This window comes from Xylanibacter ruminicola (assembly GCF_900142525.1).
Lineage (GTDB): Bacteria > Bacteroidota > Bacteroidia > Bacteroidales > Bacteroidaceae > Prevotella > Prevotella ruminicola_A.
Genome location: NZ_FRBD01000020.1, coordinates 1 through 57,671, shown reverse-complemented (window position 1 = coordinate 57,671; position 57,671 = coordinate 1). Strand labels below are relative to the sequence as shown.

The 57,671-nt window shown below is 45.8% G+C and carries 42 protein-coding genes, 2 tRNA genes and 1 pseudogene (1 of these 45 running past the window's edge); 21 read left to right on the top strand and 24 right to left on the bottom strand.

Annotated features, from left to right (window positions below; translation table 11 throughout):
- The 4 genes from BUB86_RS13120 to BUB86_RS13105 all read right to left on the bottom strand — a co-directional run.
- Window positions 1-915, bottom strand: the 5' portion of a protein-coding gene (locus tag BUB86_RS13120; RefSeq protein WP_073210278.1) for an AMP-binding protein. The gene continues 747 nt to the left of window position 1, outside the view; only the first 915 of its 1,662 coding nucleotides appear in the window; it begins with the start codon at window positions 913-915; its stop codon lies off the left edge, out of view.
- Window positions 916-921: 6 nt separating this feature from the next.
- On the bottom strand, window positions 922-2,580 hold the full coding sequence (locus tag BUB86_RS13115) for an AMP-binding protein (RefSeq protein WP_073210275.1): 1,659 nt from the start codon (window positions 2,578-2,580) through the stop codon (window positions 922-924).
- An 86-nt stretch (window positions 2,581-2,666) separates the two neighbouring features.
- On the bottom strand, window positions 2,667-3,914 hold the full coding sequence (locus tag BUB86_RS13110) for an ABC transporter permease (RefSeq protein ID WP_073210273.1): 1,248 nt from the start codon (window positions 3,912-3,914) through the stop codon (window positions 2,667-2,669).
- A gap of 14 nt (window positions 3,915-3,928) precedes the next feature.
- On the bottom strand, window positions 3,929-5,134 hold the full coding sequence (locus BUB86_RS13105; protein WP_073210271.1) for a pyridoxal phosphate-dependent aminotransferase: 1,206 nt from the start codon (window positions 5,132-5,134) through the stop codon (window positions 3,929-3,931).
- A gap of 126 nt (window positions 5,135-5,260) precedes the next feature.
- On the opposite strand from BUB86_RS13105, the gene BUB86_RS13100 reads away from it, so the two are divergent.
- From BUB86_RS13100 to BUB86_RS13090, 3 genes are read left to right on the top strand one after another with little or no spacing between them, the layout of a single operon-like run.
- Entirely contained in the window at window positions 5,261-6,550 is a 1,290-nt protein-coding gene (locus BUB86_RS13100) for a hypothetical protein (RefSeq protein ID WP_073210269.1), read from the top strand.
- The gene (locus BUB86_RS13095) at window positions 6,547-7,023 is read left to right on the top strand and encodes a DUF4494 domain-containing protein (protein WP_073210266.1); all 477 of its coding nucleotides are present in this window, start codon (window positions 6,547-6,549) and stop codon (window positions 7,021-7,023) included. The genes BUB86_RS13100 and BUB86_RS13095 overlap by 4 nt, the downstream gene beginning before the upstream one ends.
- Window positions 7,023-7,697: a YggS family pyridoxal phosphate-dependent enzyme gene (locus BUB86_RS13090; protein WP_073210264.1), complete on the top strand. Its 675-nt coding sequence runs from the start codon at window positions 7,023-7,025 to the stop codon at window positions 7,695-7,697. Before BUB86_RS13095 ends, BUB86_RS13090 begins: the two co-directional genes overlap by 1 nt.
- Window positions 7,698-7,793: 96 nt before the next feature.
- On the opposite strand, the gene BUB86_RS13085 is transcribed toward BUB86_RS13090, so the two are convergent.
- Complete coding sequence (locus BUB86_RS13085) at window positions 7,794-8,615, bottom strand: EFR1 family ferrodoxin (RefSeq protein ID WP_073210262.1); 822 nt, start codon at window positions 8,613-8,615, stop codon at window positions 7,794-7,796.
- Between the two features lie 10 nt (window positions 8,616-8,625).
- A complete protein-coding gene (locus BUB86_RS13080) occupies window positions 8,626-9,126 on the bottom strand; it encodes an NUDIX hydrolase (protein ID WP_073210260.1) in 501 nt (166 codons plus the stop codon).
- Window positions 9,127-9,663: 537 nt separating this feature from the next.
- Between BUB86_RS13080 and BUB86_RS13075 the strand changes: the two genes are divergently transcribed.
- The 3 genes from BUB86_RS13075 to BUB86_RS13065 are packed head-to-tail and all read left to right on the top strand — an operon-like array spanning window position 9,664 to window position 11,933.
- Window positions 9,664-10,251 (top strand): hypothetical protein, encoded by a 588-nt coding sequence (locus tag BUB86_RS13075; RefSeq protein ID WP_139261621.1) that lies wholly within the window; start codon window positions 9,664-9,666, stop codon window positions 10,249-10,251.
- Window positions 10,248-10,979, top strand: a complete 732-nt coding sequence (truA, locus tag BUB86_RS13070) for a tRNA pseudouridine(38-40) synthase TruA (RefSeq protein WP_175549507.1) — start codon at window positions 10,248-10,250, stop codon at window positions 10,977-10,979. The genes BUB86_RS13075 and truA overlap by 4 nt, the downstream gene beginning before the upstream one ends.
- Window positions 10,980-11,015: 36 nt before the next feature.
- On the top strand, window positions 11,016-11,933 hold the full coding sequence (locus BUB86_RS13065) for a DMT family transporter (protein WP_073210254.1): 918 nt from the start codon (window positions 11,016-11,018) through the stop codon (window positions 11,931-11,933).
- Window positions 11,934-12,020: 87 nt separating this feature from the next.
- Here the strand turns inward: BUB86_RS13065 and BUB86_RS13060 are convergent, their stop codons facing one another.
- Complete coding sequence (locus tag BUB86_RS13060) at window positions 12,021-16,388, bottom strand: translocation/assembly module TamB domain-containing protein (RefSeq protein WP_175549506.1); 4,368 nt, start codon at window positions 16,386-16,388, stop codon at window positions 12,021-12,023.
- A gap of 189 nt (window positions 16,389-16,577) precedes the next feature.
- On the opposite strand from BUB86_RS13060, the gene BUB86_RS13055 reads away from it, so the two are divergent.
- Genes BUB86_RS13055 through nqrF form a run of 6 tightly spaced genes read left to right on the top strand, consistent with a single transcriptional unit; the run spans window position 16,578 to window position 22,339 of the window.
- Entirely contained in the window at window positions 16,578-17,921 is a 1,344-nt protein-coding gene (locus BUB86_RS13055; protein WP_073210250.1) for a Na(+)-translocating NADH-quinone reductase subunit A, read from the top strand.
- Between the two features lie 33 nt (window positions 17,922-17,954).
- A complete protein-coding gene (locus BUB86_RS13050) occupies window positions 17,955-19,115 on the top strand; it encodes an NADH:ubiquinone reductase (Na(+)-transporting) subunit B (RefSeq protein WP_073210248.1) in 1,161 nt (386 codons plus the stop codon).
- A gap of 2 nt (window positions 19,116-19,117) precedes the next feature.
- Window positions 19,118-19,780, top strand: a complete 663-nt coding sequence (locus tag BUB86_RS13045) for an FMN-binding protein (protein WP_081373254.1) — start codon at window positions 19,118-19,120, stop codon at window positions 19,778-19,780.
- 3 nt (window positions 19,781-19,783) lie between these two features.
- Window positions 19,784-20,407: an NADH:ubiquinone reductase (Na(+)-transporting) subunit D gene (locus BUB86_RS13040; RefSeq protein WP_013065051.1), complete on the top strand. Its 624-nt coding sequence runs from the start codon at window positions 19,784-19,786 to the stop codon at window positions 20,405-20,407.
- A gap of 3 nt (window positions 20,408-20,410) precedes the next feature.
- Entirely contained in the window at window positions 20,411-21,037 is a 627-nt protein-coding gene (gene nqrE / locus BUB86_RS13035; RefSeq protein ID WP_073210240.1) for an NADH:ubiquinone reductase (Na(+)-transporting) subunit E, read from the top strand.
- Between the two features lie 33 nt (window positions 21,038-21,070).
- Entirely contained in the window at window positions 21,071-22,339 is a 1,269-nt protein-coding gene (gene nqrF / locus BUB86_RS13030; protein WP_073210238.1) for an NADH:ubiquinone reductase (Na(+)-transporting) subunit F, read from the top strand.
- Between the two features lie 82 nt (window positions 22,340-22,421).
- On the opposite strand, the gene BUB86_RS17710 is transcribed toward nqrF, so the two are convergent.
- The 9 genes from BUB86_RS17710 to BUB86_RS12990 form a co-directional block, all read right to left on the bottom strand.
- Window positions 22,422-22,532, bottom strand: a complete 111-nt coding sequence (locus BUB86_RS17710; protein WP_175549505.1) for a smalltalk protein — start codon at window positions 22,530-22,532, stop codon at window positions 22,422-22,424.
- Window positions 22,533-22,780: 248 nt separating this feature from the next.
- The gene (gene nifJ, locus BUB86_RS13025) at window positions 22,781-26,350 is read right to left on the bottom strand and encodes a pyruvate:ferredoxin (flavodoxin) oxidoreductase (RefSeq protein WP_073210236.1); all 3,570 of its coding nucleotides are present in this window, start codon (window positions 26,348-26,350) and stop codon (window positions 22,781-22,783) included.
- Window positions 26,351-26,416: 66 nt separating this feature from the next.
- On the bottom strand, window positions 26,417-27,610 hold the full coding sequence (locus BUB86_RS13020; RefSeq protein ID WP_073210234.1) for an ATP-binding protein: 1,194 nt from the start codon (window positions 27,608-27,610) through the stop codon (window positions 26,417-26,419).
- A 113-nt stretch (window positions 27,611-27,723) separates the two neighbouring features.
- A complete protein-coding gene (locus BUB86_RS13015) occupies window positions 27,724-31,539 on the bottom strand; it encodes an amino acid adenylation domain-containing protein (protein WP_073210232.1) in 3,816 nt (1,271 codons plus the stop codon).
- Window positions 31,540-31,552: 13 nt separating this feature from the next.
- Window positions 31,553-33,919, bottom strand: a complete 2,367-nt coding sequence (locus tag BUB86_RS13010) for a TonB-dependent receptor plug domain-containing protein (RefSeq protein ID WP_073210230.1) — start codon at window positions 33,917-33,919, stop codon at window positions 31,553-31,555.
- Window positions 33,916-34,737 carry a sensor histidine kinase gene (locus BUB86_RS13005; RefSeq protein ID WP_073210228.1) on the bottom strand — a complete coding sequence of 274 codons (822 nt, stop codon included), beginning with the start codon at window positions 34,735-34,737 and terminating at the stop codon, window positions 33,916-33,918. Before BUB86_RS13005 ends, BUB86_RS13010 begins: the two co-directional genes overlap by 4 nt.
- A gap of 3 nt (window positions 34,738-34,740) precedes the next feature.
- Window positions 34,741-37,638 (bottom strand): sensor histidine kinase, encoded by a 2,898-nt coding sequence (locus BUB86_RS17060; protein ID WP_081373250.1) that lies wholly within the window; start codon window positions 37,636-37,638, stop codon window positions 34,741-34,743.
- Window positions 37,635-39,203 carry a hypothetical protein gene (locus BUB86_RS12995; protein WP_073210226.1) on the bottom strand — a complete coding sequence of 523 codons (1,569 nt, stop codon included), beginning with the start codon at window positions 39,201-39,203 and terminating at the stop codon, window positions 37,635-37,637. Before BUB86_RS12995 ends, BUB86_RS17060 begins: the two co-directional genes overlap by 4 nt.
- Window positions 39,204-39,227: 24 nt before the next feature.
- Entirely contained in the window at window positions 39,228-40,391 is a 1,164-nt protein-coding gene (locus BUB86_RS12990) for a PP2C family protein-serine/threonine phosphatase (RefSeq protein ID WP_073210224.1), read from the bottom strand.
- A gap of 110 nt (window positions 40,392-40,501) precedes the next feature.
- On the opposite strand from BUB86_RS12990, the gene BUB86_RS12985 reads away from it, so the two are divergent.
- The gene (locus tag BUB86_RS12985) at window positions 40,502-41,554 is read left to right on the top strand and encodes a hypothetical protein (RefSeq protein WP_073210221.1); all 1,053 of its coding nucleotides are present in this window, start codon (window positions 40,502-40,504) and stop codon (window positions 41,552-41,554) included.
- A gap of 8 nt (window positions 41,555-41,562) precedes the next feature.
- On the opposite strand, the gene BUB86_RS12980 is transcribed toward BUB86_RS12985, so the two are convergent.
- From BUB86_RS12980 to BUB86_RS12960, 6 genes are all read right to left on the bottom strand, one after another.
- Window positions 41,563-41,991, bottom strand: a complete 429-nt coding sequence (locus tag BUB86_RS12980; RefSeq protein WP_073210218.1) for a biotin/lipoyl-containing protein — start codon at window positions 41,989-41,991, stop codon at window positions 41,563-41,565.
- 2 nt (window positions 41,992-41,993) lie between these two features.
- Window positions 41,994-42,143, bottom strand: a complete 150-nt coding sequence (locus BUB86_RS17705) for a hypothetical protein (RefSeq protein ID WP_175549504.1) — start codon at window positions 42,141-42,143, stop codon at window positions 41,994-41,996.
- A gap of 19 nt (window positions 42,144-42,162) precedes the next feature.
- A complete protein-coding gene (locus tag BUB86_RS12975) occupies window positions 42,163-43,728 on the bottom strand; it encodes an acyl-CoA carboxylase subunit beta (RefSeq protein ID WP_073210216.1) in 1,566 nt (521 codons plus the stop codon).
- 35 nt (window positions 43,729-43,763) lie between these two features.
- On the bottom strand, window positions 43,764-44,174 hold the full coding sequence (mce, locus tag BUB86_RS12970; protein WP_072289972.1) for a methylmalonyl-CoA epimerase: 411 nt from the start codon (window positions 44,172-44,174) through the stop codon (window positions 43,764-43,766).
- Window positions 44,175-44,323: 149 nt separating this feature from the next.
- Window positions 44,324-46,762, bottom strand: a complete 2,439-nt coding sequence (locus BUB86_RS12965) for a DUF4842 domain-containing protein (protein WP_073210214.1) — start codon at window positions 46,760-46,762, stop codon at window positions 44,324-44,326.
- 224 nt (window positions 46,763-46,986) lie between these two features.
- Window positions 46,987-49,347, bottom strand: coding sequence for a TonB-dependent receptor (locus tag BUB86_RS12960; RefSeq protein WP_073210212.1), 2,361 nt, complete (start codon window positions 49,345-49,347; stop codon window positions 46,987-46,989).
- Window positions 49,348-49,459: 112 nt separating this feature from the next.
- Here BUB86_RS12960 and BUB86_RS12955 point away from each other — a divergent pair, with 112 nt between their 5' ends.
- The 8 genes from BUB86_RS12955 to BUB86_RS12920 all read left to right on the top strand — a co-directional run bounded on the left by BUB86_RS12955 (window position 49,460) and on the right by BUB86_RS12920 (window position 56,202).
- Window positions 49,460-51,841, top strand: coding sequence for a C10 family peptidase (locus BUB86_RS12955; protein ID WP_073210209.1), 2,382 nt, complete (start codon window positions 49,460-49,462; stop codon window positions 51,839-51,841).
- Window positions 51,842-51,856: 15 nt separating this feature from the next.
- Window positions 51,857-52,309, top strand: a complete 453-nt coding sequence (locus tag BUB86_RS12950; protein ID WP_073210207.1) for an NfeD family protein — start codon at window positions 51,857-51,859, stop codon at window positions 52,307-52,309.
- 20 nt (window positions 52,310-52,329) lie between these two features.
- Entirely contained in the window at window positions 52,330-53,283 is a 954-nt protein-coding gene (locus tag BUB86_RS12945) for an SPFH domain-containing protein (RefSeq protein ID WP_073210205.1), read from the top strand.
- 83 nt (window positions 53,284-53,366) lie between these two features.
- Window positions 53,367-54,254: a 4-hydroxy-tetrahydrodipicolinate synthase gene (gene dapA, locus BUB86_RS12940; RefSeq protein ID WP_073210203.1), complete on the top strand. Its 888-nt coding sequence runs from the start codon at window positions 53,367-53,369 to the stop codon at window positions 54,252-54,254.
- On the top strand, window positions 54,251-55,135 hold the full coding sequence (locus tag BUB86_RS12935; protein WP_073210201.1) for an AraC family transcriptional regulator: 885 nt from the start codon (window positions 54,251-54,253) through the stop codon (window positions 55,133-55,135). The genes dapA and BUB86_RS12935 overlap by 4 nt, the downstream gene beginning before the upstream one ends.
- An 84-nt stretch (window positions 55,136-55,219) precedes the next feature.
- Window positions 55,220-55,293: transfer RNA gene (locus tag BUB86_RS12930), tRNA-Arg, on the top strand.
- Window positions 55,294-55,325: 32 nt separating this feature from the next.
- Window positions 55,326-55,399 (top strand) — tRNA-Arg (locus BUB86_RS12925).
- A gap of 356 nt (window positions 55,400-55,755) precedes the next feature.
- Window positions 55,756-56,202, top strand: a complete 447-nt coding sequence (locus BUB86_RS12920; protein WP_081373248.1) for a DUF4890 domain-containing protein — start codon at window positions 55,756-55,758, stop codon at window positions 56,200-56,202.
- A gap of 293 nt (window positions 56,203-56,495) precedes the next feature.
- Here the strand turns inward: BUB86_RS12920 and BUB86_RS12915 are convergent, their stop codons facing one another.
- Window positions 56,496-57,038 carry a hypothetical protein gene (locus BUB86_RS12915; RefSeq protein WP_073210197.1) on the bottom strand — a complete coding sequence of 181 codons (543 nt, stop codon included), beginning with the start codon at window positions 57,036-57,038 and terminating at the stop codon, window positions 56,496-56,498.
- Between the two features lie 198 nt (window positions 57,039-57,236).
- Window positions 57,237-57,380 (bottom strand): annotated as a pseudogene (locus BUB86_RS12910) (YccF domain-containing protein); the annotation flags it as partial.
- Window positions 57,381-57,671: the final 291 nt, after the last annotated feature.

Here is a 57,671-nt window from a genome sequence, read left to right as displayed (position 1 = left end):
GACTGGCATCTGTAGCAACAGACGCATACGGTTGTTCTGTATCTTTGGGAAAACCTTCTTGCGGATAATCTTCTCGATAATCAGAGGTACGGCAATCACGATTTTTGGTTTAACTTCCTGAAGTGCCTGAGCAATGATGGCTGGCGATGGAACGCGATTCAGGTAGTACACATGACAACCGTGCAGGAATTCGAATATAAACTCGAATGCCATTCCGTACATGTGGGCCATTGGCAACATTGATATCACCTTGTCGCCTGCCTTAATGATGTTACCCAGTACGCTGATGGCAAAGTCGTAGTTCGACCAAAGAGCGCGGTAGGGTAGCATCACACCCTTTGAGAATCCTGTTGTGCCGCTAGTGTAGTTGATAACAGCCAGTTCCTCAGGACTCTGCTCTATGTAGTAGCTAACATGTTCCTTACGGAAATACTTGGGAAATTTCTTTCCGTATAGCTCGTTCAGATGCTCGCGTGCATAAGTCAGCTTGTCGGTTCTTGACAGCATCAGCGAGTAGTCGGGGTTGTTAATGATACCCTCAAGTGTAGGCATAGCCTGGGGATCGATAATTGTAGCCACATGGTCGCCCACAAAGAGCAGTCGTGCTTCTGAGTGGTTGACGATGTTGTGTACCTGTTCGGCGTTAAACTCGTGCAGAATGGGCACGGCAATAGCACCATAGGTAAGTGTGGCAAGGAAAGCCACAGCCCATTGTGATGAGTTTCGTCCGCAGAGGGCGATCTTGTCGCCCTTCTGTATTCCGCTGTTTTCGAAAAGTATGTGTAACTTTTCGATTTTTCTGGCTACGTCATGAAACTGTAGCGTCTGTCCCTTAAAATCTGTAAGGGCATCGCGATCCCAATTGTCGATGATACTTTTCTGTATCAGAGCGTTAAAACTAGGTATATGTTCCATATGCTATTAGTTATTCTTATATAGGTAGCGTTTGATACTCTTCTTTGGTGTCTTGGCAAATTCCTCGTCTTGGAGTTCAATTGCCGAGATACGACTATATGCGGGCAGGATGTTATTCAATTCCTGACGGTTCTGCTCCATGATATTCTCCAGTTCCTCGCGGGTAAAGCTAACCACCTCGTCCTTATCGGGGTGTACCAGAGCCACCAGCTTGTCGCCACGCTGGATCACCAGACTTTCTGACACCATTGCCATCGTGTTAAGCTTGTCTTCTATTTCCTCTGGATATACGTTCTGTCCGTTAGCTCCCAGTAGCATATTCTTCAAGCGTCCACGGATAAAAATATGTCCGTCGGCCGACATTGTTGCCAAATCGCCAGTATGATACCATCCATCTGCGTCCAGCACTTCGCGGGTAGCCTCTTCGTTCATGTAATATCCTGTCATTACATTTGTACCTTTGGCCACAATCTCGCCTGCAATATTCTGTGGGTCTGGGCTCAGAATCTTTACCTCCATGCGGTCAACTGGTGTTCCGCATGATCCGGCAGCAAAGTCGTGATAGTCGCTGAACGAAATCAGCGGAGCGCACTCTGTAGTGCCATAGCCAACGGTTATTGGGAATCCGATTGATAACAGGAACTCCTCAACCTCTTTCGAGAGAGGGGCACCGCCCACGATAATTTCATAAAGGTTGCCGCCAAAGGCTTTGTAAACCTCATTGCAGATGCGTGTCTTTACCTTCTTGCTAACTATAGGCATAGCCAGCAGCAGGCGCATGCGATTATCCTGAATCTTTGGGAATACTTTTTTACGTATAATCTTCTCAATAATCAACGGAACAGTAATGATGACTGATGGCTTTACTGTAGCAAACGCCTCGGCTATGATGGCCGGACTCGGCAGACGGGTCAGGAAGAACAGATGGCATCCATTGCAGAATCCGAAAAGGAATTCTACCGCCATTCCGTACATGTGAGCCATAGGCAGAATGCTAAGCATGTTGTCGCCGGCCTTTACGTTGCGACCAAGTATGCGCAAACAAAACTCCACGTTGCTCCAGATGGTGCGGTAGGGTAACATTACTCCCTTTGAGAATCCGGTAGTTCCGCTGGTGTAGTTAATCATCGACAATTCTTCAGCCGAGTCTTCATGATACTTAACATGCTCTGCCCTGAATGCCTTGGGATATTTGCTGCCAAACATCATATTAAGATGTTCGCGCGCGTATGTAATCTTTTCCGATCTTGAAACAAACAGCGAGAAGTCGGGCAGATTGATAATAGCCTCAAGTGATGGCATCGCTTCAGGATCGATTGTCTTAACCGCAAAATCTCCGATAAACAAGAGTTTGGAGCCTGAGTGATTCACAATATTCTGAATCTGCTCACCATTAAACTCGTGTAGAATAGGCACAGCTACGGCACCATAGGTAAGTGTAGCCAGGAATGTTACTGCCCAATGGGCTGAATTACGACCGCAGATGGCAATCTTATCTCCTTTTATTACACCGCTGTTTTCAAATAATATATGGATTTTTTCGATTTTGCGTGCAACATCGTGATACTGGAGCGTAATGCCCTGATAATCAGTAAGGGCATCCTGGTCCCAGTTGTTCACTATGGCTTTCTGTATTAAAGCATTAAAACTGCTAAATTGTTCCATTAAAACTGCACAAATTTTGAAATTTTGTGCAAAGGTAATGCATTTTTTGCACACTACCAAATGTTTTTGTGCAATTTTTTAAAAAATTACTCGTATCTCATCGATTTCGCAGGGTGGATATGCGAAATCAAGTAACTTGGTGCAATTAAAACGAAAACACATATCAAAAGTGTGGCTACGTTTATCATTGCTATGAGTGGCAGATTCAGTTCCATTGGTGCCTCACTCACATAGTATGTCTGCGGGTCGAGTGCTATCAGTCCTGTATACTGTTGGAGTAGAACAATGCCAATACCTACTATGTTGCCCCAGAACAATCCTTGGCTGATGATGAATACCGAGAACCAAAGGAATGTGTGGCGAACCGTTTTGTTTCTGGCGCCCAGAGCTTTCAATATACCTATCATCTGGGTTCGCTCAAGTATGATAATCAGCAGTCCGCTAATCATGGTGAATCCAGCCACACATACCATCAGAGCCAGGATAATCCACACGTTGATGTCGAGCAGTTCCAGCCACGAGAATACCTGTGGGTATAGTTCGTAGATGGTCTCTGTAGTTAGCGCGTTGCCTTGTTCGTCGCTTGTGCGGTTCACGTTGTCGATAAACACGTTGGCTGTAGCGTCCAGGTGCTTAAAGTCTTTTACCAGTACCTCTATGCCTGTGGCTTGGTTCTCAGTCCAACCGTTCAGCTTGTTAGCGGTATACAGGTCGGTAAAACACAATGTCTCGTCAAAGCGTGTCATGTTGGTCTGATATATGCCGCTGATGGTGAACTTACGGGTTCTTACATCTTCGTTATCTATAAAGTAGCCGTACAGCTTGTCGCCGGCTTTCAGTCGCAACTTGTCGGCTATCATTTTCGATATCAACAACTTGTAGTGACTAGCTGAGTCGCTGAACTGTGGTATCGAACCTTCGGTGATGTGTTGGCTCAGAAAGGTGGTGTCGTATTCGGCTGCGATACCTTTAAATGCCACGCCCAGAAAGTCTTCGTCTGTTTTCAGTATTCCCTGTGTCATACTGAAGCGCTCGGCATGGGCTACACCATCCAAATGGCTGATAACCTTCATCAGACTATCGTTGGCGCAGATGGGGTGAGGGTCGCCACCATTATAGTTCAGAATGTTGTGTACTTGTATATGACTGCCAAATCCCACAACCTTATCGCGGATGGTGTGCTTGAATCCCAACACCACGCTAACTGTTACTATCATCACAGCCAGACCGATAGCCACTCCGATAGTAGCTATACGAATAGCTGGGCGACTCACTTTTCGTTTGTCGCCCTGATCACTATATATCTTCTTAGCTATGTATAGAGGAAAGTTCAATTGTCAATTATCAATTACTCTTCGTCCACTCTTCCTGGATATGCTTCAAGTGCCTTGCGCAGCACTACTAGCGCGCGCTCCAGATCTTTCTTCTTCAGCACGTAGGCTATACGAACCTGATTGATACCCGCACCAGGGGTGGTGTAGAATCCGGCAGCAGGAGCCATCATTACTGTCTCGCCCTCGTACTCAAACTCCGAGAGGCACCAGCGGCAGAACTTCTCTGCATCGTCTACTGGCAACTTGGCCACGGTGTAGAAGGCGCCCATTGGTATTGGCGAGTAAACGCCTGGAATACGGTTCAGTCCGTCAATCAGGCACTTACGGCGCTCCACATACTCATCGTACACATCGCGATAGTAATCCTCTGGTGCATCCAGCGATGCCTCGGCTACTATCTGTCCAATCAATGGGGGAGAAAGTCGGGCCTGACAGAATTTCATCACGGCCTTACGTACCTCTGGGTTCTTGGTAATCAGGGCGCCGATACGGATACCGCACTCTGAATAACGCTTTGATACCGAGTCAATCAGAATAACGTTCTGCTCAATACCCTCCAGATGGCAGGCTGAGATATATGGCGAACCTGTGTAGATGTACTCACGATATACCTCGTCTGAGAACAGATACAGGTCGTACTTCTTTACCAGGTCGCGTATCTGGTTCATCTCGCGGCGAGTGTACAGGTAACCCGTCGGGTTGTTTGGGTTACATATCATAATAGCGCGTGTGCGCTCGTTGATCAGCTCTTCGAACTTCTCTACCTTAGGCAGGCTGAATCCTTCCTCGATAGTTGTAGCAATAGTACGGATTTTGGCTCCTGCTGAGATGGCGAATGCCATATAGTTAGCATAAGCTGGCTCGGGCACGATAATCTCGTCGCCTGGGTTCAGGCAGCTCAGGAATGCAAAAAGTACTGCCTCACTACCACCGCTGGTAATAATGATATCGTCGGCAGTCACGTTGATATTGTACTTCGCGTAATAGTCTACCAGTTTCTCGCGATAGCTCTGATAGCCCTGCGAGGGTGAATACTCCAGGATTTCACGGTCTATCTGCTTCAAGGCGTCGAGTCCTACTTGTGGGGTTGGCAGGTCCGGCTGACCGATGTTCAGGTGGTACACCTTGGTACCTCTCTTTTTGGCGGCAACTGCTAGTGGAGCGAGTTTTCTGATAGGCGACTCGGGCATCTCCAGTCCGCGTACTGATATCTCAGGCATCTTTCTATTTGACTATTTTTACTATTTACAATTTTACATTTTGCGGTGCAAAGGTACTAAATTATTTTTAAAACTTGCTTTTTTTCGATTTATTTGTTTACTTTTGCACCAAAATTTTAGCAAACGATGAATTTCGAGGAATTATTAGAAACGCGCGACGTCAGGAAAACCACTAAAGTACGTCTGCCATACGGCTACTTCTACAAGCGGTTGATAGATGGAAAGTACTCGAACTTTGTGGAGTTTCACGACGAGGTGGCCGATCATGTGGCCTTCAGCAACTGTGTGCGTACCGAGGCTGCCGACATGGAGAAGGTGGCCAACAAACACCAGCTGCACTTTGTGCCTAACGAGGGCGACGGTGGTGTGTATGCTATCGCCGTAGAGGTGGGCAACTTCATCACCTTCGAGCAGCTGCTTAACGAGAATCCTGCTATCATCGCGCGTGAGTCGTTCGACATCGAGACCATTCACGACCTGGCCGAAATCACCGAGTTGCTAAACGATAAGGGCATCTATCATGTGTGTTTTGCACCCTGCAACGTGTTGGCCCGCAAAAACGATTCGAGCGTGCGCCTGCTGTGCCACGGCTCGTTCTATGCCAAGCTCGACCAGGAGACGCTCTACGACGGACTGGAGGATTACGTGGCCCCCGAGGTGCTGGCTGGTGGCGAGATTACCGCCCGTGCTGATGTCTACTCGCTGGCCAAGTTCGTCAACTGGTTGTATCACTCGGCCGGACTGCCTATGGAGTGGCGCTATGTCATCAAGCGTGCCACAGCTGCCGACCCCGAACGCCGCTATGCATCGGTCAAGGAGTTCTATAACGCCCTGACTAACTATAAGAACATGCGCCGCACGGCTCTGGTGGGCTTTGCTGCCATCGCCATCGCGCTGGCCATCGTGGGCGGTTACTTCTATATGTTGCCACAGCCTGATGATGTGGAGTATGTAGAGCCTGTTGAGGAGCCTATACCTGATGATTTGCTTGATGATAATAACCTCCTTTACGGTCTGGGTGCCGATGCCGACTCGGCTACCATCGCCAATATCGTAGCCAAGCAGATGCGTGCAAAGGATTCGGTTACTATCGACGAGAGAGAGATGAAGGCGTATGAGGCCAAGGCCGAACAGATATTCCGTAAGCAGTTTACCAAGGAGGCCGACCGTATCCTCAATAAGGTATATAATAAGAAGGAGATGAACCTCAATGAGAAGGATTTCATGACTCGCAGTCGCTCTATGACCGAGGAGCTTGCTAAGGTAGAGAGCGAATTGGCTAAGTCGTCTAACCTTGGCAATGAGAAGTCGCAGCGCATAGCCAGCGAGATTATCGACCAGCTTACCACCAAGAAGATGGAAGCGCTTGATAAAGATTATCTAGGAATAAAAAAGAATAAAACAGAAAAGAAATGAGAAGCAGAACAGCAATGTGGTTTGAATGCAAGATCCGTTACGAGAAGGTAATGGAGGATGGCTTGCAGAAGAAAGTAAACGAGAATTATGTAGTAGACGCACTCAGCTTCAGCGAGGCCGAGACTCGCATCACCGAGGAGATGTCGTCATATATCAGCGGAGAATTTGAAGTAGCAGATATCAAGAAGGCTGCCTTTAAGGAGGTGTTCTTTACCGATGATAACATCGCCGATAAGTGGTACAAGGCCAAGCTGCAGTTCATTACTATCGACGAGAAGACCGAGAAGGAGAAGCGCTCTACTGTTACCTATCTTGTTCAGGCAGGCTCAATGAATGGCGCCATGAAGAACATCGACGAGGTGATGGGTGGCACCATGATCGATTATGTGGTTGCCTCGGTAGCCGAGACCACTCTGATGGATGTCTACGAGTATGGCAAGTCGAACGACAAGCCTGAATACGAGCAGCAGTAATGGATTACGACGTTAAATCTCATCTGCACGAGGTCATCGACCATTTGCCACAGGGCGTTCGCCTTGTGGCTATCTCTAAGTATCACCCCAACGAGTATATCGAGGCTGCATACGAGGAAGGTCAGCGTGTGTTTGGTGAGAGTCACGAACAGGAGCTGCGATTGAAACACCAGTCGCTGCCAACTGATATTGAGTGGCACTTTATCGGCCATCTGCAGACTAACAAGGTGAAGTACATAGCTCCCTATGTGTCGATGATCGAGGCTGTTGATTCGCTCAAACTTCTGCGCGAGATTAACAAGCAGGCTGAGAAGTGCGGCCGGGTTATCAAAGTGCTGCTGGAACTGCATATAGCCGAAGAGGCTACCAAATACGGTCTTACCCTCGATGCCTGTCGCGAACTATTGGCTGGCGGCGAGTGGCGCGAGATGAAGAACGTGCAGATATGCGGATTGATGATGATGGCATCGTTTGTAGAGGATACTGAGCAGATTCGCCGCGAGATGAGCATCGCCCGCGATTTCTTCGACGAGGTTAAAGCTGAATACTTCGCCGATGATGATGCCTTCTGCGAGCGTTCGTGGGGCATGAGCGATGATTATCCCATAGCCCTCGAAACCGGCTCCACCATGATTCGTGTAGGAACGAAAATCTTCGGTCCAAGAGTATATTAATATTATTTTACCTACGGATTATACGGATTTTTATATTTTTTCGTGTTGCGATCTTAGAGATTAATCCGTAAAATCCGTAAAATCCGTAGGCTTTTATTATTTCTTAAAATAGTACTGCCCGCGTTTTCGGGTGATTTTGCCGAAGTTAATGGCGTGGGTAGGGCAGTAATGATAACAAGCCAAACATGAAGTACATCGTCCGTTGTGATTCCACTCGGGCGGTGTTCCTGTTATATTATCTACAGGACACACTTTCTGACATTTGCCGCATTTGATACACGCATCAGCATCAACCGTAAACTTCTTGTCGTTCACCATCCGCGCGTTGAAGTATGCGCCAATCACATACGAGTAGAGTCGGGGAGTGCTGCCTTTCTCCAGCTCCTCTATGCCTGTTTGCCTCTCGCGTATACATTCTATAATATGTGGCAACTGTTTTCGGGCTTCTGCAATCTTGGCTCGCTCCTTCTCCTCGGTATCTGTATACATAAACGGCAGACAGACATACGATTCGGGCATAATCACGCTGAACACCGCCGATGCCACCATAGGTTTTCCGCCGCATTTCAGTTTGTCGTTCGCTGCCAGCTCCTTATTCAGTATCGTCATCGCCTCGCCCATATTATCCCCACAAGTAGTCACCGCCCAAACATGGGTATTAGTTTCCCCTCCTGAGTAGGAGGGGCTAGGGGTGGTCTGATCAATCTTCAGCTTTCTAATGAATTCACTAACAATCCTAGGCGGCTGCCACCCATGCGTAGGAAAGCAGAAACCAATACTCTCATTGAGAGCAATCGAAAACTCGTACCGATTATCTCGAATAGCATCAGGAATAAACACCAGCTCCTCGCCGATGCCAGCAGCTATCTGCTCGGCCACAAACCTTGTATTACCAGTACCGCTAAAATAGAATATCATACCTCAAAGTTTATAGAAAAAACTTCTGGAACTCGCTTTCAAAGTTAGGAGTCAGCACATCTTTCCCGATGGCTTGGCGTATCTCGTCGAGAGTCCAGAATCTGCCGCCGTTCAGCTCCTCGGCCGATGGCGTTACAGGTCCGTCATAGGTAGTGCGATGCACATATACTAGCTCCTTTTCGCGTTTGCTTTCAAACACGTATTTGCCTATGCGCTCTGGCTTAAAGTCTGTGATACCCAGCTCCTCGCGCACTTCGCGTACCAATGCCTGTTCGGGCTCTTCGCCGTAGTCAATATGTCCGCCCACGCTGGTGTCCCACTTGCCAGGCTGTATGTCCTTCCAGTCAGGTCGGCGCTGCAGGTACACCTCGCCTTTGCTGTTAAACACATGCAGATGCACCACAGGGTGCAGCAACTTCGATCCGCTGTGGCACTCACCGCGTGTAGCCTCACCAATCACGCGCCCCTCCTCATCTACTATCGGAAACTTCTCAAAACTATTATCTTTCATATCGCCCGCAAAGGTAATCATACTTTCGATAATTCCTTGTCCTTTTTATTTATTTAACTCATAGAAATGGTCTTAAAAGGGCGTTTTGTTGCCTAACTAGATAACAATTGTTCCCTAACTAGGGAAATTTTGTTGCCTAACTAGAGAACAAAAATGACTCATTTTGGCTTGAAAAACAAAACTCTCAGTCAAAAAATGGGATTAAAAGCCTGTATTTTTTGCATTTGAGGCCTTTTAGAGGATTAGTATGACGGGCGTGGATGAAACTGGAATATTGTATCTTGTTGATATTCAGTCCTTTAGATGAGTGTTGAGAAGGAAAGCGTTCCAATTCCAGTTATTCCAGTTTGTTTCTTGAAATCGAGTTCTGTTAAATTCTATTAATTATTATATATAACTATCTATATATCAATTAGTTATATATATATTATAAGGATAATGCCCCTTCATTTTTTTTATTGGAATAACTGGAATTGGAATATTTCTGCTTTAAAAAGTTTGGATGTTTCATAGAATAATCATAACTTTGCACCCGAAATGAGAAAGTGGGTAATGATAGTAATGTTGTGTTGCTGTGCTTGCGCTGAGGCGCAGGAACAGCGCGATGTGCTGATGCCCGACACAACTTTCTCGTTGCCACCGCTTACTTATCGGGGCACTATAGCCACTTATCCCTATATAGGCAGTATGTTTACTGGTCTGGGTAATTGGGATCTGCATCCCGGGCTGAATGCGTCACTATCGGCATCGGCCATCTTCGGACTTGGAAAGAATTCGGGTAGCGGCTTTGCTAATAGTGTGGCGGTGATGTATGCTGGACAATTGATGCCAAAACTCTCGTTCTCTATTGGCGGATACTCGAGTTTTCTGGACTGGGGCCGACATCAGATGAAGGACGCCGGACTGACGGCGATGCTGAACTACCGCTTCGACGAGCATTGGGAGGCTGCCGTATTTGCGCAGAAGTCGTTGATGCAACCGCGAATGCCCCTACAGCAGATGTGGTGGCTGGGTAGCGACTTCGGCGATAAGATAGGTGCATCGGTAAAGTATAATATCAATCCGCACTTCAGCGTGCAGCTGAGTGTGTGGGATCAACGTAACGGATGGGATAACAGATGGTGAAGCGATATTTTATAACACTTAGCTACGACGGCACTAACTATCACGGATGGCAGGTGCAGCCTAACGGTATATCGGTGCAGGGCGAACTGCAACGGGTGCTGAGCACGCTGCTGAGGCGTGAGATAGCGATTACTGGGGCAGGGCGTACTGATGCAGGGGTGCATGCACGAACCATGGTAGCCCACTTTGATTATGAGGGCGAATTGGACTGCAAGCAGCTGGCGTATAAGATGAACAGAATGCTGGCGGGGGATATCTCGATCAGAAAGATAGAAGAGGTGTCGCCCGAGATGCATGCGCGATTCTCGGCTACTGAGCGTACTTATCATTACTATATCCATACGCGCAAGGATCCGTTCTTGAAGGCATACTCGTGCGAGATTCACTATCCGTTGGATTTCGAGGCGATGAATCGTGCCGGACAAATATTGATGGAGTACGAGGACTTTGGCGCTTTCTGCAAGGCGCACTCTGACGTAAAGACCACATTGTGCCACGTGACTCGTGCTGAGTGGATTCAGACGGGCGAGTATGAGTGGTACTTTGTGATTTCGGCCAACCGCTTTCTTCGTAATATGGTTCGTGCCGTGGTGGGTACGATGATCGACGTGGGGCGTGGACGATTGACGCTGGATGGACTGCGCGCCGTGATTGAAGGCAAGCAACGCAGCGATGCGGGCGACTCGATGCCGGGCAACGCGCTGTTCCTGGAAAATGTAGTATATTAAATTATGGCCTACGGGTTAAAATAAAGTTTTAGGATAATGTGGTTAATATTAGCATTTATGTCGGCGGCTTTGTTGGGCTGCTATGATTCGTTGAAGAAACAGGCCTTGAAGGCTAATGCCGTGATACCGGTTTTGTTTCTGAATACCTTGTTTTCGAGCATCATCTTCCTGCCGTTCATCGTACTGAGCGGTACTACCGACGTGCTTGATGGCGGCATGTTTCATGTGGCCAGCGGCGGTTGGGAGATGCATAAGTATATTCTGCTGAAGAGTCTGATAGTGCTGTCGAGCTGGATTCTGGGCTACTTCGGCATGAAGCACCTGCCCCTGACGATTGTGGGGCCTATCAACGCCACTCGCCCTGTGATGACGCTGGTGGGAGCGCTGCTGGTGTTTGGCGAGCGCCTGAACCATTGGCAATGGATTGGTGTGCTGCTGGCCATCGCCTCGTTCCTGTTGTTGAGCAAGAGTGGTAAGAAGGAGGGTATCGACTTTAAGCACGATCATTGGATATATATGATTGTAGGTGCTGCGGTGCTTGGCGCCGTGAGCGGACTATATGACAAATTCCTGATGGCTCCGGTAGAGAGTGGGGGCGTGGGACTGGACCGCATGATGGTGCAGTCGTGGTATAACATCTATCAATGTTTTATGATGGGTGCTATGCTGATGCTGTTGTGGTGGCCTAAGCATAAGGAGACAACGCCGTTCCACTGGTCGTGGTCGATAGTGGGCGTGAGTGTGTTTCTGTCGACAGCCGACTTTATGTACTTCTATTCGCTCAGTCTGCCCGAGGCGATGATATCGATTGTGTCGATGATTCGTCGTGGAAGCGTGATTGTAAGCTTTATGTTTGGTGCGATGTTCTTCCATGAGAAGAACCTCAAGGCCAAGGCCTTCGACCTGGCGCTGGTACTGCTGGGAATGGTGTTCCTGTATATAGGTAGTAAGTAAGGGGAGTTAAAGGGAATAGAAGAGAAGTGAAAGGGAAGTTAAAGGGACAATAGCTTTACTGTTGGTAATGTCCTTTTAACTTCCTTTTCACTTCCCTTTAACTTCCTTTCCATTCCTCCTTTTCTTCTTTGTTGTAAAGAGATCGCGAATGCCGTTGAAATCCTTTTTCATGATGAGGCCGATGCCTTGGGTGTTGAGCGATGACTTGGTGAAGTAGCGATCGTTAGTCTGGTTATACACCTTGAGGGCCAGGTTGCCATTGGGGTAGAGCAGGTACTGCACATCGAAGTCGCCAATGAACGACGGCGTGGCCTGAGTGGCATTGTCGCGATAGCCGAACTGACCATTGATGAGCAGTCTGTTATTCAGCATTCGTCCGTTTATAATACCCTCATATTCAGCATTATGCCATCCTTCATTTCCAGTAGAGATGTTAGCTCCGAAGTTCCAGTTGTCGTTCTTGATAAACTGGTTGATGAGCGTGTTGATTTGCGATGAAAGCGTACCAGAAAGGAAGCTCTGCATGGCCAGCGTGGTCTGGTCGGTGCGTTCGTTGCTGCCGCTGTTGTTAACGCCCTGATTGTAGAATCGGCCGATGGCTAGCAGGTAAACTACCTGCTGGTTCATCTCCTGCTGACCGTTGATGATAGAGCGTACCATCTGTTGCTCATCGGCATTCACGGTAGGCATCTCGAGGTCGAAGTCAACCCTTGGTGCTGCAGGCTGTCCGCTGATGTTCATCAGACAGTTTACGCGGATAGTGTTGTTGGTAAACGAGTTGCCGATGTTCAGGTCGCTCAGACTTACGCCATTAACTGTATATACGGCTTGCAGATTGAGTGCGGCCTGATAAGGATCGCCACCAAAAACAATGGTTCCACCGCGATTAAATGTGAAGTTCTTGCGGATGATGTTCTGGATGGTGATGCCATAGGTGCCGTGATCAACGGTGTAAGTGCCGAACATATTGAACGAGCCCTTGTTGTGGAATGATGCACGCAGCGAACCGTTGCCGTAGAGCGTGATGTAATCCTTGGTGTTCTGGTCCATGAGTAGCTTGACGGCTGCCGATGGATTGGCGTTTATCTGGAAATTGATGTAGATATCAGTATCGTCGGCGCGCGATGTCGCGCGCTCGGCAGAACTCGATATACTAGCCTTGCTAGACATGCTAGTATTATTATTCTCCCAGGTGATGAACTCCTGATTGCTGATGGCATCGGGGCTGGCGGCGTTATACACGAATACCGTGCCGGGCTGGGGGGTGACGTTGCAGTTGATGATCACGTCGTTGCCATGACCGCTGATAGATACATCGCCCGAGGCATAGACGGTGCCGTAGAAGGTTGACTCGCCGAAGTCGGTGAAATCGTAAGCCAGCAGGTTGTCGGCCCTTACAAAGAGATCGTAGCTCAGGTTGGTCAGGTGCTCGTGGTGGATACCGCCCGAGAGTGTGCCCTCGCTACCCAAGGCATCGACAATTCGCATGTTGTGGAGCTCGATTTCATCGGGAATCATGATAACGGTATCTCTTACCAGTTTATAGGTGGTGTTCAGCGGCGTTACGGTGGCCTCGCCATCTACAATCAGCTTTCCAGTCAGGTTGATGTTGTCGAGCGTGCCTGACAGGCGCACCTGACCTTCGCCCTGGCCTGTAATGCTGCTCAGGAAACTCTTGGTGAAGTTATGCATGAACTCGATGCTGGTGCCGTCGGCGCGGATGCCCAGATCGATGGTGTTGTGTACGGGCGATACGTAGCCGTCGACAAATGTCTTGGCCTCGGATCCATCGTTGGCTACGGCGTGGATGTCTATCTGCTGTGCCTCGTGGTTCCAGTTAGCCTTGGCGTGCAGCACACCCATGCGCCCGCGTTCGAACTTGAATTCATTGACGTTGAGATCGGCATTTGCCTTGAATTCATCGAACAGCTGCCAGGCGCGGGCCTTGCCCGTAGCCTTGCCGCTGAACTCTACGCTGTGGAAGTTCACCAGGTCGAGGATATAGCCCACCTCTACCTCGCGCAGGTCGACGGTAAGTGAGTCGGTCTCGTTTTTAGAGGCGATTCCATCCACGATGATATGCTGGCTGCCGTGGTGTACTGCAAAGTGGTCTACCAGCAGGAACTTGTCGCTGTAAAGCACGTCGGATGGCTCTACATTCCAGCCTTCGCCACGCAGAATGATGTGCGATGGCATGATGCGCAGGTGGGCCTCGGGCTTATTGGCTACATTATGGTATAGCTGCATGATGGTGTTCAGTTGGCCGCTCATGCGCTCGCTGGCGTCGTGATTGTCCCACAGAATCGATGTGGTGAGGTTGTTGTTAGCCGCATGGGCCGAGAGTCCAAGGTCTAGGTGCTGGCCGTTATCCATCAGCTTCTGTATGCTGACGTTGCAGCGCATGGTGTCGGCAGGCGATGAAATGTTGATATATCCGTCGCTGTACCACGAACCGTTATAAGCAAACGAGGGCAGGTCGCCATTCAGATACAACTCGCTGGTAAAGTCGTTGACGCGGGCTTGTAGCGTTACAGGCTGGCGCAGCTGTACGTCGATACCCAACAGGCGGCGCATCCAGTCGCTCTTGCTCACCATCAGTCGCATCACAAAATTGTTGTTGGCCTTGGTGCTTGTTGCGGGCAGACCAGGCAGAGTAGGGAGCTTAGACTTCAGCAGATTGGTAAGACTGGCTGCCAGCGTGCTGTAGTCGAACTGACCTCTCAGCTCGGCATCGGCAAAATCGCTCTTGATGGTCAGATAATGAATACCGTTTTCGCGACCAGTGGTGATGTTGAGGTTGTCAAGACTATAGGCAGGATGATTCTCTGTTGCCGAAATATGGAACTTGCTCAGGCGGATATTGCCCTGGGCATCGTTCAGGTTGCGAGCAGCCATATCGGCATCCAGCTGTCCGCTGATGGTTACATCGCCCCACTTGTCGGTTAGGTGAATAATCAATGGGTCTATCTTTGATATTGATGCTTGTAACTTAATGTTGTTCAGTTTGTTATGACTGATTTGTTTGTCTGATAGTTCAGTGTGGATTTGCGCCTCGAGATGTGGGTCGTTGATGTCGAGATTGGCATCGACGATGCCCTTCTTGTAACCTCCGTTAAGTGTCAGATTGTGGTACGAATAGCCCTTGTAGTCCAGTTGGCTGATGGTGCCTTCTACGTTTACATCGGGCTTCTGGCCCTCATTCAGCTTTCCGTTCAGTTTGAGGGTTGAGGTTAGCTTGCCAAGATTGTTGTCGCCCAGAATCTTCTGCAGGTTCAGGGCGTTGATGTCTATGGTGCCGCCAAACGTCTGGTCGGCAGCCAGATTCATAGCTACCGTAGCATCGCCAGCGCCTGTATGGATGTCGCTCTGCAAGGTACCGGCGCCCTGCTTGTCGCGATTGCAGCTGCCTGATATCTGTACGTTGCCAAGCGTGGCGAGCTGCGATGGAATCTGCGGAAATGCCTTTGAGAGCAGATTAAGATAGCCCTCGGAAACGGCAACGTGGTTAAGCTGCAGATTCCACGATGGACGCTGCTGCCAATTACTGATCCAGCCATTAGCGTTGATGTCTAAATCGTGCCCGGCTGATGATACCAGCAGGCTGGGGGTATACACTTCGGTGTTGGACCCCTTGAAACTTGTGGCTATAGAAATGGGATTCTTAAAATCCTTTAGTATAGGAACGAAACAACTTAGTTCTGAGGGGGTTATACGCGCTTCTGAAATCTTTCCGTAGTAGTCTATCGAACCCTTCTGCAGTCCGTTATCGGTTAGTAGATAGCTGGCATGGAGACTGTCTATCTGTACGCGCGACTGGGGTAGCTCTACCCACAGATTCTCCAGTTGCGACTGCTTGCGCCCGGCTGCCAGATGGAATTTGATACGCTTTACCGTGAGTCCGCTCTGCTCCTTAAACTCCAGGCGCTTTACATTCACGTTTAGCGAGTCGTCTGTTAGCGTACGCAGGTTGATATGGGCACTCAACCCCTGAACTTTCAAGTGTTGTGGGTTGAATACCTCGGGCGTGCGGGGCTGGTCCAGCTGGTCGTAAGTCAGGCTTGACCGGCGTATGATGAGCGATTTGATGCGCAGATCGAGTGGGTTGTGGCTGGTGGTGTCCTTTGATGCCAGCGAGTCGAGCGCAAACTGGAAGTTGGGCTTGCTCTGTGCATCTGCCTTATATAAAAGGAAATGTGCGCCAAACAGTTGTGCCGATGAGATGGATATTTTTCCGTCAAGTAGCGGCCAGAGTTCCAAACGTACCGACAGGCGGCCTACTTGCAGCATCTCTTTCTGCTGCTGGTCAAGTATCTTTACGTCGTCGATAATGATGCGGCTAAACAGTCCCAGATCCACTCGCCCGATACTTACTTGGGTGCCGAGTTTATCTGAAACAGCCCTTGCAATTTTGCCTCCAATGAAGCGTTGAGTCTGCGGAATATATGATACAGCCATAAGTGTCACATTTAGCAATATGACACCCCAAATTGTCAAACTAATAAATCGTTTAAGTAACTTCACGAGGCAAAAATACGACAATTTGTCCGGATTTGGGCATTTTTTTTCCATTATTTGTTATTATGTGGCATTTTTTTAGTAATTTTGCACTCGATTCGTGCAACTATTCTATAATTTCTGATATAAATGGCAAATGTGATTAAGTTACGCAAAGGCTTAGACATTACCCTTGAGGGCAAGGCCGAGGAGAAGAAAATCCAGCTGAAATCGAATGGCAAGTTTGCGCTTGTTCCAGATGATTTTGAGGGTGTAACTCCAAAGGTTGTTGTCAAGGAGGGCGATAAGGTCAAGGCCGGGGATGCCTTGTTTATTAACAAGCAGTATCCTGAAGTGAAGTTTGCCTCGCCAGTAAGCGGTACAGTCCGCGAGGTGGTGCGTGGTGAACGTAGAAAGGTGCTCTGCGTAAGAGTGGATGCCGACGAGAAGCAGGAGTTCGTTGACTTCGGCAAGAAGGATGTCGGCACGCTGACGGGCGAGCAAGTTATTAACGCATTATTGGAAGCAGGTCTTTTTGGTTACATCAACCAGTTGCCTTATGCTGTGTCTACCAACCCAAGTGTCCAGCCTAAGGCAATTTTTGTATCTGCCCTGCGCGACAAGCCTCTGGCATGCAACTTCGAGTATGAGGTAGCTGGACAGGAGCAGGACTTCCAGGCTGGTATTTCGGCTCTGTCGAAGATTGCCAAGACCTATCTGGGCGTGGGTGTAGGTTCAAAGCTTGAAGGCGTGAAGGATGCCGAGATTACCGTATTCGACGGCAAGTGCCCTGCAGGTAACGTAGGCGTACAGGTAAACAACATCGACCCTGTGAACAAGGGCGAGGTGGTTTGGACTATCGGCGATCCTACCGTTGTGCTGTTCATCGGCCGCCTGTTTAATACTGGTAAGGTTGACTTGCGCCGTACAGTAGCCCTGTGTGGTAGCGAGATTAAGAACCCTGCCCACGTTGATATGCTGGTGGGCGAGGAACTGTCAACTCTGCTCAGCAACAGCTACGATGCCGGCAAGAGCGTTCGTATTATCAATGGTAACGTGCTGACGGGCCGCCCAACTACCAAGGACGGATTCCTGGGGGCTCACACCAGCGAGATAACCGTTATCCCCGAGGGTAACGATGCCGACGAGATGCTGGGTTGGATTCTGCCTCGTTTCAAGCAGTTCTCTGTTAACCGCAGCTACTTCTCTTGGTTGTGTGGCAAGAAGCAGTACGCTCTCGATGCCCGCGTGAAGGGTGGCGAGCGCCACATGATTATGAGTGGTGAGTACGACAAGGTGCTGCCTATGGACATCTACGGCGAATACCTGATCAAAGCTATTATCGCTGGCGATATCGACCGTCAGGAAGCGCTGGGTATCTACGAGGTAAGTCCTGAGGATTTTGCTCTGGCAGAGTTCGTGGATAGCTCTAAGCTTGAGTTGCAACGCATTGTACGTGAAGGTCTTAACATCCTCCGTAAGGAGAATGCGTAATGTTTAATGTTTAACGTTTAATGTTTAATAAAAATGTCAGCATTAAGAAATTATCTCAATAAGATAAAGCCGAACTTTGAAGAGGGTGGCAAGCTTCATGCCTTCCGTTCTGTGTTCGACGGCTTTGAGACCTTCCTCTATGTGCCCAACGACACAGCGAAGGCTGGAGGCGTGAATATTCACGACTCCATCGACTCGAAGCGCATTATGAGTATGGTGGTTATCGCCCTGATGCCCGCCATGCTGTTTGGTATGTATAACATCGGCTATCAGAACTATCTGGCAGCAGGCACACTCGCAGGCGCAAGCTTCTTCGAGATCTTTGCTTACGGCTTCTTGGCTGTTCTGCCTAAGATTCTGGTGAGCTACATCGTAGGTCTGGGCATCGAGTTTGCCTGGGCACAATGGAAGGGCGAGGAAATCCAGGAGGGTTACCTTGTTTCAGGTATCATTATTCCGCTGATTATTCCTATCGGTTGTCCGCTGTGGATGCTGGCTCTGGCCTGCGCATTCTCAGTTATCTTCTGTAAGGAGATATTCGGAGGTACGGGTATGAACATCTTCAACCCTGCTGTTGCAGCACGTATGTTCCTGTTCTTCGCTTATCCTTCGAAGATGACTGGTGATACCGTTTGGGTGGCTCAGAATTCTATCTTCGGTTTGGGTAACGACCTGCCCGATGGCTTTACAGCAGCTACACCACTCGGTCAGCTGGCACAGAACATCACTCCCGATTCGTCGATTCTCGATATGGCCCTCGGTTTCATCCCAGGTTCAATCGGTGAGACATCGCTCGTGGCTATCGCTATCGGTGCTGCTATCCTGCTGTGGACAGGCATCGCCTCTTGGCGCACCATGCTCAGCGTGTTCGTGGGTGGTATCGCACTCGCCGTACTGTTCGAGCAGACTGGTCAGGGCATGACATGGTGGCATCACCTGGTAATGGGTGGTTTCGCATTCGGTGCCGTGTTTATGGCTACCGACCCTGTTACATCATGCCGCACAACCACAGGTCAGTACATCTACGGATTCCTGATTGGTGCTATGGCCATCATCATCCGTGTGCTGAATGCCGGTTATCCTGAGGGTATGATGCTCGCCATCTTCTTTGGTAACATGTTTGCTCCTACTATCGACCACTTCGTTGTGGAGCGCAATATCTCTAACCGTTTAAAGAGAGGAGGTCGCAAATGAAACTGAATACAAACTCTAACGCGTACATTATTATATATAGCGCGGTAATGGTGGTTATCGTAGCCTTCCTGCTGGCATTTGTCTATCAGGCCTTGAAGCCTATGCAGGATGCTAACGTAGCACTTGATGTGAAGAAGCAGATTCTCTACTCGCTCAACATCCGCAATCTGGATGGTGCCGAGGCCGAGGCTAAGTATGCCGAGGTGGTAAAGACCGAGAAGGAGGACGAGAATAATGGTCAGAAGGCCTATGAGTGCCAGATTGATGGTAAGAACGTTACTGTAGTTAGCCTGAAGGGTATGGGCCTTTGGGGGGGCATCAGCGGTTATCTTGCTATCGACGAAGAGGGCAAGGTTTACGGCGCCTACTTCAACCACGAAGGTGAGACCGCTGGTCTGGGTGCCGAAATCAAGGACTCTCAGGCTTGGCAGGAGAAGTTCATCGGCAAGAAGATCTGGGACGAGAACGGCAACGTAGTACTCTCAGTTGTTAAGAAGGTTGAGGATCCCGCTACTCAGGTCGACTGTGTAACTGGTGCAACCCTTACTTCGAATGGTGTTGACGCCATGCTGAAGGACGGATTGAAAGGTTTCCAGACCTATGCTATCGGCCGAATGCTCGAGACTGTTGCAAATACTGATTCAACTAAAGTAGTGGAGGAATAAACTATGGCATTATTCAGTAAACAAAATAAGGAGGTTTTTACAAACCCATTAAACGTCGACCATCCTATCCTTGGACAGGTGCTGGGCATCTGCTCGGCATTGGCTGTTACATCGCAGCTTAAGCCTGCCATCGTAATGGGACTCGCCGTTACTGTGATTACCGCTTTCTCTAACGTAATCATCTCAATCATCCGCAACACTATCCCTAACCGCATCCGTATTGTGGTTCAGCTGGTAGTTGTGGCTGCTCTTGTAACTATCGTTTCTCAGATTCTGAAGGCTTTCGCTTACGATGTGAGCGTTCAGCTGTCGGTATATGTAGGATTGATCATTACCAACTGTATCCTGATGGGTCGCCTCGAGGCGTTCGCCATGCAGAACAAGCCTTGGCCTTCGTTCCTCGATGGTGTAGGTAACGGTCTGGGCTACGCTATGATCCTGGTGATTGTTGGTGCCGTTCGCGAGTTACTGGGCCGCGGCAGTCTGCTGGGCTTCCAGATTGTACCCGATGCCTGCTACGACTTCGGTTACGTTAACAACGGTATGATGACGATGCCAGCCATGGCGCTGATTCTCGTGGGATGTGTGATTTGGGTTCATCGTGCTTACTTTTATAAGGAGAAATAAGATATGGAACACGCAATATCATTACTATTCAGGTCGATCTTTGTCGACAATATGATCTTCGCCTTCTTCCTCGGCATGTGCTCTTATCTGGCTGTGTCGAAGACTGTGAAGACTTCGCTGGGACTGGGTCTCGCTGTGACATTCGTGCTCACCGTTACCGTTCCCGTTAACTATCTGTTGCAGACCAAGGTGCTGGGCCCCGACTGTCTCGTTGAGGGCGTCGACCTGAGCTACCTGTCGTTTATCCTCTTCATCGCTGTGATTGCCGGTATGGTGCAGCTGGTTGAGATGACGGTCGAGAAGTACTCTCCATCGCTCTATGCAGCGCTGGGTATCTTCCTGCCTCTGATTGCCGTTAACTGCGCTATCATGGGTGCATCGCTGTTCATGCAGCAGCGCATCCTGATGGATCCCAGCAACTCGCAGGCCATCACCTCTATCTGGGATGCCATCATTTATGGCTTCGGCTCGGGTATCGGTTGGGCGCTGGCCATCGTTGCCATGGGTGCCATCCGCGAAAAGATGCAGTATTCTGATGTTCCCAAGCCCCTGCAGGGCCTCGGTATTGTGTTTATCACCGTGGGCCTCATGGCTATGGCGATGATGTGTTTCAGCGGACTGAACATATAGTAATTAAGAGTTAAGAATTAAGAATTAAGAAATATGGCTCAGTTTATAGCATATAGTATAGGGGTTTTCCTCTTGGTGATCATCCTGCTGGTGATTATCCTGTTGGTGGCTAAGAAGTATCTCAGCCCCAGCGGCAACGTGAATATTACAGTAAATGGCGATAAGGTGCTCAACGTGCCACAGGGCAACAACCTGATGGCTACCCTGAACCAGAACGGCATCTTCCTGCCTTCAGCCTGTGGCGGTAAGGCCAGCTGCGGACAGTGTAAGGTACAGGTGTTGGAGGGCGGCGGCGAGATTCTCGACTCTGAGAAGCCTCACTTCACCCGCAAGCAGATCAAGGACCATTGGCGTTTGGGCTGCCAGTGCAAGGTGAAGGGCGACCTGAAGATACACGTAGACGAGAGTATCCTCGGTGTTAAGGAGTACGAGTGTACCGTTATCTCTAACAAGAACGTGGCTACCTTTATCAAGGAGTTCAAGGTACAGCTGCCTGCTGGCGAGCACATGGACTTCCTGCCAGGTTCGTACGCTCAGATCAAGATTCCTAAGTTCGATTGCATCGACTACGATAAGGATATCGATAAGAGCCTGATTGGCGACGAGTATCTGCCCGCATGGGAGAAGTTCGGACTGTTCCCACTCAAGTGTAAGAATCCCGAGGACACCATCCGTGCCTACTCAATGGCTAACTATCCAGCCGAGGGTGATGTGTTTATGCTTACCGTACGTATCGCTACACCTCCATTCAAGGCCGACCGCAGTGGCTTCATGGATGTTAACCCTGGTATCGCTTCGTCTTACATCTTCTCGCTGAAACCAGGCGATAAGGTAATCATGAGCGGACCTTTCGGCGACTTCCACCCACACTTCGACTCGAAGAAGGAGATGATTTGGGTTGGTGGTGGTGCCGGTATGGCTCCTCTGCGTGCTCAGATCATGCACATGACAAAGACGCTGCACACCACCGATCGCGAGATGCACTACTTCTATGGTGCTCGCGCGCTGAACGAGGTGTTCTATCTCGAGGATTTCCTGGGACTGGAGAAGGAGTACCCCAACTTCCACTTCCACCTGGCACTCGACCGTCCAGACCCTGCAGCCGATGCAGCTGGCGTAAAGTACACACCAGGATTTGTTCACAACGTGATGTTCGAGACCTATCTGAAGGACCACGATGCTCCCGAGGATATCGAGTACTACATGTGCGGTCCTGGCCCAATGTCGAAGGCCGTTGTGGGCATGCTCGACTCTCTCGGCGTAGATCCCGAGTCAATCATGTACGATAACTTTGGTGGATAATCATTAGGTTTATCCCCTCTGATAATAAGATAAGTGTAGTAACTAAATGGTTACTACACTTTCTTTTGTTTTCAGGCCGTTTCTAAACCAGCCCATAGCCCATACACGATGTTGCTCCCAGTGCAGTCACAATCGCCGTTGCGATAGATGCTATCAACTGCACGATAAACTTTACGGTTTCTTTCTTACTCATAGATTTTCATTTTCCCTTTGTACTTTAAAAATTTCCCCTCCTCCTGGGAGGAGGGGTTAGGGGTGGAGGAGATAAACTCTTTTACCTATTATCAATCCTCGTCGCTGATGTAGCCACCGCCACCGTTGCCACTGCCTCCTGTCATGATTGTCATCATTGTCATTAAGAAAGCAGCGCACCCAACATCGGATGCGCTGCCTTTTTTATTAGGAGTAGGGGATGATGAATCCCCTACAACGATTCAAGGATTAATCCTCCCAGTTCTCCTGAGACTTGCGGATGTAAGTCTTGTAGCGCAGCTGAGCCATCTTCTGTGCCTCAGCGAACAGCTCCTCGGCCTCGTTAGGATAAGCCTTCTTGACAGAGAGGTAACGAACCTCACCGAGCAGGAAGTCGTGGAAGTTCTCCCAGTTAGGCTCCTTAGAGTCGAGTGAGAATGGGTTCTTGCCTTCGTCAGCCAGAGCTGGGTTGTAGCGCCACAGGTGCCAGTAACCGCACTCAACAGCCTTCTTCTCCTCAGCCTGGCTCTTACCCATACCGCCCTTGGCCTTCAGACCGTGGTTGATACATGGAGCGTAAGCGATGATGATTGAAGGTCCGTGCCAAGCCTCAGCCTCGCGGATAGCCTTGAGGGTCTGTGCGTGGTCGGCGCCCATAGCAATCTGAGCTACATATACATAACCGTAGGTGGTAGCAATCATACCCAGATCCTTCTTGCGGATGCGCTTACCCTGAGCAGCGAACTGAGCGATAGCACCAAGAGGAGTAGCCTTAGAAGCCTGACCACCGGTGTTAGAGTAAACCTCAGTATCGAGCACGAGGATGTTAACGTCCTCACCAGAAGCAATCACGTGGTCGAGACCGCCGTAACCGATATCGTAAGAAGCACCATCACCACCGATAATCCACTGGCTGCGCTTTACGAGATAGTGATCCAGAGTCTGGAGCTCCTTGCAAACTGGGCAACCCTTAGCGGCGCTCTCAGCGATGCAAGCACGAAGCTTTGGAGCAATCTCCTTGGTCTTCTCAGCATCCTCCTTGTTGGCGATCCACTCCTGAGCGAGAGCCTTGTACTCGTCGCTAGCGTTGCCGTCGATCATCTCCTGCAGCAGCTTAGCTACGCGCTCCTTCATCTTCTTGTTACCGAGAGCCATACCGAGACCGAACTCGCAGAAGTCCTCGAACAGTGAGTTGTTGAATACAGGACCCTGACCCTTCTCGTTCTTAGTATAAGGTGTAGAAGGAATAGAAGCAGAGTAGATAGAAGAACATCCAGTAGCGTTGGCAATCATCTGACGATCACCGAACAGCTGAGAAATCAGCTTCACATAAGGAGTCTCACCGCAACCAGAGCAAGCACCAGAGAACTCGAACAGAGGCTGAGCGAACTGAGAGTTCTTAACGTTGCTCTTGATGTCAACCAAGTGCTGCTTAGAAGGAACCTTAACAAGCTTGTCCCAATCGGCAGCCATCTTCTTGTTCTCGGTTGTATCGGGGTTGAATGGAACCATTGTGAGGGCCTTGCCTGTCTTAGGATTACCTGGGCAGATGTCGGCACAGTTGCCGCATCCCAGACAGTCGAGTACTGAAGGCTCGATAACGAAGTGCATACCCTTCATAGCTGCAGGAGCCTTCATCTCGAGAGTCTCGAGACCGTCGAACTGAGCAAGCTCCTCGTCGGTAAGAACGAATGGACGGATAGCAGCGTGAGGACAGATGTAAGCACACTGGTTACACTGGATACAGTTGTCCTTGTTCCAAGCAGGAACGAAGGCCTCAACACCACGCTTCTCGTAAGCGGCTGTACCAACCTCCCAAGAACCGTCGACGGTACCATGCTTAACGAAGTCAGAAACCTTCAGCAGGTCGCCGGCCTGAGCGTTGATAGGACGAACCAGCTCCTTAACGAATGCAGGAGCGTTGTCGGCCTTAGGCTCATCGTCTGGCAGGTTAGCCCACTCAGGCTTAACTGTGAGCTGCACGTACTCACCACCACGGTCGATAGCGGCGTAGTTCTTATCAACAACGTCCTGACCCTTAGCGCCGTAAGACTTCAAGGCAGCAGCCTTCATCTTCTCAACAGCCAGCTCTACAGGGATAACGCCTGTGATACGGAAGAATGCACTCTGCAGGATAGTGTTGGTACGGTTGCCCAAACCAATCTCCTGTGCAATCTTGGTAGCGTTGATAGTATATACAGTAATGTTGTTCTGTGCGAAGAAACGCTTTACCTTGTTAGGCATGAACTTCTCAAGCTCGTCGGCGTCGAAGATAGTGTTCAGCAGGAACTGACCGTTCTTCTGCAGACCACGGGTAACGTCGTACATGTGGAGATAAGCCTGAACGTGGCAAGCTACGAAGTTAGGTGTAGTTACCAGGTAGGTAGAGCGGATAGGTGTATCACCGAAACGCAGGTGAGAGCAGGTGAAACCTCCTGACTTCTTAGAGTCGTAAGAGAAGTAAGCCTGGCAGTACTTGTCGGTGTTGTCACCAATGATCTTAACTGAGTTCTTGTTAGCACCAACGGTACCATCAGCACCCAGACCGTAGAACTTAGCCTGGAACATGCCAGCGCCGCCGAGAGCAATCTCCTCAACCTCGGGCAGAGAAGTGAATGTTACGTCGTCTACGATACCGATAGTGAAGTGGTTCTTTGGCTCTGGCATAGCGAGGTTGTTGAACACGCTGATGATCTGAGCGGGAGTGGTGTCGCGGCTACCAAGACCGTAGCGGCCACCAACGATGAGGGGCTTGTTCTCTACGTCGTAGTAAGCATCCTTCACGTCGAGGTACAGAGGCTCGCCGTTTGCACCGGGCTCCTTAGTACGGTCGAGCACAGCGATACGCTTAACAGTCTTAGGAACTGAAGCGAGCAGGTGCTTAACGCTGAATGGACGATAGAGGTGAACAGAGATCATACCAACCTTCTGACCGTTAGCATTCAGATAGTCGATAGCCTCGCGAGCTGCATCGGTTGCAGAACCCATGAGGATAATCATACGGTCGGCATCCTCAGCACCATAATATGAGAAGAGGTGGTACTCACGGCCGGTGATCTTAGAGATCTCGCCGAGGTACTTCTCTACAACCTCAGGTACTGCATCGTAGTACTGGTTGCTGGCCTCACGGTGAGTGAAGAATGTCTCAGGGTTCTCAGCAGTACCACGGGTGATAGGACGCTCAGGGCTCATAGCACGATCGCGGAAACGCTTAACAAACTCCTCCTTAACCAGAGGACGGATATCCTCCTGATCCATCAACTCAATCTTGTGATACTCGTGAGAGGTGCGGAAACCATCGAAGAAATTAACGAAAGGTACGCAGGTCTCGAGAGTAGCCAGGTGAGGAACGGCTGTGAGGTCCATCACCTCCTGTACTGAACCAGAGCAGAACATAGCAAAACCGGTCTGACGGCAAGCCATTACGTCCTGGTGGTCACCGAAGATACAGAGAGAGTGAGAAGCCAGTGTACGGGCAGAAACGTCGAATACACATGGAATCAGCTCACCAGCAATCTTGTACATGTTAGGAATCATCAGCAGAAGACCCTGAGAAGCGGTGAATGTAGTGGTGAGGGCACCAGCCTGCAGCGAACCGTGAACGGCACCGGCAGCACCAGCCTCAGACTGCATTTCCTGAACTGAGACGTTCTGACCCCAGAGGTTCTTACGACCACGGGCAGCCCACTCGTCAACATGCTCCGCCATAGGCGAAGACGGGGTGATGGGGTAGATAGCAGCTACCTCCGAGAACATATAGCTCACATGAGCTGCAGCCTCGTTACCATCACAAGTGATAAACTTCTTTTCTTTAGCCATTTGTTTTTGATTTAAAAAGAATTACTAACTAAATATTCGTTTGTTATATTATTTACCTTATTATCTTTAATACAGGAATCCCAGCAACCACAAGGGAATTTGGTTATCCTTACCAATCTCGGTATTATAGCGGGCGTAGATCACATCGGGCGAGATGCGCATCTTGGCTGGCGACTTGGCATCAACCACACGGAACTTCAGTTTCTCGTCCACGATATAGTTGCAGTCGCGTGTGCTGGCCGTGTTTACCTTATGATCTTTCCACATAGAATTGACAAAGAACGTCTCCATAGCCTCCTGCTTATCTACCTGAATAGGATAGATGGCGTACATCAGGTTTGAGTTGTGAAGCATGATCTTGGCAGGCTTCTTGGGGAAGTCCTGGCCTACGGGATAGATAAGATTCAGCAGGCGGGCATCGGTCAGATACTTGATGTAGTTCATAACCGTGGCGCGACTGGTCTCAATGTCCTGTGCCAACTTACTAACGTTTGGCGTCTTGGCAGGACCCTCTTCGGCTATTTGGTAGAACAGCTTCTTGATCTTAGTAAGATACTTGAGTTCAATCTGCTTGATGAGCAGGATATCAACCTCGGTCATCATGTTCATGGTCTTTAGCAGGTTCTCGCTGTAGTTGCGATGCTCCTGGAAGAAGGGGTAGAAACCATGATGAATATAATCCTGGAAGTATTTGTTGGGCGATACCTTAGGCAGAATCTGCTTGATGATGCGCTCGTGATCCTTCAGGATCTCGTCGAGTGTGTAAGGGCGGAAGTTATTGCCTGTCATCAGGTTGATGAACTCGCGGAATGACAGACCACGCAGATTGTAGCTCTTAACGATGCCATTCAGTTCAGGGTTCTCGTCCTTGAGTCGCATCACGCTCGAGCCTGTGAATACAATCTTCAGGTTAGGGTAGAGGTCGTAGCACTTGCGGAGCTCGCTACTCCAGTTGGGCTGCTTAAACACCTGGTCGATAAGAAGAACACGGCCTCCATGCTTGTAGAAGTTGCCGGCAAAATCGGCTATACCTTCGCCCTGAAAATAGAAGTTGTTCATATTGATATACAGACATTGCTTGTCCATAATATCAAAATTCTCCTTAGCATATTGAAGTAGAAAAGTAGTCTTGCCGATGCCTCGCGTTCCTTTGATACCAATCATGCGGTCGTTCCAGTCTATCTCATCCATTAGAATGCGACGAACCGGTGCATTTACATGCTCTACGAGATATCTGTGCGTCCTGAAAAAAGCTTCCATTCCTGCTTTATTTGTTTCTATTTGCTTTTAAAAGTGGTTGCAAAGGTACAACAATTTTCTCAAATTGCAAAGTAGAAATAGCAAAATCTTGCAAAAAAAGTAATTTTTATCTTTTATTTATTTGTTTCAATGAATATCTCACGTTCTTTATCCATGATTTTTACGATTTCTATCATATTCCTTTTTTGTAGGAATGAATAGTGGTTATCATGTATGAAAATCCTAATGCAACTAGGTTGTAATCTTTCCCAATCTCCGGGATTCTTTTTAAAACTTTTGTAATTGAAGTCAACTTCCTCATCGCTAAGGATCTCACCATTTGGCGGATATTTTGAGAATTGATCAGCCAAGAAGCAATACACCTTTCCATTATATGGTCTGAAGAATATTGAAGCAATAAACTCATTTTTAATACGGTCTCTTTCCTTATTAATTTCTTCAGAAACATTAGGGAAATTCATGTAGAAAAGAGGTGCATCCTTATCTACATCATGGTGAAGGTAGCCGTCAAGTGAGAATACAATAGGTGATGCGATTCCTGCTTGTTTCATTTCTACAGCAAGTTGTAGAGCTATTTCACCCCCTATGCACCAACCTGTAATTCCAAATAGCTTTTTTCCTTTAAGCATTTTAGGTAGTACTTCCATATAACTGTTAAGTAAGTTGGCGAAAGTACAATCCTCTTTCATAAAGAAAAATTCGTGAATCGATTCTAAAACTAAGATCGTGTACTTGTCTTTAAGTAATTCTAGTAGATCATGATGATAGGGTTGTAAATATACTAATCCGCAGATAAGTATAATTACAGGCTTGTTTGCATCCTCATTATTATACCAATAATATGGATATGTTTTGTTATCGCGTAGGCAGGCTCGTATGCTTTTGTTTTTGTAAAGAGAAGAAACAGACAACTCAATACCTTGTTTTTTTGCCTCAAAAATAGCACTCATGGCTTGGATTGATTGAACACCATATTCCTCAAACAAGTTTGCTTCTACGCTGATGTGGTCTTGTTCTAATATTCTTGAAAAAATATTTACCAAGATATGTTCTGATGCAGTAGTAGGAGCTATGTAATCGCTTTTGTCATCTGAAGTATCTAAATCACATCCTTTTGGAAGTGAAGATCTGTCAATCTTACCATTGGTAGTTAAATTAAACTCATTAACAATTATCCATTTTGTGGGAATCATATATTCAGGTAAGTCCTTTGATAAAAACTCATAAAGCTTTTTGGGAGTAATAGCTTTACTACCTGATTGAAGTTTGATGTATGCAGCTATTTGTTTTTTACCATTTGATTGTGTAATAATAGTTGTGACAGCCAGATTAATATCTGGATGCATGTTCAAATGTCTTTCGATTTCTTCTAATTCTATTCTGTGTCCATTCAGTTTTATCTGAAAGTCTGCACGCCCTATATACTCTATGGTGAAATCTGGTTTCAAATATACAATGTCTCCTGTCTTGTAAATAAGCTGATTAACGTTATTCTCAATTTGATCTATATTTGCATATGGGTTTTGGATAAAACACTTAGAATTTAAATCTTCCTGATTCAAATAACCATCGGTTAGTTGGTTGCCACCTAAATAAAGTTCACCTGCTACACCATATGGTAACAGGTGTAGATTCTTATCAAGAACATAACAGGATACATTGTTTAATGGCTTACCGATATTTGTAGGTGACGATGTTTCTGTGATATCAGCAAATGTCGAACATACACAGTTTTCTGTTGGTCCATATGCATTGACAATGCGTATTCCTTTGTTTTGCCAACGGTCAAATACTTCTTTGGGAGTTGCCTCGCCAGCAAATACCATAGTTTTCATGTCTGGTAAATTGTTAACAGGTAAAATAGCCATGACTGCTGGAGGAATAGTCGCAAATGAAACACGTTCTCTTATTAGGAGGTCAAGTAGAAGTCCTATGTCTTTCCTTTCATTATCATCAGCAAAGACAAGTGTTGCTCCAGAATACAGAGCCGCAAAGATGTCAACAATAGAAGCATCAAAACTAATGCTTGCCATTTGGAGAACACGATCTTGTTCGTCAATCCATTTGTTATGATGGATAATATTGTGTATCAGTTGATGTAGGGAGTTTGTTGATATAGGTGTGGCTTTGGGAATTCCTGTTGTGCCTGATGTATAAATGATATATGCCGTATAGGGCATGCTTGCATTAACTGTAGTAGAATCTACAGTTTCATTTATGATGTCGTTAATATATGATATTTGGCAAGGTGCTGACGGTATGTCAATGCCTTTTTCCGTGAGTAATAGTGTTGCTTCACTATCTTTTAACATGAATTCCATTCTGGAATGAGGCGTGTCTTTGTCAAATGGTATATAAGTTGCACCAGCTTTCAAAACGCCTATAATGGTGGGGATTGTATAGATGCTCCTTTTTAGGCAAATAGCTACACGGAACTTGTCGCTTTTGTATTTTTTTACAAATTGACAGATTTTGTCTGTAAGTTCATCGAACTCGGCATATGATAAACTATTAGACTGGCAGATTATTGCTTTTTTGTTAGCAAAACGGTCACAATGTTGCTTTAGTTGTTGAATTAATGTTTTATTAATGTGGAACTGTTTAACTTTATTATGCTGGATGATTAGTTGTTCTCGTTCCGGGGTGATGAGTTGGTAATCATAAATAGGCTTGTCCTCTTTTGTTATTTGTTGAAGAACAAAACAGAAAGAATTTGCCAATTCTTGGATAAAATATGATGGAATAAAATCTTTATACATGATTTGGCATGTCGACTCTTTATCATCGTAGATGTGAAGTCCAATTGTTTCAACCAAATCCATGATAGGACGGTAGAAAAACTCAGATTCACAACCTTCGATATCTAAGACTGCCATTTTAGAGGAAACAGGGTAATTAATCATCAAATTGGGTGTAGAACTATAAAAGACAGAATCCTTTTTCCTTAGTTCTGACATTAGATCAATATAGTCTATAAATGGATATTCTCGAATGAGATGTCGTTCTTCACGTATAAACTCAAGCAGTTGCCTTGAAGATATGTTTCCTGAAAGGTCTATGAGTAATGGCATATTATTCACCATTGAACCAGCTACATTTTTTAAATTCTCTGAACGAATATTTATAGCATGATCTAAGATGATTTTTTCTTGGTTAAGCATTCTACTTAATACTATGCCCCATGCAGCACAGAAAACACGAAACAGAGTCTGTCCATTATCTGCGCAAAATTTTTTGCATTGAAGAATAAGTTCCTTCCCTAAAGAAAAACAGTAATCATTGCTACGGATTACAGCTACATTTGAGTTAAATGGTAATGGAGTGAAAAATGAAGCACCATTTAAGGCCTTGCATATTTTATCGATACCTTCATTCTGTAAAAGAGTTCCTTTCTGATGGAAGTCTATGAATTCGTTAGTTTCTTTTATAGACGGAATTGGTTCTAAAGAAGTTTTTTTGCCTAAAAATAAATTATATATTTGAGACAGCCGTTCAGAAAATTTTTGCATACCATAAGCATCCATGACGCAATGATGGAAGATTTCTAAGAAGATAAATTCTTTTTTAGAGAGTTTATATAGATAGAATCTACAAGGGAATTCTTTTCTCAGATCTATTGGCTCAGATGCTTTTTTCCATATTTCTTCCTTAATCTGGTCTGCTGTGATATTGTCTGATAATTGTATTTCATAAAATGGAATAGTGTACGGCGTTTTTACTTCCCAATATGGATAACCTTCATTGTCGGTAGTTATATTAGAATGCAAATAAACAAATTCTTCAAAATAGTATTCAATACTTTTTCTTAATATACTGCAATTAAATTCTCCAGCAATTTTCGCAGAAGAAGATAGGTTATATATATTGTGTGAATCACGTAATTCCGAATCTAGCCAAATTCTATATTGTATTCTATTAAGTTTAATCATCTTTGTTAAATTATTAAAGTGTAAGAGTTATAGTTCCTAAGAACCATCTGCTATTTTGTTTGATGGGTGAACGACTGGTTCCTCCCTGTTGGTATTGCTTGTTGAATAAATTGTGTACATTGGCTGATATTGCTAAATTCTTCCATTTGTAGTCAAATCCACAGCCAGCGATAATTCGAGCAGGAATATCTATATATTCATCGTTTTCCATTCCTGGAAAAGCTGAGACGTATGAAATCTGTTCCGATGTCCCTTGTACATTTGCATGTAGCCATAGTCCATGATCATTTCTCTCAAAGATTCTCTTTGCCAAAATGATGTTGTAGCTTAGTTTAGGGACGTTATTAACACGATGTCCAGTTGTTACATAGTTTTCTGCCGATATAGCATGTTGCCAAGTAGCATTCAATGTTCCCCGGAAAGAAGATGTTTGATATTTTAGAACATTTTCTATACCACATGCTTTGTATGAACCGGCATTTGAATAGGCATTACCTTCAGCAGATGTAGCACTATTATAATAGATAATATCCTTCATATCGTTATAGAAGAAATTAACCTCATAGTTCAACTCTGGATTGAAATGATAGTCAAATGTATATTGGAAGGAGTTCATGTATTCTGGAGATAGGTCTTCTGCACCCTTATAAGTTGGCAATATGTTAGAGCGCATAAAGTATGAGGCATCTACAAAAGCACGGTTAAAACTGAACTTCATATTCCATTTGTTTCGTGCATAGATGATAGCAAGACGTGGCGAAAGAGCTTCTTTTGTGTTATTGTTGAAACGTTTTTTTCTATCATAACGTAAACCAACATTGAAAATGAAGTTTTTGTATGTTTGTTTTATTTGAAAGAAAGAAGAAAGACCATTTTCACTACCTGTCTTCATATAGGCATTATCTTCGTTAGTGGTCCATAAGATATGATTAAAATTCCATCCAAGATTCAGAACATTATCTATCAACTCATATTTCTCATATTGACCACCTAACAAGATAGAACCTTTATTGCCATTGATAGAATAATTGTAGCTTGCACTAATGTTTCCTTCAAAATGATAGTCGTTCCATGTCATAATTTGATAACAGCCTACTGTTGGATAAATAATGGTGTCAACACCTTCAATATTAAATCCCATTACAGGCGGTATGATGTCTCCTGCGATGTCATAATTGTTATTAACGTCTGCATCATAACATAAGGATGCTTTTAGATTGAGATTCCCGAATGTTTTTTGATAGCCCAACTCACCTTTATGAGATGAGTGGCTGTGACCTGGTGATTGACCATTAAATAGTTCATACTTGTCATATGAATACGGTGCTTGGAATACATCCAGAGAGTAGCTTGGTGCTTGTTTTGCATATTGGTATGTGTAAAAAGCATAGAAATCATTCCATTTAAATCTGAAACCGAGATCAATAGATGGTTTTTTGCTAAATCTATGTAATATGACATCACCATTTAATGGGATAAGTCCATGACTCTCCTCTGCAGTCTCAAAATAAGTCTCTCCATTTGATGTATAGAGTGAAGCCCATCCTGTTACGTCAAAATCTGCATAGTGTTTTCCAAAAATGACATTTGCTTTGTTTTGCTTATAGTTTCCCATTCCATAAGACATTTTTACACCATCTATGTCATGGCCATCTTTGGTAATGATATTGATTACGCCTGTCAATGCAACGTTTCCATAAAGTGATGACGCAGGACCGCGAAGAACTTCTATCTGTTTAACTTTTTCAAGATTAATGCTATAATCTGGTGTTGCCGTATGAGTGGAATAACTATTAATACGATGACCATCTACCATGATGAGGACAGATTGTTGGCCAGATTTATAAACTCCACGCATGGCGAAATTCAGTTCGGTTGTACTTTCAATGATTGTAATACCTGGAACATATGCTGTTAAGACTTCTAGAAGATTTTTTGCTCCAATGTCTTTTATCATTTCTTGAGTAATAAGGATAACAGGAACAGGTACTTCGTCAAGCGTTTCTGCTTGATTAGAAGCCGTGGTAATAGTTGCTCTAGTGCCAGATTTGAGACGATTGATAATATCTTCGAACCGAATAGGGTCTTGAACTGAAGTATAATAAGGATTCTCTTTGAGAAGCTGCTCTGCGTAATCTTCGGATTGTCTCAGACTATCCTGTGCTAGATAACAAAGCGACATGAGACGATAGACGTTCTGTTTCAAATTTCCTTGAAAGTTATTAATGTGGGTTTGAAGCAAGTCTATTGCCTGATTCAGTCGTCCTAACCGATATTCACTTTCTGCCTGATCATAAATCTGGCGCATAGACTCGTTCTGCGCGTGGACTTGGAGCTGTATTGCTACCAATAATATAATAAGGTATAGACTCTTCTTCATTTCTTTATAGGTATAGTGAATGTGAAACTAGCACCTTGGCCTTCCTTTGATTCGAATGTGATTGTGCCTTGATGCTTATTCTCAATAATATCTCGTACAATATTCATGCCAAGACCAGTTCCTTCTCCAACTGGTTTCGTGGTAAAGAAATTCTCAAATAGTTTCTGTTTCACTTCATCGTTCATGCCTTCTCCATTGTCTGTCATTGTGATGATGCAGTTGTTTTCCTGTTTGCTGATGTTGATGGTTACTTCTGGCTTATAATCAGCATCAGCATTTTGAGATTTCTTCCATAATGAATAAAACGCATTGTTCATGATGTTGAGAATAGCGCGACTCAGATCCTGTGGGATGACCATCATCTGCGGAATGCCATCCTCGTATTGCTCATGAATGCTGGCATTGAAACCCTTGTGATTGGCACGCATGGCATGATAACTCAGCCAAACATATTCTTTTGCCAGCTTGCAGACATCTGTTGGGAGAAATTCGTTGTCCTTGCCTCGAGATACGAGTAGGATGCCGCGAATAATGCTGATGGCACGCTCACCATGCTCCACAATTTTCGCCATATTCTCTTTGAGATCTTCCACAATGTCTTCTAGATCCTCACGGTCTTCTTCTGGAAGCTTGTCTTCATTATCTTCTATAATCTCCATCAAATCTTTCAGCAATTTGTCAGACATCTTGCTGAAATTGATGACGAAATTTAGCGGATTCTGTATCTCATGAGCAATACCTGCACTGAGGATTCCCAGTGATGCCAACTTCTCTTGCTTCTGCAATTGTTCCTTGAGCTGATTGATTTCTTGTTCCATAAGTTAATCTGTTATTGCGGGCAACGTAATCGTAAATTGTGTATATTCATCTTTAACAGACTCAACGGTTATATTACCTCCATAGTTCTGTATGATATCATGACTCAGGTAAAGTCCAATACCTGAAGCCTCACCAGTAGTCTTTGTCGTAAAGAATGGGTCGAATATTTTGTCGATAATTTTCTCTTCAATTCCTATTCCATTATCTCTTATTACGAGCGTAATGACACCGTCTGCTAGTTTTGCATCGAGTGAAAGTGTGGCATCGTAAGGATTGCGTTGGGCTTTCTTGATGATTGCATAAATAGAGTTTCCAATCATACTCATTAAAGTCTTACTTAATAGCTCAGCATTTCCACGCATTATCAGACCAGACTCTGGATAGTTGAATTGATAGGTAATATGGTATTGAGCTATTTGCTCAGCATAATATTTGTTGAACATCTCCTCGTCCTGTTTGAGAACAGTTGCAAGATCCATTTCTACCACGCCGCCAGTTCTGTCTTTCAGCATTTCTTCCATTGCTTTCAGTGTGCGGGTGGTGTTTACGCCATGTTCGCCTACCTTCTGCAGATTACCCTTCAGCATGTCCAATACTTCTAATGTATCCTCATAATTGTCTTCGCTCATATTTTCTTTCTCGTCTTCGACATTGGCTTCAATGTCTTTTACGAGACCTTCGGATAGTTTTGAGAAATTATTAATATAGTTGAGCGGATTGAGGATACGGTCAATTAGACCCTGTGTTAATTTACCTACAGTTGCCATCTTCTCTTGACGTATCAACTGTGTTTGGGCACTATGAAGGTCGTCAAGTGCTTTTTCCAGACTATTTGATTTCTCCAAAATTTCGTCCTTTTGTTTTACGACCTCTGCTGTGCGTTCCTGAACCACTTTCTCTAGTCTCTGCTTATCTTTTTGCAGACTGCGTAGTCTTAGTTTTACCAATCCACCAATGAGAGAAGCAAAAAGAAAAAGATATAGGCAGATCATATACCACTTAAGATAGAATGGAGCTGCAATCCAGAAATCGATAGACACTACTTCCGTCTCACGTCCAAAACCGTCGCGGCCCTGAATTCTCAAGGTGTATCTTCCTGCGATAAGATTGGGGAAACTTATTTCCTGGTCGTCAGTCCAATCACTCCATTTTCTGTTGTTTAACTGATAACGATAAAGTGTTTCGCCAATCATTGGCACAAAATCAAGCGAGTAAGTGAATGTGATACTATTATCCTCGTTTTTAATTTGTGGCAGTTTGGTTGGCATTTCTCCATAACCTCCCCAAAGCACACTATCATTTCTCAGTTTGATAGAGCGTATCAGCAATTTTGGATTTGATTGTAAAGCAGGGTCGTTGACTGCTGCATTGATAATTGTAAAACCAGCATCGTTACCTAACCATATCTCTTTATCTTGAGCGAGCATGGCGCGTGTGGTTACTTTGTTGATAGGTCGCAGCAGATATTTTATGTCGTCCAATTTTTTACCATCTTTCCATCTGTAGAGTTTCTTTCCTTCGCTATTGGTGAGCCATGTTACACCTGAAGGATCCAGGTATGAGAAAAGAGGATAGGGGAATGGCTTTTCTGCCTCTGCGTCTACCACCATCACCGAATTGTTGTCTTCTACAATAGTCGCAATAGCATCTGTATTCTTGGAATGATGGGGCTGGAAACCTTTCTTCTGGTTTTGCTGGCACCACACCTCACCATAGATATTCTGAATCCAGATAGTGCCTTTCTTGTCTTTGATGATTTTGGAAACTTTTTCCAGTTTGCAGAGCATGTTACGTGCACCAGTAGACTTGCTGATAGAAAATACACCATCCATCTCGCCACTCAGAATCTCCGTTCCAAGATCAAGAATCGCAGTTGATCCCATACTAGACAATTGTCTGATAGTGCCATTGGTTGCAATACTGTAGATGCCGTTAGAAGTTGCGGCTAACAATCCTTGTGAGGTTACTAGTAATTGCCAACAACTATGATTGCCTATACCCACATTGACAAAGCGCTTGCCTTCTTGGCGGAACAAACCACCGATTGTTCCTACATATTTCTTCCCGTTGAGGACGGCGATTGACAATACCTCGTCTGCCAATCCCTCATTTCGTGTGAAGCGAGAGAATGCCGATGGAATGGCTATCGAAAAGATACCGTTATCTGTAGCTCCCCAAAGCTTTCCATGCCCATCGTAGTTTATATAAACAACGCTGTTCGTACAAAGGCCGTTGGCTTCGGTAATTGTATAGATTTCATTACCATTATTGTCTGTAATCGCAAGACCTTGTCCACGTTTTACAACGGCATTCAAACCATTTCCTAATGGCTCTTTTTGAGTGATATCTGATAGTACTTCTGCTTTGCCGTTCTCAATTAGTTCTTTGATGTTGATAACATCTGATAGGCCGATGGCCATATTCTCCTGGCTAATCTTCTTCTTAACAGAGATTTTGTTTCCCTTTACTTCATAAATATTACCATCGTTCACGAAGAAATTCAGAGTACCATTTTTATCTTCCCAGATCTCCTGTACTTCACCTCTGAATTGCCCCTGCTTGCCAATGGTCATAAGATAAAGATCGCCATTTGCTTTTCGCTGTATCTTGCCAAAATAGTTATAACCACCTGTCCAAACGTCATCATTCTTGTCGCAATAAACCACAGTGATACGTGTAATACCAGGCGTATGTAAGGTTCGCCACTCTACGTTGTCATAATAGAGTAACCCTTCGAAGTTGGCCACAAACACACTACCGTTATTCGTTGTTACCACATCGAAATTACGGTTGTGGGCATGATAATCATTGGCGGTATAGTTCTTGATGAAAGGTATGCCCTGAGCTGCAGTCATACAGGCATAGAATAACATCATGCCATAGAGTAATGCGCGTTTCATCGTTTGGCCTCCTTTCCTTTTGTCGAAATGAATGATTCATATGGTACCTTCTCACCAATGTAGTAATTCCATTCGTCTTGCGTAAAGTTACGCTTCAGTTTGTTATTGATTCTCTCTACCATCATAGGTACAGAAATCAGTATTTGTGAGAGATTACCTTTCTCGTCACCTACCCACAGATAATTCTTCTTACGGTCATAGTTGAAGTAGAGTATCCAGGAGTTGTTGGTGAACAAGGTGATAGGATCAACCTTTTCACTAGTAGCAATCCAAAGGTTGATAGTGCCATCGTAGCTAGATGAGAATACACGATTTCCATCAATCTTCAGTTTGGAAATGCGAGATTGATGTCCCACAAGGGTACGTACGTTTCCTTTCTTATCATAAAGGTAGATCGTGCCGTCTTTCATGCCATAAGCCTGGAAACCTGTAGTGTTAGAAGTTGCAAATGCTGTTACCTGTCCTTTTACTGGAATCTTTTGTGTGTCAATCTTTTGTAGACTCATAACTGTATGCATACGTCCTTTGTCATCAAATAGTAGGGGGCAGTGATTCACACGTGCTGTCAGCATTACCTTGAATCCCAAATCTTTGGAGCCAACTATTGTGTTGTTGCTCATATTAAGCTCTGCAATACTATTCTCGCCAATAAGGAGCAGGTGTTGCTCATCATGACACAATTGTAAACTAAAGGGTTTAACTAACATAGGTAACTCAAGCATCTTCACGTCATTACCTATTTTAATATATAAGTAACCGTTGCGACTGATGGCATAGATTCCGTCATTGGCAGGGTGAATATAGACATCGCGGAAGTCGTAGTTTTTGTTTTTGAAAAGCTCGGTTGTTTTCAGTTGGTTTCCGTTAAGTTCATGAAAAAGAAGTTCGCCATAGGTACTCGCGGACACTAATTGCTTATCGCTTTTAGGCATAAAAGAAATGCTTTGGACAGCACTGGCATGTCGGCTCCATTCATTCTGGCTTTTACTCGATTGGGCAAGTGCTTGATAAATGGCAGGATAATACACGTCACCATGATAGCGCTCTGTATATAGGTAGGAGGCATAGCTTAACAGATTGCCAATCTCTTCATTGCCTGCTCTAAACTGCGTGGATGCTAGCGCTCCGAGTGAACGCCCTAAGGCCAGATAACTTAGCGATTCTGCAGTACGCCTATTATCTTCTGCTACTTTTCGTTGGCTTTCTGCCAAGTCATAAGCATTAACCGCCATCCTTTCAGACTCCATTGCTTGCTGTTGAGCTAAAATGGCATGTTGCCGCTCTACTTCAGAACGCTGACGCATCTCGTTTGCAACCTTGGTTTGCTCTATCGCCTCTTCACGCTGCTCATCCGAGATTTTCTTTTGTTCATAAGCAATATCCTCCATTTGCTTGCTGACACTTTGCAATACGGCTGAACGCTTTTCCTGACGTTGAAGATTGGCTAACTGAGCCTTCAAATCGTCAATCTCCTTTTTTGACGAGTTCCATCCCTTGAATCCTACGATTGTAGTACCTGCAAAGATGAGAGTTGCAACACTGGTAATGATTACTTTCTTATCCACGTTGTGTATTTAAACAGCTTGATTCTACTTTCTCTTGAGTGCAAATAGGGTGATATCGTCGCTTTGTTCTGCTTCACCAACAAAGGCTGCAACATCGGCTCTCACCGTGTCGATAATCTGCTGACAATCCATACCGGCACATTTCTTTAACGATGCTTCCAATCGATCATCACCAAACATCTTGAAGTCGATATTCATTGCCTCATTCACGCCATCTGTGAACATTACGAGTGTTTCGCCAGGTTCTAGTTTCATTTGCATGTCGTGATACTCCAGTCCTTCTATAGCACCAACCAGGAAGTCTTTAGGCATAGGTAACATTTCTACGCTGCTGTCTGGCTTCAGGATGTATGGGGGATTATGACCGCCATTACAATAGGTGATTTCGCCTGTGCTGATTGTATAGATTCCATAAAAGACTGTGACGAACATGCAATTCACTGACTCATTGGAAAGCAACTGATTGGCATATTTCAGACATTCTGATGGCTTTCCGCCACGAATTCCTGTGGCACGAATCAATGTACGGCTCACAGCCATGAAGATGGCAGCTGGAATACCTTTACCACTTACATCCGCAATTACAAAGCCGATGTGGTCATCATCAATGCGGAAAAAGTCATAGAAATCGCCTCCAACATCTTTTGCTGCGTTCATAGATGCGGCAATGTCAAGTTGATGCTGGTTCTCAGGAAATGGTGGAAAAATTCGCGGCAGAATTGCCTGCTGAATCTCGCTTGCCACTGCCAGATCGCCTTTGATTGACTCCAGCTGGGTGTGCTCTTGTTGCATCTCGCGGATGTATTTGATCTGCTCGATTGCTTTCTCGATAGTAACACTCAGGTCGTCTAGATCTATTGGTTTTGTGGCGAAATCGAAGGCGCCATTGTTCATGGCCTGGCGGATATTTCCCATGTCACCATAAGCAGAAACCATGATACATTTGAGAGCAGGATTGCGCATCTCATTGATCTTCGTGAGTAACGTCAATCCGTCCATCTCGGGCATATTAATATCCGAAAGGATAATGTCATAATCCTTGTTTTTAACAAGCAAGGCTAGTGCTTCAAGCCCATTGTGGGCAAAAGAGAACTCGTATTCTCCCTTACGGATCTTCCTTCTAAAGTATTGGGTGAGCAGCAATTCCAAATCGCTCTCGTCATCTACACTAAGTATTTTTACAGCCATAAAGTTGAGTTTGGTTAATAATAATTTGCAAATTTAAGGCAAAAGTTTGATATTACCAAATTTTTTAGTAGATAATTGAAAATTTTTCTTTATATTTGTCCCCTGATAAGATGAAACTACTTGTTTTTAACCCTGAACATGACTTGGCATTGGCTGCAAATCTGAGTAATTTTACAGCCCCGCAAGCCGGACGTCAGCTGCGTGCAGACTTGGGATTTATTCCTGCAATCTGGGCTGGCGATGATGATTATATTTTGGTGGATGATGTAAAACAGGCTGAAATAGCCTATGGGCAATTGCGTGCTGAGTTAGGGCTAGCACCTAAGCAGTTTGTTGATAAAACGCAATTAAGTCGCCTATATATTAATAAGGTGGAACCTTGGGGGTGGGATTTGGCTCTGCGTTCGTTTCTGCTGAGGTATGGTGTGGATAATGTATCTTCAGAAGATGAAATTGCTATGATTCGTAATCTGTCGCATCGACGTCAGGGGGCCAGGTTATTGGAGAAATTGCAGATGGAAGGGGTTATCGGCATTTCGCAAGAGGCCGTCAGTATCGATGAGGTACATCAATTCATGAATGCACATCGGCATATTGTAGTAAAGGCACCTTGGAGTAGTAGTGGGCGAGGGGTGAGGTTCATTGCAGATACTATCGATGCTAATCAAGAACGTTGGATTAGCAACGTGATTGAAAAACAGGGCAGCGTGATGATTGAGCCTTATTATAATAAGGTGATGGACTTTGGGATGGAGTTTGAGAGTGATGGTGAGGGTAAGGTTGATTATCTGGGATTATCGTTATTCCATACCGTAAATGGTGCATATACAGGTAATCTGATAGCAGCAGAAGAAGATAAACTGAAAGTTTTAAGTGGTTATCTGTCAAGTACTTTTGTTGATAGTGTGAAGAAAAAGATATGTGATTGCCTTGGCGAAACTTTCAGCAGAAAATATCAGGGGCCGTTTGGCGTTGATATGATGATTGTAGCAGGTGATGATAATAAAGGATTTATGTTGCATCCATGTGTGGAGATTAATCTGCGTCGTACGATGGGACATGTGGCGCTGGCATTAACACCGTTTAGCGATGGACACAAACACGTGATGGAGATAACAAAAAGAGAGGATAACTTTAAGGTTATCCTCTCTCCAGTATCATAAGGTGAAACTTACTCAATAACAATCAGAGCATCGTCCTCCATTACACTCTCACCTATCTTTACGCAGATAGCTGTTACCTTACCATCCTTCTCGGCAGCCAGGTTGTTAGCCATCTTCATTGCCTCGAGTACTACAACAGTATCGCCAGCCTTCACTTCGTCACCCTCGGCAACCTTGATGTCAGTAATTACACCAGGCAGAGGAGCCTTAACGGCGTTAGCCTTGTTAACGGCAGCCTTGTTGGCTGTGGGCTCAGCGCTGCTTGATGCAGCAGCTGCGGGCTTTACTACAGGCTTTTTCTTCTCAGGTTCAGCCTGTTTCTCCATTTCTACTGTATACTGTTCGCCATTGACGGTCAGAGTAGCAATATTATCGGTAATATCGCCTACCACAACCTCATACTTATTACCATTAATGGTATACTTGTATTCTTTCATGTTTAGGGATGTTGAGTGAATGATTGTGCATAGCCATTCCACTGTGTGGGATGAGCGTTAATTGTAATGATGCCCGTTTCAACGTCGTGAACGTTGTTTCCCAGATGCTCGTGCAGGGCCAGGGCAATAGCAGCATATACTTCTTTATTCATACTTAATTATAACTGTCAATTACATAGGTATGTTACCATGTTTCTTAGCTGGCAGCGAGTCGCGCTTGGTAGCGAGCTGAGCCAGACCGCGGCAGATGCGGAAACGAGTGTTGCGAGGCTCGATCACATCATCGATGTAGCCATACTTGGCAGCCTGATATGGGTTAGCGAAGAGCTCATTGTATTCGTCTTCCTTCTCAGCGATGAATGCCTTAACGTCCTCACCAGCTTCCTTCTTAGCCTTAGCCTCCTTAGCGTACAGTACGGCAGCGGCACCTGATGCACCCATAACGGCAATCTCGGCTGATGGCCATGCGTAGTTAAGGTCGGTATGCAGCTGCTTAGAGCCCATAACGATGTGAGAACCACCGTAAGACTTACGAAGCGTAACGGTAATCTTGGGTACAGTAGCCTCTCCGTAAGCATAGAGCAGCTGAGCTCCGTGCAGGATAACGGCGTTGTACTCCTGACCTGTACCTGGCAGGAATCCTGGTACGTCTACGAGTGATACGATAGGAATGTTGAAGGCGTCGCAGAAACGAACGAAGCGTGCACCCTTACGGCTGGCGTTTACATCGAGCACACCAGCGTAGCAAGCAGGCTGGTTAGCAACGATACCTACGCTCTGACCATTGAAGCGAGCGAAACCAACGATGATGTTCTTAGCGAACTTAGGCTGAACCTCGAAGAACTCGCCGTTATCGGTGATAGCAGCGATAACCTTGTACATATCGTAAGCCTCGTTAGGATTTTCTGGGATAATCTCGTTCAGAGTGTCCTCCATACGGTTGATAGGATCGGTGCAAGGCTTCATTGGAGCTGTCTCCATGTTGTTTGATGGGATGTAGCTCAGCAGAGTCTTCAGCATCTGGATACCCTCTTCCTCAGTAGCAGCTGTGAAGTGAGTAACACCTGACTTAGTAGCGTGAACTGATGCACCACCCAGGTGCTCCTGATCGATATCCTCGCCAGTAACGGTCTTTACTACCTTTGGACCTGTGAGGAACATGTATGAAGTGTTCTCCATCATCAGGGTGAAGTCGGTGAGGGCAGGAGAGTAAACGGCACCACCTGCGCAAGGACCGAAGATACCTGAAATCTGTGGGATAACACCTGAAGCCAGGATGTTACGCTCGAAAATCTCAGCATAACCAGCCAGAGCGTTGATACCCTCCTGGATACGTGCACCACCTGAGTCGTTGATACCAATCAGAGGAGCACCCATCTTCATGGCCATATCCATAACCTTACAAATCTTCTGACTCATAGTCTCCGACAGAGAACCTGCGTGTACAGTGAAATCCTGTGCGAAGATGAATACCAGACGACCATCGATAGTACCTGAACCGGCAACAACGCCGTCGCCAAGGAACTGCTTCTTCTCCATACCGAAGTTATGGCAGCGATGCTCCTTAAACATATCGTACTCTTCGAACGAACCCTCGTCGAGCAGCATTTCTACGCGCTCACGAGCAGTATACTTACCGCGATCGTGCTGTTTCTGAATAGCTTTCTCACCACCACCGAGACGTGCCTGTTCGCGCTTCTCGATGAGTTGCTTGATTTTTTCTAATTGTTTGCTCATTGTTTTTATGTTACTATATGATAAAATTCGGTTTGTTACTCAGGGTGCTCACAGAGCTCTGTCAGGATTCCACAGGTTGACTTTGGGTGCAGGAATGCAATGTTCAGTCCTTCAGCTCCCTTGCGTGGCTTCTCGTCGATCAGGCGTACACCCTTCTCTGAAACCTCGGCAAGTGCCTTAGCTACGCCATCTTCTACGCAGAATGCTACGTGGTGTACACCCTTGTTGCCCTTGTCAAGCCACTTCTGGATGGTGCTTTCAGGTGATGTTGGCTCCAGCAACTCAAGTTTCACCTCGCCACACTTCAGGAAGGCGGTCTTCACTTTCTGGTCCTCAACAACTTCTGTTGCATAACACTCCAAGCCGAGCACGTCCTTAAAGAACGGCAGGCTTTCTTCGATGCTCTGGACGGCAATGCCCAGATGCTCAATGTGCGAAATCTTCATAACCTTAAAATTTAGAATTACTATTTCCGATGTGCAAAGGTACAAAACTTATATGAGAAAACACGCTTATTTTGCTTTTTTTATTAAAAAAAAGAGATTGTAGCGTAGAAATGTGCCACAATCTCTATTTTTATTCGAGTTATTACCAATTATCTGTTATATGGGTTGGTGTAAATCTTACTTTCGTCGTAAGAATCCTGCCATGCTCCATAGTTGTAGGCGTTGTTAGCCCAAGTCCTGAAGGCGGTATATGCATTGATAATGCTAACACGTTCTATCGGATAATTAAAATCGCCTGGAACAATCAGGGCAAATGGTGGTTCACCCTTCTCTGGCACGCGGATCTCATTACCTGCCTGTGAGTAGTTGCGGATATAGATGTTAGTGAGGAACTGCGGAATGGTAGTTGACTCACTTACCTCGTAGACTGCTGATACGGCGGAGATCACGCCTGCAGACAGCTCGGTATTGACGAAAGTATCGTTGGAAACACCAAACAGATCGTGAACCTCCTTGTTGTTAAGTTCTGTTCCGCTCACCAGTGATCCTCCAATACCCTCGATATAAACTTGGTCTTGTGCACCTGTTGCAATCAGCGACAACTCAAGTTGTGTAGGCGATTTGCGGATACAGCGCAGTACTACATCGTTCATATCGTAGTCGGCCACATTAGGACGGTCTTCGAAACACATGGTATATGGAAGATTGGCTACTTCCGGTACATCATCGAACATTAATACGCCGGTTTCACCAGAACTACCAATCTCTACGATGACATCGCTATACTGTGTGTCGGCTCCTTCCTCGAAGCAGAGGTAAACCTTGTTGTTGGCGTTGAATGTTGCCATACGTGGTGAATTCAACTCCATGCCGTAGGAGCTGACAGCTGTCTTAAACTGTCCGTAGGTATTGATTTCTGTATTCAATTCGCCATATCCGTACAAGCAGCCTTGTTTTTCGGTAGATGTCTTTTCTGAAACACCTTCACCACCATTCTTTCTGATCATAAAGCCGATACGATAGCCCTCAGGAATAATAGCCGAAGGTGTTGTGCTTGGGGGAACCATATGGTCAGATGGGTAGAGGGCAATAGGCAATTCGAAATCTGTAATAGCAGCTACTGGTGAGGGTGAATACTCCTCGAAAGTCCATTCTCTATATTCGTTCGTAGAATTCTTAGCACCAGTTCCCAGTTTTATGCCTGCGTCAGCTTTTACGCATTTGCTTTTGTTATATATGTATATATAGACTTGGGTTCTGCTATCTGTTGGATTAATTTTACTGTCGGTAATATAGAATTTATATTTTTGCAAAGAACTTTCGGTGATGTCATTTAAATAAGGGCGGTTATTGTTGCTATTTTGATCCTCTGGAAACCAAAGGAATTTCTTTGATGCAACGTTGTAGAACATAAAGGTACCATCAGATGAGTTTTCAAAAATCTGCCAGAGCTGTTCCTCAACGTTTTCTGTGTATTCTGCCTTCAAGTCGTCGTCTCGACCACCATTGGTGATAAAATGGTATTTATTATCAGAATAGTTGTAGATGCGATAGAGTTTTCCATCGGTGGTATAGCCATTTGATAGCAGACTGGCTGGCAGTAGTGAGAACTCTGAAACATTACCATAGAAAGGTAGCAGATACTCGTGCAATCTTTGGAATGTAGGGTCTTTATCATCTATAGCGATTCCGGAATTAGCGCTGAATGCCCGTCTCTCGGCAGTCACGTCGATAGCCTTGAATTTTGGTAAGGCCTTGATGTAGTCGGCTTCTGTGGTTCCTGTTGGAATATCCGCTGTTCTGTAGTAATAATAATAGATGCTGCACCAACAGGCCTCGGTAGAAGCCATCTGAACAGGGCATAGAGTGAGCGCAGCCTTGCCGTTACTTTCCAGATGGTTGCCGAATAACTTCACAGTGCTACTCTCGTTGATATACTGCAGATTATTTCTTGGTTTGCCGTTTACATATCGACTGAGCGAAGCATCGAATATATCCTGAAGGGTTGCCGCATCCTCATCGGATAAAGCTGGGGCGTCTTTGTAAATAACCGAATTGGACATTGTCCAACCGTTGGAATTTAAAGAACCGACAGGCTGCCACAAACGGTCTTGTTCCCAATTTTTGCCTATCCATTCGCTGTTTTTAGTAGAACGAATAGCGTTATACGATTTGAATGACGAACTGAAATCAAGACTAATAGTCGACAAGTCGGGCAGGCTTGACGATGCTCTGGTGATGCCTAAACCACGAGTGGTAGCAGGGGTGGAAGAACTGAAACTAATATTCTCGTCTTCGATATTGAAACCCTTAATATAATACTTTCCGTTGCTGTCTATGCAGGCTGCAATCAGTCGGTTGTTTGATCTTGGGGCATCGTAGTTTAATTTTACTGTCTGTCCGGCAGTAACATCGGCTTCAGCAAGAATCTTAGCCTGGTCATTAAAGAAGGGCGACTCTGTAAGAATCTGAACCTTAGCAATATCATCAAGGTCGGCATTAGCAGTGATGGTTACAGTTCCAGAAGTAACGGTACGCCAGTCCTGACTAGGGTCGATGAGACCGAAAATGTTTTCGGCGTTACTCATAATCTCATCAGACGGGTCGTAGTTAAACTCCTGCGTACAACTGTTTAAACTGCTTAAAGCTAAAATTGTTGTTAGTACCCAATTAGATTTCCTTTTCATCTCTATTTCTATTTTATTAGTTCCCAAATATACTTAAAACAAACTTCCTAAATTTGTGCAAAGATAATCGTTTTTATTTATATTGTACGCGCGTGATTTGAATATTTGTCTAATTTTAACAAATATTATAGTTCTATGGCAATTTTCGCATTAATTTGGCGATTCGTCAGGTAATTTGGTACGGCCCACTGTGTGTTGCTCACATCTGTAACCCAATAGTAGCTGTTTACGTTCGATATTCCAAATAGATTCAGGCAGTCTATTCCTAACCAAATGCCTTTAATTCCTTTTGCGTTTTTCAGGGCACAGTAGCTCATGCCGATGTCGGCTCGTTTGTAGGCAGGGGCGCGGTATTGCTGCTGTTCCAATCCACGGTGTGGAGCACCAAATGGCAGCCCGTCGGCAAAGGCAAGTCGTAATGTCATCTTCCATCTTTCAGTGCCAGGGAAATAGTCGGTAAAGTGCAGGTTTACGGCCCAGCGTTGGTCTGTAGGCATGGGTATCCACACGTTGTTAAGCTTCTGCCGGGTGCTCATCAGCGATAGTGTGAGCCACGAGTCGGTTCCCGGCACAAATTCGCCGTATAGTTTCAGATCCAGTCCTGTGGTGTATCCCTTGCTGATGTTGCCGCCGTAGTAAGTTATCTTCATGTTCTGTACGTTGTATGGTATCAGGTTTGATAAGGCTTTGTAATAGGCCTCGGCGGTGAATTTGAAGTGGCGGTTCAGCATCTTGAAACGATAGTCGGCAGCTGCGATGAAGTGTATTGACTGCTGACTTTTTATGTGGTCGTTCAATACGGCTGTTGTTATGCCGTTGACTGTTGTCGTATCACGCATTTCCTTGTAGAATGGTGCCTGATAATAAATGCCTGTTGCCAGACGGAAGGTGACATCGTTGTTGAAGGCTGGAACGATGGCCAGCGATGCACGAGGCGATACGGTGGTCTCTTTGTTATATGACCAGTTTGTGAGCCTGATTCCATAGTTTAGTGTGTAGTAGTTGTTGCCTTTGTTCCATCTGTAGTTGTCCTGCAGATAAGCCTCAATCCTATTGCTGCTGATGCTGTTGTTGGCAGTCAGCGTGTAAATCAGATCCAGACGATCGGCAGAGTGGGGTATGGAGTATCCGCTCGAGTCGCGCATTTCGTATTCGCGGCTCTGCTCCTTTATTTTCTCAGTCTTAAAACAGATGCTGGCTTCCATGTCGTGGTAGCGGGTACGATGATGACCTATCAGCTTAAAACTCAGTACGTCGGCTGTCAGATAGTTGCGTGCGTGCTCCATATATGTGCCCACTCCCAGGCTCTCTTGTGTCTGGGTGTCGTTAAGCCAATACTGACCTACTATGTCGTATGTTTCGCGCTCCTTGGTGTGGAATGCTGATGTCAGTAATTTTATACTTGTAGAGTCTTTGATGTTTCGTGTGATTCCAAGCGCTCCAAAGAGGGTGCTGAACCGGTCCTTCTCTTCACCGTCGAAGTATACCTTAAACTGCTTTACATCGGCCAGTGTACCAAAGCTTGTTTCGCGGTTTTCTGGTTTAAAGTTGTAGTGATTATCCGATATGTTTCCTATTAAATCTATCGTCCATTTTTTACTTGGATTATAACTTATATATGTTTGATAATCAATAAAATTAGGTCTGTATTCTCCCGTAGTTTCTATAGAGCCTAGCAGGTATCTGTTGGTCTTGTATCTGATGCCGTGGCTCATCGAGAATCGGCTGTTGCCGTAGCCCACAAATGCGCTTGCTCCTAATAGCGATGCCGTGGCATTGGCTTCGAAGCCTTTTATGCGGCGATAGGTGATGTCGAGAACCGACGACATTTTGTTGCCATATTTGGCTTCGAATCCACCAGTCGAGAAACCTATTTTTTCTACCATATCAGGGTTGATAACAGAGAGCCCTTCCTGCTGCCCGCTGCTGATAAGGAATGGACGGTAAACCTCAGTCTGATTGATGTAAACAGAGTTCTCGTCGAACGATCCGCCACGTACATTATACTGCGACGACAGCTCGTTGTGGGTCGATACGCCAGCTTGTTGCTGTATCAGCTCCTCAGTGGCATTACCTGTGGTAGATGGCGACTGTTTCAGGTCTTTTCTGTCCAGCTGTTCTGTTTGCGATGTCTGTCGGCGGCGCTGGGTTACTGTTACCTCGCTCAGTGTGGCAGCAGTGTGCATCACTATCTGCACCGTCATCTTTCCCTTGGGCTTGCGGAAAAGGCGCTTTCTCACGCCGTAGCCCACCATCGTAAACCTTACTTCTACTGAATCAGCCGTGTGTAAACCGATGCTGAACTCACCTTTCAGATTAGTCATGGTTACCTTTCCCTGAGCGGCGCACGATACGGTTACCAGTTCCAGTGCACGCCCTTCTTCGTCGATCACTTTCCCCTTCAGGGTGAAGTCGTCGGCGACTATCTGCAAGGTGCTCATAGCGAGCATCAATATGGTGATGAATAGCTTCAAACTGAGTCTCATTCTGATAATATAACGCTAAAAATGTATTTTTATTTGCTAATATTTCGTTTTTTCTTGGCTGTTTTGATAAAAATTTCTATTTTTGCACAGTGAATTTTAAAAAGCAATATTAATGAAGAAGTTTATACTTACAGCGTTTGTATACCTGTTTTGTATCTCGTTAGTACAAGCTTCTCCTGTTGATGAGGAGACGGCTCGTAAATCAGCCACTAATTTTCTGCGTAGCACAATACCAGCTACGCGTAGTGCTAACCTTAGTCTTACACGCGCTATAACCGGCGTTGCCGATGGCGATGATGCTGGTATCTATGTGTTTAACTCAGCCGATGCTTATGTGGTGATAAGTGCCGATGATGAGTTGCCTGCCGTATTGGCTTTTGGTGATGGTAAGCCGTATTATGCTGCCACTGCTCCAGCTGCCATGAAGGCCATGCTCGAGGCATATAGCAATGTTGCTAAGACCACGGCGAAAACTCGAGGCTTAGTAGATACACATGCTGATATCGAGCCACTGGTTAAGACGCAATGGAATCAGAGCGAACCTTACAATCTGCAATGCCCTAAAGATAAAGAAGGCGTACATTATCCCACAGGATGTGTTGCCACAGCTATGGCTCAAATTATGTATTATCACAAGTGCCCATCTACCTACGATTGGGATAAGATGACCACCACCTATAAATCGACTGATACTGGTACAGCTGCTAATGCTGTGGCCAAGTTGATGGCAGATTGTGGTAACAGCGTATTTATGGAGTATGCTTCTGATGGATCTAGTGCTCGCACACTGGATGCATGCGAAGCCTTGCGCAATGATTACGGTTATGCTGAGACTACTGACTTTGTACTGCGTACTGCTTATACGGCTAAATCGTGGGATGAGTTGATATATGCTGAGTTGGCTGCCAAACGCCCTGTATTATATGGAGGTAATTCGTGCTCGTCGGGTCAAGGTATTGCTGGTCATGCGTTTGTTATCGATGGATATAAGCTTAAAGATGGCACGGGCTATTACCATGTAAACTGGGGATGGGGTGGTTATAGCGATGGCTATTTCCTGATATCTGTGCTCGACCCAGAATATGAGTATACAGGAGGAAATGCGGGTTCTAGTGGCTATTCATTGGATCAAGAGGCTATTATTGGTATCCAGCCAGCTACTACTGCGTTGGAAAATGCTACACGTTATACGTTGCGCGATGTTTATGTTGTTGGTGATAAGAGTAGCTTTAATCGTACATCCTCTGGTAATTTCACTGGTTTTGCCATCAATTTCAGCTTCTATAATTTGGCGATGCCTGAGGCTACACGCTCGTACGATTATCGTGTGGCACTCTATAAAGATCGTGAGCTTGTAAAGGTTCTTGAAGAGTATACATTTATGGATAGTAAAGGTGATAAGAATTTTGAATACGGATATGGATTAAAGGGAATGCAAACTAACCTGCTGACATTTGGTAAAGGTCTTGATGATGGCAAATACCAGATAAGGTTCCTTAGCCGTGAATCAGGTAAGACGGAATGGCACTGGGCCATGAACTCCATCTTTATGTATACAGAAGTTACCATCAGTGGTAATACCCTGACTACTGAGAATTTCGGACGTTATGCCATTAAGAGTCCCGAACCAGATTTTACCATTAACAGTGTTGATGTTAGTGGAGCGAAAAAGGTGGGCGAGCCCATCACTTTCACCATTAATCTTACTGATAAAAATAATTATGGTAATGCTCCTATCTTCCTGTGGGGTAATGCCAGCATTGCTGAGGGTAGCAATAAATTCCAGTTATTAACGGGTGGTGGTACAAACCTTGATCCAGGCGAAACAGGTACCGTAGTGCTGAAGTATACACCACAGCGTGCAGGCAACTTTACTTTCTATCTCAGTTCTTCTAGCGATAAACTTAATAAACAGGGTGATGCGATTGAAGTCTCCTCTATTTCAGGTATGGCTCTGCATATGGATTTAGAGGTTGATGGTGCAAAATCTACTTCTTATGGTTGGAACGATGCTGCTACAGGAACTACGTTGAGTGGTAAGGCCTACATTACTAATTATGGTTCAGAGGTATATGATGATCAAATTAATATTGAATTGTACGGCGGTACCAGCGCGAATGGTCTCAATCGAGTGGATGTTCAGAAACCTTATAAGCCAATTGCTGTTGGCGAAACGGTAGAATTCTCATTTAGTTTCGATAATCTTACCGTTGGCAATTATTATTTGCCGCTGTTCATGGGATGGAATGGCAATGACCCGTTCCCTCTCAATTTCGAGTTGTTTGAAAAGGATGGCAAATCATATTTCTCATACAAATATAGTGCAATATATCATCTGGTAGAGGGCACAGCCATCCAGAGTATCAAGCAGGATGTACCAGCTGATGCCGACGTCTACGATATGCGTGGTGTGCGTGTGGGCAAGGCCTCGCAGCTCAAGAGCCTGCCTAAGGGCATATACATTATTAATAAACAGAAAGTAATCAACAATTAAACTCTTATTTGCGTTATGATCGACTATATCATGCAACATCTTTGGCAGTTGTGGGCCGTAGTAGCCGTTATCTGCCTGATTCTTGAACTCACGGCGGGCGATTTCTTTATTTTCTGCTTCGCCATTGGTGCCGCCGCAGCCGCCATCATAGCAGCTCTGGGCGCAGGTATCTATATCCAGATAGCCGTGTTTGCCATCGTTACGCTGCTCAGCCTGTTCTATGTGCGCCCCTTTGCCAAGCGCTATCTGCATAAGGGCGAAGATAAGCGCGTTAGTAATGCCGATGCCTTGATGGGCCGCGAGGGCAGGGTAGTAGAGACCGTGAAAGCTGGTGGCTACGGCCGAGTACAGATTGATGGCGACATCTGGAAGTCGGTAACCCACGAGCAGGCCGACATCCCCGAGGGTGCCAGCGTTCGCGTTGTAGGTCGCGAGAGCACCATCATCACAGTAGAATCAATTCATTAACAATTTAAAAAACTATTATTATGGACATTGCAACTTACATCCTGATTGCCATCGTGGTTTTGGTGATTATCTTTGCCAAGATGACGCTTGTTATTATTCCACAGTCAGAAACCAAGATTATCGAGCGCTTGGGGCGTTATTACGCCACCCTCCAGCCGGGTATCAACATCATCATCCCGTTCATCGATCGCGCCAAGTCTATCGTAGTGCTTCACCACGGCCGCTATATGTACTCAACCACTATCGATCTGCGTGAACAGGTGTACGACTTCCCTAAGCAGAACGTGATTACCAAGGATAACGTGCAGACTGAAATCAATGCGCTGCTCTACTTCCAGATTGTAGATCCGTTCAAGGCCACCTACGAGATCAACAACCTGCCTAACGCCATCGAGAAGCTTACCCAGACCACCCTGCGTAACATTATCGGTGAACTGGAGCTCGACGAGACGCTGACCTCGCGCGATACTATTAATAAGAAGCTGAGTGCCGTGCTCGACGATGCCACCGACAAGTGGGGCGTCAAGGTGAACCGCGTAGAGCTGCAGGACATCACACCTCCTGATTCTGTGCTCACCGCCATGGAGAAGCAGATGCAGGCCGAGCGTAACAAGCGCGCACAGATTCTGACTTCTGAGGGTCAGAAGGCTGCCGAGATTCTGGCTTCTGAGGGTGAGCGCACCGCCATCGTTAACAAGGCTGAGGCTGCCAAGGAGCAGGCTATCCTGCAGGCTGAGGGTGAGGCTCAGGCACGCATCCGTAAAGCTGAGGCCGAGGCTAAGGCCATCGAACTCATTACCCAGGCTGTAGGCAAGAGCACTAATCCTGCCAACTATCTGCTGGCTCAGAAGTACATCCAAATGATGCAGGAGCTGGCCGAGGGCGAAAAGACAAAGACGGTTTACCTGCCTTACGAGGCCACTAATCTGCTTGGCTCAATTGGTGGTATTAAGGACCTATTTAAAGCAGAATAACACTAAAATGAAAAAAATCGCAGCATTTTGCTGCGATTTTCATTTAAATTGTGTATCTTTGCAGCCGATAAGATTACAGATTTATGGTACACAATATTTTTAAGGGGCTTGGTATTGCACTCATCACCCCATTCAAAGAAGACGGCTCGGTTGACTACGATGCGCTGATACGTCTTGTAGACTATCAGCTTAACAATGGCGCCGACTTCTTTTGTATTCTCGCTACAACTGGCGAGACACCAACACTTACACGCGAAGAAAAGCAGAAAATCAAGGATCTTATAGTAGATTACGTGCAGGCGCGCGTACCTATTTTAATGGGATGCGGCGGCAACAACACGGCTGCTGTCATCGAAGAGCTGAAAACGGCCGACTTCAAGGGTATCGACGGCGTGCTCAGCGTGTGTCCTTACTACAACAAGCCATCGCAAGAGGGCCTCTACCAGCACTTCAAGGCTATTGCGGCTGCCACATCGCTGCCCGTAGTGCTCTATAATGTGCCTGGTCGTACGGGCGTTAACCTGCAGGCTGCCACTACCGTTCGCCTGGCGCGCGACTGCAAGAATATCGTAGCCATCAAGGAGGCCAGCGGCAATCTTGAGCAGGTAGACGAGATTATCAAGAACAAGCCTGCCGACTTCGATGTTATCTCGGGCGACGACTCGCTCACCTTCCCCATGGTTAGCTGCGGCGCAGTAGGTGTCATCTCTGTTATCGGCAATGCCCTGCCTAAGGAGTTCTCGCGCATGATCCGCCTCCAGATGCGAGGCGAGTACGATCCTGCCCGTACCATCCACCACCGCTTTACCGACCTGTTCTCGCTGCTCTTTGTCGATGGCAACCCTGCTGGCGTAAAGGCTATGTTGTCGGAGATGGGCTTCATTGAGAATGTGCTCCGCCTGCCGCTTGTGCCCATGCGCATCAACAACATGCAGCGTATGGCCGAGATTCTGAAAGAGCTTAAGATATGATAGAATCCAAGGTAATCCACGAGATTACGCCTCTGATGGGTAAGGATGTGCTCTACATTGCCGAACGCCGCAAAAAAGAGTTCACTTATCCCATCCATAATCATAAGGTTTTCGAGCTTAACTTCGTAGAGCATGCCCCTGGCGTTCGCCGTATCGTGGGCGACTCTAACGAGGTGATAAGCGACTACGATCTGGTGCTCATTACCAGCCCCGACCTGGAGCACGTCTGGGAGCAGGGCTCATGTACCAGCGAAGACATCCACGAAATCACCGTCCACTTCGAGTTCGATTTTTCCGACGAGAGCCTGTTTGGGCGCAATCCGTTTAATTCCGTGCGCCACATGCTGCAGGAGGCTCGCAAGGGGCTCAGTTTCCCCATGGATGCCATCATGCGCGTTTACCCCATGCTGTCGTCGCTCTGCCAGGTCAAGGATGGCTTCTATGCCTTCATGCAGTTCCTCACCATTCTCTACGAGTTGTCTAAGTGCGATGGCGCCCATACGCTGGCCTCCAGCAGCTTTGCCAAGGTCGAGGTTACCAGCGACAGCCGCCGCGTGCAGAAGGTGAAGAGCTACATCGAACAGAATTACAAGAACGAGATACGCCTTACCACTCTCGCCAACATCGCCGGTATGAGTCCTTCGGCCTTCAGCCGATTCTTCAAGCTGCATACAGGTCGCAACCTCAGCGAGTATATCATCGACCAGCGTTTGGGCTATGCCAGCCGTTTGCTTGTGGATAGTACCAACTCTGTAGCCGAAATCAGTTATCAGTGTGGGTTCAACAATCTGAGCAACTTCAATCGCATTTTTAAGAAACGTAAGGGTTGTAGCCCCTCAGAATTTCGCGAAAACTATCATAAAACTCGCATAATAGTGTAAAAACGCACTTTTTTCAAAAAAAAACTCGAAAACATTTGGTCAAGTCGAGAAAAGTGTGTACCTTTGCACCCGCAAATCGGAAATGGTTCCGTAGCTCAACTGAATAGAGCATCTGACTACGGATCAGAAGGTTGTGGGTTTGAATCCCGCCGGAATCACTTCTCAAGGTTGCAATCGTTCCACGGAACAGGGTTCCGTAGCTCAACTGAATAGAGCATCTGACTACGGATCAGAAGGTTGTGGGTTTGAATCCCGCCGGAATCACGAAGACGAGAAAATGACTGCCAAATGGCGGTCATTTTTCATTTAGGGGAATGACTCCTGAGAATAATTTGTTGCGGGCGGTGAGGTCGGAGAAGAACTTTGAGGCGTTCCAGGAGAATGTTGATTCTTCGGGAGCGACTGTTGGTTGGGGCTTGGGAATTATAGAGGTCATATTATCAACAATATTTATTATTTAGTGCAAATTTAGTTAAGAAAATAAGGCAGACAAAAGACATCGAATGCGTTTGCTGAAATATACGGGTGATTCGCAGAATAATTTTTCGTAGGAAAGAAAATATGAATACCTTTGCACCATCGAAAGAAATCAATTTAAGTATAACTAAAAGAAAGAAAAGATGAAAAAGATTGTATTAATGATGGTAGCGCTGATGATGCTGACAATGGCACAGGCTAAGACAAAGCCAAATTCATCGCAAAAGAAGATGACTCATTCAGAGATGACTACTCAGATGACCAGCAAGCTCAAGCTGAACGATACGCAGAAGAAAAAGGTGGCAGCTCTGAATAAAGAGTACGAATCAGTACTACAAGGACCGGGTATGTGCGATCAGAAGAATGGAAAGCAGCAGACAAAAAAGACTGATAACAAGGAAAAAAACTGTTGCCCCGAAATGACTGATGCTCAAAAGACTCAGATGAAGCAGCAACAGGTAAAGCGTCAGGAGTATGAATTGAAACTTAAGAAGATACTAACTGACGACCAGTACAAGAGCTATCAGAAGATGCAACCACAGCAAGGTAACAAACAGGGTAAGGATATCAAAAAGAAGTCTTCAAATTAACTACTTTATTTAATCAGATTCGCCAGCACTCCTTAGGAGAACGCTGGCGAATTTTTGTGTTGTTTTCGGAGTTCTGCTGTAGACAAGTCAGATGCGAACAGACGATAGACCATGAGCAGCTGCAGGTCTGTCAATTCGGCCCAACTTTCGGGGAGTATGATATTGAACTTTTTCATATTGCAAAGGTACGAAAGAAGTTCGTGGCAAGAAAAGACAAAAAGAGAATCCCATATCACTATGAGATTCCCTTGGGCCTCCTAAGAGGTATATATTCTAACTCAACTAACAATTACTTATCTGCGACCTGCAAAATGACCAGACATGCTACGGTTATTATTGGTAGCCATAGCCTTGTGACGCTCGTTGGTACCATGCTTCTTGTCATTGTGAACAGCAGGCTTATGATGCTTTCCACCCTTGTATGTTACGTATACCTTTGGATATGCATTGTAGAAATGACCTCTGTTGTAGTGAGAGTAAACGGCAAGAGTAAATCCACCAGCCTTCCATGCTACGGGGCGATAGAAGCGAGAAAGTGTGATGTACTTGTCGTACTGCCATGCATTGAGAACATAGCGGAGCTCAGCATTGCGGCGATCCCACCAGATTCCGAATACATCTGCACGTCCGTTGAGATTCATCAGATAATCGAGATTTATCTCATATACATCCTCATACTGTGAAGCTGTGAGGTTCAGCTCATATGCCATCTTGTCGCTCAGGAACAGTGCCTCGTTCTTTGCTGCGGAATAGCTCATCGCGCGGGCCGAGATAGTCATTACCATCATCATTGCCATTACCATCAAACGCTTAGTGCTCACTATCGTTTTCTTCATAATCGTACCTCCTATATTTAAAAGTTCGACATTTGTTTCTTGATCACGGTGCAAAGTACGGCATTTTTCGCGGCATTTCAAAAGGATTTATCCTAAACTGGCAATGGGAAATCCCTAAACTTGAGTAGGAATTTCCCATATTATTTAATTAAAAAATAGATGATAGCAGAGAGTACAAGTAGCTGCCAAAGGATTAGACTATACCAATTCTTTACCGAATGGTGACAGGGCCAGCTTTGCCAGACGGAAATGCATCTTCCCGAAGGGTATACCAATGATGGTGATGCAGAAAATGACTCCATAGAATACATGAGTGAGCCAGATCCAGATGCCGCCCACCAAAGATAATCCAAATGATGTTTCCTAATGTCTTCATTCTAATCTCTTTCTAAAAGTCTCTAACTTTTAGACGTAATCCAAAGTCGAAAAGTTGCAAGCCTATTTCATATTTCTATTAAAATATTGTTAAGTATGCATGTTGGATGGCCTGTATTTTGTGGTTTTTTAGTATCTTCGCAACCGTTTTGCGCACAAAGGCGTGCGGCAGTGCGGCAGCGCGGCATTAGGTGTTTGCATAGTATAGTAGTGAGGCATATATATCTATTTTAAATTATTATATATTATAATATATAA

Excerpts from the sequence above, each read along its gene's own strand:
- BUB86_RS13060 (WP_175549506.1), bottom strand. The coding sequence starts at position 16,388 with ATGGCTGTATCATATATTCCGCAGACTCAACGCTTCATTGGAGGCAAA.
- BUB86_RS12945 (WP_073210205.1), top strand. The coding sequence starts at position 52,330 with ATGGACATTGCAACTTACATCCTGATTGCCATCGTGGTTTTGGTGATT.
- BUB86_RS13105 (WP_073210271.1), bottom strand. The coding sequence starts at position 5,134 with ATGCCTGAGATATCAGTACGCGGACTGGAGATGCCCGAGTCGCCTATC.
- BUB86_RS12985 (WP_073210221.1), top strand. The coding sequence starts at position 40,502 with ATGAAACTACTTGTTTTTAACCCTGAACATGACTTGGCATTGGCTGCA.
- BUB86_RS13075 (WP_139261621.1), top strand. The coding sequence starts at position 9,664 with ATGAGAAAGTGGGTAATGATAGTAATGTTGTGTTGCTGTGCTTGCGCT.
- nifJ (WP_073210236.1), bottom strand. The coding sequence starts at position 26,350 with ATGGCTAAAGAAAAGAAGTTTATCACTTGTGATGGTAACGAGGCTGCA.
- BUB86_RS12915 (WP_073210197.1), bottom strand. The coding sequence starts at position 57,038 with ATGAAGAAAACGATAGTGAGCACTAAGCGTTTGATGGTAATGGCAATG.
- BUB86_RS13015 (WP_073210232.1), bottom strand. The coding sequence starts at position 31,539 with ATGATTAAACTTAATAGAATACAATATAGAATTTGGCTAGATTCGGAA.
- BUB86_RS17060 (WP_081373250.1), bottom strand. The coding sequence starts at position 37,638 with ATGAAACGCGCATTACTCTATGGCATGATGTTATTCTATGCCTGTATG.
- BUB86_RS12975 (WP_073210216.1), bottom strand. The coding sequence starts at position 43,728 with ATGAGCAAACAATTAGAAAAAATCAAGCAACTCATCGAGAAGCGCGAA.
- nqrE (WP_073210240.1), top strand. The coding sequence starts at position 20,411 with ATGGAACACGCAATATCATTACTATTCAGGTCGATCTTTGTCGACAAT.
- BUB86_RS13080 (WP_073210260.1), bottom strand. The coding sequence starts at position 9,126 with ATGAAAGATAATAGTTTTGAGAAGTTTCCGATAGTAGATGAGGAGGGG.
- BUB86_RS13085 (WP_073210262.1), bottom strand. The coding sequence starts at position 8,615 with ATGATATTCTATTTTAGCGGTACTGGTAATACAAGGTTTGTGGCCGAG.
- BUB86_RS12955 (WP_073210209.1), top strand. The coding sequence starts at position 49,460 with ATGAAGAAGTTTATACTTACAGCGTTTGTATACCTGTTTTGTATCTCG.
- BUB86_RS13115 (WP_073210275.1), bottom strand. The coding sequence starts at position 2,580 with ATGGAACAATTTAGCAGTTTTAATGCTTTAATACAGAAAGCCATAGTG.
- BUB86_RS13065 (WP_073210254.1), top strand. The coding sequence starts at position 11,016 with ATGTGGTTAATATTAGCATTTATGTCGGCGGCTTTGTTGGGCTGCTAT.
- BUB86_RS13050 (WP_073210248.1), top strand. The coding sequence starts at position 17,955 with ATGTCAGCATTAAGAAATTATCTCAATAAGATAAAGCCGAACTTTGAA.
- nqrF (WP_073210238.1), top strand. The coding sequence starts at position 21,071 with ATGGCTCAGTTTATAGCATATAGTATAGGGGTTTTCCTCTTGGTGATC.
- BUB86_RS17710 (WP_175549505.1), bottom strand. The coding sequence starts at position 22,532 with ATGAGTAAGAAAGAAACCGTAAAGTTTATCGTGCAGTTGATAGCATCT.
- BUB86_RS12965 (WP_073210214.1), bottom strand. The coding sequence starts at position 46,762 with ATGAGTAACGCCGAAAACATTTTCGGTCTCATCGACCCTAGTCAGGAC.
- BUB86_RS13095 (WP_073210266.1), top strand. The coding sequence starts at position 6,547 with ATGAGAAGCAGAACAGCAATGTGGTTTGAATGCAAGATCCGTTACGAG.
- BUB86_RS12920 (WP_081373248.1), top strand. The coding sequence starts at position 55,756 with ATGAAAAAGATTGTATTAATGATGGTAGCGCTGATGATGCTGACAATG.
- mce (WP_072289972.1), bottom strand. The coding sequence starts at position 44,174 with ATGAAGATTTCGCACATTGAGCATCTGGGCATTGCCGTCCAGAGCATC.
- BUB86_RS13100 (WP_073210269.1), top strand. The coding sequence starts at position 5,261 with ATGAATTTCGAGGAATTATTAGAAACGCGCGACGTCAGGAAAACCACT.
- BUB86_RS12935 (WP_073210201.1), top strand. The coding sequence starts at position 54,251 with ATGATAGAATCCAAGGTAATCCACGAGATTACGCCTCTGATGGGTAAG.
- BUB86_RS13090 (WP_073210264.1), top strand. The coding sequence starts at position 7,023 with ATGGATTACGACGTTAAATCTCATCTGCACGAGGTCATCGACCATTTG.
- BUB86_RS12960 (WP_073210212.1), bottom strand. The coding sequence starts at position 49,347 with ATGAGACTCAGTTTGAAGCTATTCATCACCATATTGATGCTCGCTATG.
- BUB86_RS13040 (WP_013065051.1), top strand. The coding sequence starts at position 19,784 with ATGGCATTATTCAGTAAACAAAATAAGGAGGTTTTTACAAACCCATTA.
- BUB86_RS13010 (WP_073210230.1), bottom strand. The coding sequence starts at position 33,919 with ATGAAGAAGAGTCTATACCTTATTATATTATTGGTAGCAATACAGCTC.
- BUB86_RS12990 (WP_073210224.1), bottom strand. The coding sequence starts at position 40,391 with ATGGCTGTAAAAATACTTAGTGTAGATGACGAGAGCGATTTGGAATTG.
- BUB86_RS12980 (WP_073210218.1), bottom strand. The coding sequence starts at position 41,991 with ATGAAAGAATACAAGTATACCATTAATGGTAATAAGTATGAGGTTGTG.
- BUB86_RS17705 (WP_175549504.1), bottom strand. The coding sequence starts at position 42,143 with ATGAATAAAGAAGTATATGCTGCTATTGCCCTGGCCCTGCACGAGCAT.
- BUB86_RS13055 (WP_073210250.1), top strand. The coding sequence starts at position 16,578 with ATGGCAAATGTGATTAAGTTACGCAAAGGCTTAGACATTACCCTTGAG.
- dapA (WP_073210203.1), top strand. The coding sequence starts at position 53,367 with ATGGTACACAATATTTTTAAGGGGCTTGGTATTGCACTCATCACCCCA.
- BUB86_RS12950 (WP_073210207.1), top strand. The coding sequence starts at position 51,857 with ATGATCGACTATATCATGCAACATCTTTGGCAGTTGTGGGCCGTAGTA.
- BUB86_RS13005 (WP_073210228.1), bottom strand. The coding sequence starts at position 34,737 with ATGGAACAAGAAATCAATCAGCTCAAGGAACAATTGCAGAAGCAAGAG.
- BUB86_RS13020 (WP_073210234.1), bottom strand. The coding sequence starts at position 27,610 with ATGGAAGCTTTTTTCAGGACGCACAGATATCTCGTAGAGCATGTAAAT.